Origin of the sequence: Streptomyces sp. NPDC086147, assembly GCF_040702165.1 — a bacterium.
Classification (GTDB): domain Bacteria; phylum Actinomycetota; class Actinomycetes; order Streptomycetales; family Streptomycetaceae; genus Streptomyces.
The window spans coordinates 1-57,120 of sequence record NZ_JBFBJO010000027.1; the positions used below are offsets into that span (position 1 = coordinate 1).

A 57,120-nucleotide genomic window follows, 5' to 3' on the forward strand; every position below is an offset into this window, starting at 1 on the left:
GGGGGGGGGCGGCCGGGCGCGCCCCCCCGCCCCGGCGGGCGCCCCGGCGGGTCGTCCGGTCTCGCTTCGGGCGCCGCCCCCTTCCCCCCCCGCCCCGGCCGCGCCGCCGCCCCCGGCGCCGTCCGGTCCGCCGCGGCCGGACGGCGACGAGCTGGACTACGCCTCCCTCGTCCTGTCCGGACCCGAGGACCAGGGGGCGCGCCGGGGAAGGCTGTTCCCCGGCTCCTCCTTCGACGCCGTGGCGACCGAGTACCGCCACCGTGCCGAAGGGGTGGCGGCGCTGCCGCTGCCCCGGTACGCCGTCCGCCCGCGTGAGTCGGCGGGTTCGTTCGACCACCGCTTCGACGCGGACGCCCGCGCCGACGTCCCGTCGGACGGCACCTGGCACACCGTCACCGTCGGCGAGATCCCGGTCGGTCTGCGCACCGAGCACCTCTGCGTGCCGTCCGTGGAGGAGACCGTGTACGCGACGCTCGTGGTCTCCAACGCGACCGGCCAGGCCCTGCTCGCCGGCCCGGTGGAGGTCACCGTCGACGGCGAGTTCCTGCTGACGGCCGCGCTCCCCACGCTCGCTCCCGGCGGCGTCGGGCGGCTGGGTCTGGGCCCCGCCGAGGCGATCCGCGTGACCCGCCGCACGCACCTGCGGGAGTCGACCGCGGGGCTGCGCAACAACGTCACCGTGCTCGACCACCAGGTGCGCGTGGAGCTGGTGAACCGGCTCGCGGCGCCCGCCGTCGTGGAGGTCCGCGAGCGGGTGCCGGTCACCTCCGAGCCCGACGTGCGGATCGAGGAGCGGCCCGGCTGGGCGGTGCCCGAGGACGGGCCCGAGGAGCACGCGGCGGGCACCCGCGTCCGGCGGGTCGAACTCCCCGCCGGAGGCACCGCCGTCCTCGAAGGCGGCTACGAGATCCGCATCCCGGCCGGCAAGGCCCTGGTCGACGGCAACCGCAGGAGCTGACCCCACCATGACCACGGAAACCCGACCGATCGCCCTTCCCGTCACCGCCATCACCTGTCTGGAGGACCGCGCCCACGTCGAGCGGACCGCCGACCTCGATCTGGCGGCCGGTGTCCAGCGGCTGCGCCTCGGCCCGGTCAGCGCGCTCGCCGTCGACCGCACCCTCCACGCCGAGCTGGTCTCCGACCGCCCGGCGACCGTGCTGGGCGCGCGGATCGTCCGCACCTGGACGCCGCGCGGCCCGGTCCCCTCCGCCGACGACGACTCCGCCCTCCGGCTGCGCGCACACGCCCTCGAAGAGGAGCGGCACACCGCGGAGCGGGAGCAGGACCGGCTGCGCGTCCGGCTCGACCTGCTGGGCCGGCTCGCCGCCGACCTGCTGCGGGAGATCCGCGAGGGCGTCGGCTCCGGGGAGAGCGAGGGGGAGCGCTGGGGCCGGGAACTGGACCGCGTGGACGCCGAGCGGGACACGTACGCCGAACGGCTCCGTGCGGTGGAGGTCCGGCTGACCGACCTCGACGCCGAGTACGGCGCGACCCTGCGGGCCCTGGAGGAGGCCGAGCAGGAGCCGCCCGAGCTCGTCGCCCACGTGGAGCTGACGGTGGAGGCGGCGGAGGCGGGCCCGGCCCGGCTGCGGCTCGGCCACCTCACCCCGTGCGCGCTGTGGCGGCCCGCCTACCGGGCCGTCCTCGACGGCGGCTCGCTGACCCTGGAGACCGAGGCCGTGGTCTGGCAGCGGACCGGCGAGGACTGGTCGGACGTGCGGCTGACGCTGTCGACGGCCCGTTCGGCGCTCGCCACCGAGCCGCCGCGTCTGGTCGAGGACCGGCTGACGCTCAGGGACCGCTCCGCCGCCGAGCGCCGCACGGTCGACGTCGAGGTGCGCGAGCAGCTGATCGGTGACCTCGGGCCGGTGCCGGTGCTCGGGCTGCCGGGGGTCGACGACGGCGGCGAGGCGCGCGTCCTGAACGCCCCGGCGCCGGTCTCCGTGCCGGGCGACGGCCGCGCGCACCGGGTGCCGCTCTCCGTCTTCACCACGAACGCGAGCGGCGAGTACGCCTGCTCCCCCGAGCTGTCCCCGCTGGTCACCCAGGTGGTGCGGTTCGACAACCGGTCCGGTCACGCCCTGCTCGCGGGGCCGGTGGACCTGGTGCGCGGCAGCGGCTTCGCCGGCCGCGGCACGCTGGACTTCACCGCTCCCGGCGCCCCCGCGGAGCTGGCCTACGGCAGCCGCGACGACATCCGGGTCGTCCGGTACGCCGAGGAGTCCCACGACACGGCCGGGCTCGCCCAGCGGGCCGTGACCATCCGCACGGTCCGGCTGCACCTGTCCCGGTTCTCCGCGCCCGGCGAGGACGGCGAGCGGGTGGTGGCCCTGCGGGAGCGGATCCCCGTCTCCGAGGTCTCGGCGGTGGAGGTGCGCCTGCGCAAGGAGTCCTGCTCCCCCGCGCCCGCCTCGGTCGACGCCGAGGGCATCGTCCGCTGGGACGTCTCCCTGCCGCCGGGCGGCCGCCGCACGGTCACCCTGGTGTACGAGGTGTCGGCGGCCGCCAAGGTCGTGGGGATCTGAGGGCGGGGCCTCCGGGACGGGGCGGCCCGCCCGGAGGCCCCGCACCCCCGGCCCGGCGTCGCGGACGGTCACGTCGAAGTGACTCGGCGTGGCCGTGGGCGTACTTGCGCAGGTTGCTTCCGCATGCCTGATGCACTGGGGCCGCTTCCGGTGCAGACTGTGCAACAGATGGCGTCACACCCTGTCTGGAGGCCGAAAGAGTGAACGGCGGGAGCGACAGGCGGCGCCTGACCAGCCGCGCCTCGGCCGGGAGCAATCCGTCGGCCCACCACCCGGCCGGTGCGGGCGCGCGGTTCCGCAGGAGCAGAGGTCTGCTGCCGCCCGACCGGTTCACCACCCGCAGTCAGCTCGCATGGCTGAATTCCGCCACGTCCAGGATCGGTACGACCCTGGATCTGGAGCGCACCGCGCAGGAACTGGCCGAGTTCACCGTGCCCCGGTTCGCCGACGGCGCCGCCGTGGACGTCCTGGAGAGCGTCCTGCGCGGCGAGGAGGGGGCCCGGTGGACCGGGGAGGGCATCCCGCTGCTGCGGGCCACGGCGCTGTGCGCGATCGAGGAGCTCTCCTCCCTGGAGCCGACTCCGGTGGGCGAGACCTACGTCCAGACCGAGGAGCAGCACGAGACGCTGCTGCACCGGTACTGCCTCCGGCAGGGCAAGCCGGTCCTGCTGAGCCGGATGCGGGGCGACGACTTCTCCCGCGTCGCGCCGACGGCGAGCGCGGCGGCGCAGATGCGCGCCGCCGGGGTGCACAGCTATCTGGCCGTGCCGCTGATCGCCCGCGGACTGCTGCTCGGGAGCGCCGACTTCGTGCGCGGGCGCGGGACGCCGCCGTTCTCCTCCACCGACCTGGCCCTGGCGGAACAGCTCGCCTCGAAGGCCGCCGTCTTCATCGACAACGCGCGCCTGTACGGGCGCGAGCGCGAGCACGTGGTCTCGTTGCAGCGCAGCCTGCTGCCGCGCGCGACCCCGGTGACGCCGGGGCTGCGGCTGCACTCGGAGTACGCGCCCTCGACGGCCGGCCACGGGGTGGGCGGGGACTGGTACGACGTGATGGCGCTGCCCGGCGGGCGGACGGCCCTGGTGGTGGGGGACGTGATGGGGCACGGGCTGCCCGCCGCCGCCACGATGGGCCGGCTGCGGGCCGTCGCCCGCACGCTGATGACCCTGGACATGGCCCCGGAGCGGGTCCTGGCGCGGCTCGACCTGGCCACCCGCGACCTGGAGGACGAGCAGGTCGCCACGTGTCTGTGCGCGGTCTACGACCCGGCGGACTCCAGCTACACGCTGGCCAGTGCCGGGCACCTGCCGCCGCTGCTCCTCGACGGGCGGGGCGCGGCGGACTTCGCGGACGTGCCGGCCGGCGCACCGCTGGGCGCGGGGGTGATCCCGTACGACCCGATCCGGCTGAAGGTCCCCGACGGCGGGCATCTGGTGATGTACACGGACGGGCTCATCAAGAACCGGACCGAGGACCTGGACGAGCAGTTGGAGCGGCTGCGGTCGGCCGCGCTGGGCCTGACCCCCGGGGCGCTGGAGGCGGGCGGCCTTGTGGAGCGCGCTCCGGCCGGGGCCGAGCGGTTCGACGAGGCGGTGCTCCTGGTCGCGACGGACTCGCCGTCCCCGCGCGGCGACCTGCGGGTGTGGGAGCTGCCGAAGGACGGGCGGGCGGCCTCGGTCGCACGGAACCTGGTGACCGGTCAGCTCTCCGAGTGGGAGCTCGACGAGCTCGCGGACGTCTGCGAGCTGGTGGTCTCCGAACTCGTGGGCAACGCGCTGCGGTACGGCAACGGGCCGGGCGAGCTGCGGCTCTGGCGCGGCGAGCGGCTGGTCGTGGAGGTCTCGGACACGGGTCCCGACCTGCCGCAAATCCAGCACGCGGACCTCAGCGACGAGGGCGGGCGGGGGCTCCAGCTCATCAACATGCTCTGTCGCCGCTGGGGTTCCTGCCGCACGGTCACCGGCAAGGTGGTCTGGGCGGAGCAGAACATGCCGGCTGCCCAGGAGTCGTAGCGAACCGGACACCGTACCAGCGCAGTGCCGTTCCCGTACGAAGTACGCAAACTCTCCACACACGCGCGAACACATGGGGTAGTCATGGAGGCCGGGAGGGAACACCTTGGTCTTCAGTCTGCGCCGCCGACGGAAGTCGGCCCCCGTCGACGTCTGTCCGTTCACGTCCGACGTCACCCCCGGCCCCCAGGGGCCCCCACGACCGCGCGAGGCGAAGCCGCACGCCACCGACCGGCGGGAGGCGGAGCGCTTCGTCCGGCAGTTCCACCGGGAGGAGCCGCGGGCGGGTGACGCGGAGCTCCGGGTCCGTGAGGTGCTCGCCGAGATCGACCGGACCGGCACGTACGCGCACACCCCGGAGGAGCTGGCGTTCGGCGCCCGCGTCGCGTGGCGCAACGCGGCCCGCTGCATCGGCAGGCTCTACTGGCGCAGCCTCGTGGTGCGCGACCTGCGGCACGTCTCCTCGGCCGACGGGATCGCCGAGGCCTGCTTCGAGCACCTGCGGCTGGCCGGCAACGGCGGGCGGATCCGTCCGGTGATCTCGGTCTTCGCGCCGGACCGGCCCGGCCGTCCCGGTCCCCGGATCGTCAACGACCAGCTGGTGCGCTACGCGGGGCACCGCACTCCGGAGGGGCGCTGGGTCGGCGACCCGCGCGGCGCGGAGCCGACCGCGCTCGCCCGCGAGCTGGGGTGGAAGCGGTCCGACGACCCCTTCCAGACACTGCCGTTGATGGTGCGGGAGCGTCCGGACGCGCGGCCGGAGTGGTACGAGCTGCCGGACGGCTGCGTCCTGGAGGTGCCGCTGCGGCATCCGGACCACCCGTGGTTCGCGGAGCTCGGGCTCCGCTGGTACGCGGTGCCTGCGATCAGCGGCATGCCGCTGGAGATCGGCGGGGTGCGCTATGCGGCGGCGCCGTTCAACGGCTGGTACATGGGGGTGGAGATCGGCGCGCGGAACCTCGGCGACACCGACCGCTACAACCTGCTGCCGGTGGTCGCCGACCGTCTGGGCCTGGACCGCTCGTCGGAGCGGACGCTGTGGCGGGACCGGGCGCTGGTCGAGCTGAACGTGGCGGTGCTGCACTCCTTCGGGGAGGCCGGGGTGACGATGGCGGACCACCACACGGAGTCCGAGCGGTTCCTCCGGCACATCGACCGGGAGACCCGCCACGGCAGGCCGACCCCCGCCGACTGGAGCTGGATCGTCCCGCCCGTCTCCGGCTCGGCCACCCCGGTGTTCCACCGCTACTACGACCCGGTCGACGACTCCGTGCGCCCCGCGTTCGTCGAGCGCGAGCGGTAGGGCGGGCGCCGGTCGTAAACCGGGGGCCGCGACCCGGCGGTTCCGTCTAAGGTGCGGCGACGGCGGGACGAAGGGGACACGTGGAACAGCGGGTGCGGGTGCACAGGGTCGGTCTGGACGGGCGCGAGCTCCGGGTGGTGCGGTCGGTCCCCGGGCCGGACGCGACGGGGCCGGCGCTGCGCGACGACGGGCACTGGCTGTCGATGTACGCCGACCGGGACGGCGCCGACCGGCTCGCCGCCCTGTGGGCGCTGGCCGCCCGGTCCGCCCGGTCGCTGGTGTACCTGCCGCTCCGGGGCGGTCCGGCGCCCCACGACGACGCCGGCGAGGCCGCGCCGGTCGCGCTCGACCTGGTGCTGGTCCACCACAGCCTCCAGTTCCCGGCCTCGGCGTGGAAGGGCGTCAGGGCGCGGCTCGGCACGGGCGTGCCCGGTACCGTGTCCCTGCCGGACGACGACCTTCCGGACCAGGACGCCGTCGACCACGAGCGGCTGCGCCACCGGACCTACCGCGACCACCTCGCCTTCGACATCGCCGCGCACACGCTGTTCGTCGTCGGCAGCTCCACCGCGTTCCGCGAACAGGGCGCCGCGCTGCGCCGGTTCGTCGAGCAGGCTCCCTCCCACGCGCGGCGCCACCCGGAGTCGGGGCACTTCTGCGTGGAGTTCGCTCCGGGCCCGTGGGGCCGGGGGCGGACGCGTCGGCACGTGCCCGGCAGCCTGCACATCGAGTACCTCGACGCCTGACGGCCTGATCTCCCGCCAGGGGCCGGACACGGACCGGCACTTCGGTGAACCCTGAGTAAATTCGATCGCTCTTGTTCACATAAATGGGACAGTTGAACCTTTACCTGGGTACCGATCCGATCAAGCGAGTTCCTAACTGATCAATCTCGCCTCTATAGTGCCGTCGTTGCGACTCCCTTCCCCGCGTGCCCGTTTCTGAGAGTCTGGTTGATGTCGGCGCCGTCCACCCCCTTCCGCCCTGCCCTGCTCGCCTCGTTGCTGACAGCCGCCGCAGGTGGTGCGCTCGCCGCGGCGGCGACCGCCGCGGCGCCGGCCGGGGTCCGTCCCGCGCTCGCCTGGTTCGCCGTCTGCTGCGTCCTGCTCCTCGCCGCCTCGGCCTTCGCCGTCACCTGGTACGGGCGCTCCTCGCGCGCCCTCGGCCGCCGGGTCGAGACGCTCACCGCCGAACTCGCCTCCCGTGACGCGTACGCCACGGCGGCCGCGGCCTCGGCCGAGCGGGAGACCGCGGCCCTGAGGGAGCGGTACGCGGCGGACACCGCGGCCGCCGAGGCCGCCCGCGCCGCCCGGACCGAGGAGCTGGTCCGCGCCCACGCGGCCGAGACGGCGGAGCTGACCCGGGCCCGGGCCGCCGACGTCGCGCGCCTGGAGGAGAGGCTGCGCCGCGCCGAGTCGGGCCGGTCCGCCGCCATGGCCGCCGCCGCCAACGCGGCCGGCCGCATGCAGGCGCTCGCCACGAGCATGCTGGCCGACCTGCGGGAGATGGAGCACCGGCACGCCGACGAGGACGTCCTGACCGACCTCCTCCACCTCGACCACCGCACCGCCCAGGCGGGCCGGCTCGCCGACTCCATCGCCGTGCTGACCGGAGCGCGCTCCGGCCGCCGCTGGGCCCGCCCGATCGTCATGGAGTCGATCCTGCGCGGCGCCATGGGCCGGATCGGCGGCTACCAGCGGGTGCGGCTGCACTCCAGCAGCGACGCGGCCGTGGCGGGCCACGCCGCCGAGGGCGTCATGCACGCCCTGGCCGAACTCATGGACAACGCGGCCAACTTCTCGCCGCCCACCGCCGAGGTCCACGTCTACGTGGAGGAGGTCCCCGCCGGCGTCATCATCGCGGTGGAGGACAGCGGCCTGGTGATGAGCGACGTCCAGCTCCGCCGCGCCGAGGCCGCCGTGGGCGCGGAGACCCAGGACCTGGCCGGTCTGTCCGGCACCCGGCTCGGCCTGGCCGTCGTCGGCCGGCTGGCGCGCAAGCACGGTCTGACCGTGTCGTTCCGCCCCTCGGCCCGCGGCGGCACCGGCGCCCTGCTGATGCTGCCGCAGGACCTGATCAGCCACGTGCCCGCCGAGACGCCGGCCGCGCCCGGCGCCGTGCTGCCCCCCGTGTCCGGCCGCGGCCTGTCCGCGCCCGCTCCCGACCGGGCACCGGCCGGAGCCCCGTCGCCCTCCCCCGCCGGCGCGCGGGTCCGGGAGCCCGAGACCGTGCACGAGCCCGACACGGCCACGGACACCGCCGGTGAGAGCACCGGCGAGCACCCGCAGTTCGGCGAGAGCGGCCTGCCGCGCCGCCGTCGCGGCCGTGCGCTCGCCGCCGCCCACCCCGAGGGGCCCGAGGCCGCGGCGAAGCCCCGCGCGGCCGGCCCGCGCAGCGGCGCGGCGGCCGGGGCGGCGTCCCGCTTCGGCACCTTCCGCCGGGCCGTCCGCGACGCCGCCGACCGGCCCGAGGCCGGCACCGAGACCTCCCCGGCGGCGGACGGCTCCCCGGCCGTCCCGCCCGTCCCGTCCGACCAGGCCGGCCGGACGTCCGCCCCCCGGACGTCGCCGTCCTCGAACTCCCCGCACCCGGAAGGCACCCCGTAAATGACCGGCACCACCACCGACGAGAAGCTCAGCTGGCTCCTGGAGGGCCTGCTGGAACGCACCCCGGGCACCCGACACGCCCTGGTGCTCTCCCGTGACGGCCTCAAGCTCTGCCGTACCCCCGAGCTCTCCGTCGACCAGGCGGACCAGCTCGCCGCGATCGCCGCCGGCATCCAGAGCCTGTCGCACGGTGCCTCCGTGGAGTTCGGCGACGGCACGGGCGGCGTCCGTTCCGCGATGGCCGAGTTCTACGGCGGCATCCTGTTCATCGTGGAGGCCGGCGAGGGCGCCCACCTCGCGCTCGTCGCCGACGAGGACGCCGACGCCGGACTCGTCGGCCACAACATGTCCGAGCTGGTCGAACAGCTCGGCGAGTACCTGGTCGCGAGGCCCCGGGGATGAGCCGACCCAGGCCGGGCAGGGACGAGTCCCCGGACCGGCTCTACACCCTGACCGGCGGCCGCAGCCGTTCCGGGTCGGACGCCTTCGACCTGGTGACCCTCGTGGTCGCCGAGAGCGACCCGGCCCCCGGCATGCAGTCCGAGCACGCCGCGATCCTGCGCATGTGCCGCTTCCCCACGGCGGTGGTGGAGGTGGCGGCCGGGCTCGGCCTGCCGGTGTCGATCACCCGGATCCTGCTGGCCGACCTCCACGACACCGGCCGGATCAGCGCACGGCACCCCCGCGCGTCGTACCGCCTTCCCGATCACGACATCCTGGAGCAGGTGCTCGTTGGACTCCGTAACCTCTGAACAGCGCCAGACCCTGCACAGCACCGCCGACAACGGACTGAAGATCGTCGTCGTCGGCGGTTTCGGCGTCGGCAAGACCACCCTGGTGCGCTCGGTCAGCGAGATCCGTCCGCTGAACACCGAGGAGACCATGACGCAGGCGGGCGAGGGCGTCGACGACACCGTCGGCGTCGCCGCGAAGACGGCCACCACCGTGGCCTTCGACTTCGGCAGGATCTCGCTGGACGCCCACAACATCCTCTATCTGTTCGGGGCGCCCGGCCAGGAGCGGTTCTGGTTCTTCTGGGACCGGCTGTTCTCCGGGACGCTCGGCGCGGTCGTGCTCGTCGACACGCGCCGGCTCGCCGACTCCTGGTACGCGATCGACCGCCTGGAGCACCACGGCACGCCGTTCGTCGTCGCCTGCAACGACTTCGGCGGCCCCGCCCACACCGCCGGGCAGATCCGCGAGGCCCTCGACCTCGCCGACGAGGTGCCGCTGGTCTTCTGCGACGCCCGGTCGCGCGAGTCCAGCAAGCAGGTCCTGATCACGCTCGTCGAGCACCTGCAGTCCGTCGTCGCCCAGGACCCGACGCCGCAGCCCATTCCGGAGCCCGCCCCGTGACCTGCCCCGTGCCCCACTCCGCGCCCCGGCCCGTCCCGCTGGGCGGGCCCCGGTTCCAGACCGACCCCACCGAGCTCTACCGGCAGATGCGCCGCGAGCACGGGGCGGTCGCCCCGGTCGTCCTGGACGGGGACGTGCCCGCCTGGCTGGTCCTCGGCTACCGCGAACTGCACCAGGTCACCAGCGACCCGGTGCTCTTCTCGCGCGACTCCGACCTGTGGAACCAGTGGGACCGCATCCCGGCGGACTGGCCCCTGCTGCCCATGATCGGCCGCAAGCAGCCGTCCATCCTCTACACCGTCGGCGAGCGGCACCGCGAGCGCGCGGACGTTGTCTCGGGCGCCCTGGAGGCGATCGACCCGTTCGTCCTGAGGCAGCGCGCCGAGCGGTTCGCCGACGAGCTGATCGACACGCTGTGCGGCAAGGGCTCCTGCGACATCATCGCCGAGTACGCGATGCTGCTGCCGGTCCGGGTCCTCGCCAGCGTCTACGGCTTCGCCGACGAGCAGGGCCCCGGGCTCGTCAAGGCCATGAACGACATGATCAACGGCCAGGAGGGCGCCCTGGAGGGCCAGCGCCACCTGGGCGAGTCCATGTTCGGGCTGCTCACCGCCAAGGCGGCGGCCCCGGGCGACGACGTCGCCTCGCGGATGCTCGGCAACACGGCCGGGTTCACGGTCGAGGAGGTCGCCCAGGACCTCATGGTGATGCTGGCCGCCGGCCACCAGCCCACCGCCGACTGGATCGGCAACTCGCTGCGCCTGATGCTCACCGACGACCGGTTCGCGGCCTCGCTGTCCGGCGGCCGGCACAGCGTCGGCGAGGCGATGAACGAGGTCCTCTGGGAGGACACGCCCACCCAGAACGTCGCCGGACGGTGGGCCTCGCGCGACACCCACCTCGGCGGGCGCCGCATCGGCGGCGGGGACCTGCTGCTGCTCGGCCTGGCCGCCGCCAACTCCGACCCGCACGTCCGGGCCGACTCCGGCGCGCTCACCGGCGGCAACAACGCCTACCTGTCCTTCGGACACGGCGAGCACCGCTGCCCGTTCCCCGCGCAGGAGGTCGCCGAGACCATCGCCCGGACGGGCATCGAGGTGCTGCTCGACCGGCTGCCGGACGTGGACCTCGCGGTGGCCCCGCAGGACCTCGCCCGCCGCCCCTCCCCCTGGCTGCGCGGGCTGACCGCGCTTCCCGTGACCTACACCCCGACCCCCGCCCTTGGAGCCCTCGGATGAGCTGCCCGTACGACCACACCGCCGCGTCCGGCACCGGCGTCATCGACCTGGACCCGTTCGTCACCGACCTCGACGGCGAGAGCGCCCGGCTGCGCGCCGCCGGCCCGCTCGCCCGGGTCGTCCTGCCGGGCGGGGTGCCCTGCTTCGCCGTCACCCACCACGCGGAGGCCCGGAAGCTGCTCACGGACCCGCGTCTGGTCAAGGACATCGATGTCTGGGGCGCCTGGCAGCGCGGTGAGATACCCCTGGACTGGCCGCTGATCGGCCTGGCCAACCCCGGCAAGTCCATGCTGACCGTGGACGGCGAGGAGCACCGGCGGCTGCGCACCCTGGTCGCGCAGGCGCTGACCGCGCGCCGGGTGGAGCGGCTGCGCGCCGGCATCGAGGCCCTGACCACGGAGATGCTGGACCGGCTCGCCGAGCGCCCGGCGGGCGGGACGGTGGACCTGAAGGCGGAGTTCGCCTACCCGCTGCCGATGAACGTGGTCTGCGAGCTGATGGGCGTCGACAAGGCCGACCAGCCGCGCATGAAGGAGCTGTTCGACAAGTTCTTCTCGACGCAGACCCCGCCCGAGGAGGTGCCGCGGATGATGGCGGACCTGGGCGCCCTGTTCGGGGGGATCGTGGCGGGCAAGAAGGAGGCGCCCGGCGACGACCTCACCAGCGCGCTGATCGAGGCGTCGGAGAACGGCGACCGGCTCACCACGGAGGAGATCACCAACACCCTCCAGCTGATGGTGGCCGCCGGTCACGAGACGACGATCAGCCTGATCGTGAACGCCGTGGTCGCCCTGAGCACCCACCCCGACCAGCGCGACCTGGTGCTCAAGGGCGAGGTGCCGTGGGAGAACGTGATCGAGGAGACCCTGCGCTGGTCGACGCCCACCTCGCACGTCCTGATCCGGTTCGCCGCCGAGGACATCGAGGTCGGCGACCGGGTCCTGCCCAAGGGCGAGGGCCTGATCGTGTCGTTCGGCGCGCTCGGCCGGGACGAGACGCAGTTCGGTCCGACGGCGGGCGACTTCGACGTGACCCGCACGCCGAACCGGCACATCTCCTTCGGTCACGGCCCGCACGTCTGCCCGGGCGCGGCGCTGTCCCGCCTGGAGGCGTCGGTGGCACTGCCCGCGCTGTACGCGCGCTTCCCGGAGCTGCGTCTGGCCGTGCCGCGCGAGGAGCTGCGCAACAAGCCGGTCGTCACCCAGAACGACCTCTTCGAGCTCCCGGTCGTCCTGGCCTGACGGCCGGCGCGTGCGCGCCTCCCCGGACCACGGGCCCGGTCCTCCGGCGGTGTGCGCCGAGGACCGGGCCCGTTTCTGAGTAGCCGTACTCATGCCGGGGGCCGGTTTCGGCGGAACCATGACCGCAGGCGTGCGCGGGTTCCCGCGCACCGGTCCGGAGGGGGACGGCATGAGCAGGGTCGTGGGCTCGTTCGTGGTGGCGGGTCTCGCGGTCGGGGCGCTGGTCCTGGCGTACGCGGTGGGGGCGCCGCCCGGGACGGTGCTCGCCGTCGGGGCGGGCGTCCTCGGGCTGCTCTGGCTCCTGCTGCTCCTGACCGCGCCGTGGAACCTGTACTTCCGGGCGCACGCGGTCCTCGCCGAGATCGCGGTCAGCCGCGAGAAGGGCCTCGAGGTCTCCGGGGAGCGGGACGCCGAGGCGGGGCGGATCGCGCGCGTGATGCTGCGGGTCGCCGTCGCCGGGCACGTGGCGACGGCCGCCGCCGTACTCGCCGTCGCCGTCGCGACCGGCCGGGAGGCGGGCTACTGGTGCGCCGGGTTCTTCCTGCTGAGCACGGCGTTCCGGCCGGCCGGGGCGTACTTCGGGCAGCTGCGCGGCCGGCTGGGCACGCTGCTCCGGGAGGTGACGTACCCCCGGGACGACGTGGTGGCGCTGCGGGAGCGGGTCGCCGCCCTCGAAGCGGGCGCCTCGGTGCTCCAGGACAAGGCGGAGGAGCAGTACCGGGCCCTGGCCGAGCTGCGCGGGACGGTGGACGCGGTCGGCCTCTCCGCGCACGAGCGCGCCGAGCGGACCGACCGGAGCGTCGCGGCCCTGGCCCGCGAGTTCGAGTCGACGGTGAACCGGCTCACCGACAACGAGGAGATCATCACCGGTCTGAAGGCGTTCCTGCGGCTGCTGCGCTCCACCGACCTCACCGCCGGCCCCGCCGGCTCGCCCGCCTGACCACCGGCCGGGCCGCGCCGGCGGACGGCCCGGCCGCCACGGGGCCGCCCGCGGGAAGGCCGGCCCCGCCTCCCGCGCTCCGTCAGCGGCCGTCCTGGCCCGGTTCCCCCTCTCCGGGCCCGATCCGCAGCTCGAAGTCCCCGGAGTACTTCTCGTGTCCGGCGATCACGGCGAGTTCGACGGCCTCCTCCCCCATCTCGCCGCGCACGATGAGCGGGTCCTTGCGCAGGTCCCGCATGAGCGCCACGCACATGCCGATCATGACCAGCACGAACGGCGCCGCGACCAGGATGGTGAGGTTCTGCAGGCCCGCGAGCGCGTCGCCCTCGCCGTCGCCGATGAGGAGCATGATCGCGGCGACCGCGCCGGTCACCACGCCCCAGAAGACCACCACGGGCCGGGTGGGCTCGAAGGAGCCGCGCTGCGAGAGCGTCCCCATGACGATGGAGGCGGCGTCCGCGCCGGACACGAAGAAGATGCCGACGAGGATCATCACGAGCAGGCTCATGGCGCCCGCGATCGGGAACTCCTGGAGGACGGCGAAGAGCTGCCCCTCGGGGGTGCTCTCCCCGGCCAGTTCGCCCCGCTCCCTGAGCTTCATCGCCGTGCCGCCGAAGATGGCGAACCAGATCAGGCTGACGGTGCTGGGGACCAGGATGACCCCGCCGACGAACTGGCGGATGGTCCGGCCCCGGCTGATGCGGGCGATGAACATGCCGACGAAGGGCGTCCAGGAGATCCACCACGCCCAGTAGAAGACGGTCCAGCTGCCCAGCCAGTCGTGGATGTCGTCCCCGCTGGTCGCCTCGGTGCGGCCGGCCAGCTGCGGCAGGTCGCCGATGTAGGCGGCGATCGAGGTGGGCAGCAGGTCGAGCACGATGATGGTGGGGCCCGCCACGAAGACGAAGACGGCGAGGATCGCCGCGAGCACCATGTTGATGTTGGAGAGCCACTGGATGCCCCTCTCCACGCCGGAGACGGCGGAGAGGACGAAGGCCACGGTGAGGACCGCGATGATGGCGACGAGCAGCCCCGTGCCGGTCTTCTCCATCCAGTTCAGCTCCTCGAAGCCGCTGCCGATCTGGAGCGCGCCGAGGCCGAGGGAGGCGGCGGAGCCGAAGAGGGTGGCGAAGATGGCCAGGATGTCGATGAACCGGCCGGGACCGCCGTACGCCCGCTTCTCGCCCATCAGCGGGACGAAGACGGCGCTGATGGTCTGGCGGCGTCCGCGCCGGAAGCTGGAGTAGGCGATGGCGAGGCCGACGACGGCGTAGATCGCCCACGGGTGGAGCGTCCAGTGGAAGAGCGTGGTGGCCATGGCGGTCTGCATCCGCTCGGCCGAGTCGACGGGGTGGGTGCCGGGCGGCGGGGTGCCGTAGTGGGCGAGCGGTTCGCTCACGCCGTAGAACATCAGGCCGATGCCCATGCCGGCGCTGAACATCATGGCGATCCACGACACGGTCCGGAACTCGGGGCCCTCCTCCTCCCGGCCGAGGGTGATCCGGCCGTAGCGGCTGACGGCGAGCCACAGCGCGAAGACGACGAACCCGGAGGCGGCGAGCATGAACGCCCAGCCGCCGTCGCGGATCAGCCCGTCGAGGAGGGAGCTGGAGACGTCCTGGAGGCTCTCGGTGGCCGTGGCTCCCCAGACGACGAAGGCCAGGGTGAGGACGGCGGCGACCCCGAACACGATCCGGTCGGTACGGGCGTGGTGGCGCCGGTCGGAGCGGGTGAGGAGGGTCGGCAGCACCGGCAGCCCCCGGCTCCTCGCCCGTTCGGCGCCCTTCCGGCGGCCTTCCGGCCTCTCTTCTTCCTGCGACACGGGCGGCACCTTTCACGGCATTGCGCGGCATTACGGGGCAAACGTCACATTGCTTCCGTAAGGCAGTACCACAGGCGCGGCCCGTCCCGGTGGACCAACAGGCCCCGGCGCCCCCTCCTTTCCCGGGCCGGCGCCCTCAGGCCGCCGCGTCCTCGAACACCGTGGTCGCGCGGAAGAGTTCCCTCACCCAGTGGGCACTGGCCTCGTCGCAGCCGGTGGTCGGGGTGCCGGGGAAGAGGCGGAACCAGGAGGCGGCCCGGCCGAGGGCGGCGAGGCGGGTGGCGAGCGCCGCGGCGCGGCGCAGCTCCGGGAGGGAGGGGCCGAGATCGGTCCAGGGCTCCAGATAGGCGTCGCGCAGCCGCCCCGCGTGCTCGGGTCCGTACCGTTCGAGGACGGCGCGGGCGGGGACGAGGAGGCTGCCGAAGGGGTGGCCGACGGCCGCGTCGCCCCAGTCGAAGAAGGTGAAGCGGCCGGGGGCGGGGGCGAGCACCTGCCCGTCGTGCAGGTCGCAGTGGTCCAGCGAGTCCGGGACGCCGTACGCGTCGAGCTCCGCGCACCAGTCGAGCAGGCGGGGCCGCCCGGCCACGAGGCCGCGGCGGGCCGCCGGGTCCAGGGTGGGGTTGTCCGCGACGAGGCCGTCGAAGAGGGCGGGGAGCCGGGCGGTGCGGGCGTCGGGCACGCCGAGGGCGGTCATCCGGTCCGCGTACGGGATCAGCGCCCGCTGCATGCGCGCGTACTGGGCGAGGGCCCGCGCCCAGGAGTCCGGTCCCGCGTCGCCCGCGTCCAGGACGTGCCGGAAGAGGGGTCCGCCGTCGGGGAGCAGGGACCAGGCCCGTTCGGCGTCGACCGCCAGCGGGGTCACGACGTGACCGGGTGCCCACCGCGCGAGGGCGTCGCCGAGGGGCGCCTCGAAGGCGTTGTCGGGCGCTCCCGCCTTGAACCAGACGGCGTCGCGCTCCCCGGGCCCGGTGCGGAAGCGCACGAGGACCGACCAGGGGCGGACCCTGACCTCGCGGGTCCCGGTCTCGCGCAGGTCGTGCCGGTCGAGCGCCCGCTCCGCCCACGCGAAGGCGGCCGCGCGCCACTCCTCGTCCTCCCAGGGGGTGACCGCGTCCTCGAACCGTCCCCGGTCGACGGTCATCGGCTTCGTGGACGTCATGGGTGTCTCCTGTCGCATCGACCGATCCCATCACCGGGGCGGGGCGGGCGCACGCGAATATCAGGGCCGCCCCGGGGCCCGGCGTATCCTCGCCCCGGACGCGCCCGACGGGGGGCCGCGGTGAGGGAAGAAGAGGCGGACAGGGTGACGGCGGACAAGGCGGCGGATCCGGGCGGGGCGGGTTCGGGCGGGGCGGGTTCGGGCCCCCTCAGCGCGCGGGCCCGGGAGGCCGTCCTGCGGCGGATCGTCGACCGGCGGTACGAACAGGGCGCCCGCCTGGTGGAGCGGGAGGTCGCCGAGGAGCTCGGCATGTCCCGCGTACCGGTGCGCGAGGCGCTGCGCGCCCTGGTGGCCGAAGGGCTCCTGGAACTGCTCCCCCACAGCGGCGTCCGCGTGCGCCGGCTCGAACGCGCCGACGTGGAGCACCTGTACGAGGTGTGGGAGCCGCTCGCGGTCCAGGCGTCGCGGCTCGCGGCGCGGGCCGTGGCCGCGGGCGGAAGTCCCGCCGCCCTGGAGGCGGCCCTCCGCCGGGCCGAGTCGGCCGCGGCGGCCGACGAGGGGGCCCGCGAGGTGGCGGCGCACACGGCGTTCCACGAGGAGGTCGTGGCGCTGTCGGGCAATCCCCTGCTCGTCCGCACGATGGAGCAGCTGAACCGGCAGCTGCGGCTGCTGTTCGGGCTGCGCGAGGAGCCCGCGCACATGCGGGCCCAGCACGCCGAGATGTACCGGCGCATCGCCGCGGGCGACCCGGAGGCGGCGGCGGCGAGCACGCTGCTGCACGTGCGCGACAGCAGGGCCGTCGCGCTGCGCTCGCTCTTCGGCGCCTGAAGTATTTGTATACCAACACGGCAGATCCTATCCCGGCCTCTTCTTCCAAGGCTTCAGAAACCTGGCTTTTCGTGACCCTTCTCCCGCGAGCCTTGCCGCCGACCTGCACTTGGTATACAAAACGGGGAGCTGACGTCCATCGTCGAAGGAGCCCCCATGCAGCCGTCCCCCTCTTCCCCCGGCGCGCTCTCCCGCCGCACGATGCTGGCCGGGGCCGCCGCCCTGGCCGGGGCCACGGCCACGGCGGCCGCCACGGCCGTCCCGGCCCAGGCCGCCGCAGAGGGCGCGGCCGGGGCGGTCGGAGCACCGGTGGCGCACGCCTCGGCGTCCTCCGCGGCGGGGCACCGCGCCAAGGCCGTGGTCTTCCGCGACGTGCGCCCGTTCGGCGCGAAGAGGGCCACGGACCTGGTGGTCGTCGACGGCCGCATCGCGGCCGGTCCGGCGCCGCGCGGCGCGAAGGTAGTCGACGGCGGCGGCCGCATCGCCCTCCCGTCCCTCGTCGACGCGCACATCCACCCCGACAAGACGACCTGGGGCGGCTCCTGGGTGTCACGGAAGCCGGCGAGCGGCATCGCGGACTACGTCGCCCAGGACGTGGAGCTGTTCCGTTCCCAGCGCCGTTCCGTCGCGGAGCGCGCGTACGGTCTGATGAGCCACGCCGCCGCCCGGGGCACCCGGGCCATGCGCGCCCACGCCGACGTGGCCCCGGCCTACGGCCTGGAGGGCGCGGAGGGCGTCGCGGAGGCCCGCGAGCGGCTGCGCCACGCCCTCGACGTCCAGATCGTGGCCTTCCCGCAGCACGGCGTCGTCCGCACGCCGGGCACGGCGGCGCTCCTGGAGCGCGCGGCCCGCGAGGGCCTGGTGGACATGATCGGCGGCATCGACCCGATCGGTTTCGACCGCGCCCTCGACGAGCAGCTCGACCTGGTCTTCGGCATCGCGGACCGGCACGGCGTGGGCGTGGACATCCACCTGCACGACCGGGGCGAGACGGGTCTGAAGGCCATGCGGGGCATCATCGAACGCACCCGCGCCCTCTCCCTCGCCGGCAAGGTGACCGTCAGCCACGTCTTCTGCCTGCCGGGCCTGTCGGACCGCGAACTCGGCTCCGTGGCGTCCGACCTGGGCGAGCAGGACATCGCCCTCACCACGGTCGCGCCGTCGGACTCCCTGGTGCTGCCGATCGCCCGGCTGCGCGAGCACGGGGTGCGGGTCGGCCTCGGCTCCGACGGCGTGCGCGACTCCTGGAGCCCGTTCGGCGACGCCGACATGCTGCACCGCGCGCACATCCTCGGCTGGGTGACGGATGTGCGGCTCGACGACGAACTGGCGGAGTGCTACCGGGTCGCGACCCACGGCGGCGCGGACGTCATGGGCCTCGCCCACGCCGACCTGGAGCCGGGCGCCCCGGCCGACTTCGTGCTCGTACGGGGCGAGTGCCTGCCGCAGGTGGTCGTCGACATGCCCCGCCGGGACGTCGTCGTCCACGGCGGGGCGGTCGTGGCGCGGGACGGGGAGTTCCTCGACTGAGCCCGGCGGCGCGCGGTTCCTACAGGTAGGGGCGGGTGATCAGTTCCATCGCGTGGCCCGCGGGGTCCTTGAAGTAGACCCCGCGGCCGCCGTGTTCGGTGTTGGTCTCGCCGGGCCGCTTCATCTGCGGGTCGGCCCAGTGCTCGATCCCTTGCTCGCGCAGGCGCCCGTAGGCCCGCTCGAACAGCTCGTCGTCGACGAGGAACGCGTAGTGCTGCATCTGGATCTCCACCGGGGGCTCGGCGAACTGGATCAGTACGCCGTCGGGGAGCTGGACGTTGGCGAACGGGCCCCAGGAGGGCGCTTCGGGGAGTTCGAGCAGCTCCCGGAAGAAACGCGCCGACTCGTGCCGGTCCTTGGCCGCGACGATGGTGTGGTTGAACGTGACTGCCATGTGGATGACCTCGCTCTTGTTCGACAGGGAAGGGGACGCTCAGTGCTCGTGCACTGGGGGGTCCTCGTGTCGAACGGCGGGGGTGCGTCCCGCGCACCCGCCGAGCCGTCAGTCGTCCACCGGGTCGCCCGTCCGTGTGTGGCGTATAGCCGGTCCGGTGTTCACGTCGCAGGACGTTACGTGATCGACACGGGCCGCCGCAAGGACGTTCGAGGGGATCGGTGCGCACACTCAAGGGAGTTGGTACGCGCGCCTCCTCCACCGCCCCGCCCCGGACCGGCGGGCGGGGCGGTCAGCCGTTCGGCAGAATGACCGCGCGTCCGGCGACGCGCCCCTCGTGCAGCCGCTCGTAGGCCTTCGGCGCCTCGTCCAGGGTGTACGTCTCCACGTGCACGTCGACGGAGCCGGCGCGGGCCAGGTCGAGCACCTCGATCAGCTCGGCGCGGGTGCCCCAGTACGGGGAGGCCACGGAGACCTCGTACGCCGGGGAGCCGAAGCCGACGGGCAGGGCGCCGCCGCCGAGGCCGACGATCGTGACGTCGCCCTCGACCGCGGCCATCGCGCCCGCCGAGGTCACCGTGGGAGCGACCCCCACGAAGTCGAGGACGACCTCGGCGCCGCGTCCGCCGGTCAGTTCGCGGACCTCGGCGGCGGCAGACGCGTCGGAGAGCACGGCCTCGTGGGCGCCGACGGCGCGGGCGAGGGCGAGCTTCTCCTCGTTGACGTCCAGGGCGACGACCCGGGCCGCGGTCATGGCGCGCAGCAGCTGGATGGCGACGTGGCCGAGCCCGCCCGTGCCGATGACGACGGCGGTGCTCCCGGGGACGAGCTTGGGGAGGGAGCGCTTGACGGCGTGGTACGGGGTGAGACCCGCGTCCGTGAGCGGCGCGGCCCGCACGGGATCGAGGCCGCCGAGCGGGACGAGGTGGCGGGGGCTGTCGACGACCATGTACTCGGCGATGGCGCCGGGGGCGCCGAGGCCGGGCGGCCTGATGCCCAGCTCCGCGGCCCGCAGGCAGTAGTTCTCCTTGCCCTGCGCGCACATGAAGCAGGTGCCGCAGCCCCAGGGGCCGTAGACGGCGACCGGGTCGCCGACGGCGAACCCCTCGACGCCCGCGCCGAGCGCCTCGACGGTGCCGACGCCCTCGTGCCCGAGGGTCAGGGGCAGCGGGAAGGGGAGCTGGTCGGCGGACCAGCTCATGACGGCGATGTCGGAGTGGCAGACGCCGGCGGCGGTGACCTTGAGGAGGACCTGTCCGGGGCCGGGCTCCGGGTCGGGGACGGTGACGACCTCGGGCGGGGAGCCCACCGCGCGGTACTGGAGTGCCTTCATGACGGTGTGTCCTTCGCTTTCTCGCGCTTTCCGGTGGTTCGGCGGGCGACGGGGCCTCGTGCGCCTCCCGGCCGGATCCGGCGAGGAGGGGGCGGGGGGGTGGCCGGTGCCGACGGCGTTGATACGTACCCCAGGGGAGGCGCTTTCGAGTGCCGCCGTCCCGGTGAGACCGGGAACGGTGACGGTGACGGTGACGGTGACGGCGGCGGGGCGGGGGCCGATGCCGAGAGCCGGTGGCGACGTCCGACGACGGTGTTCGGTGACAGTATTTGGTGACGAGTTGTCGCCAATCGGTGACACTCCGTGGTTACTCCGTGGGGAACCGGGCAGATCGTCCGTGGGCCGACGCGTGCCCGTGCGAGAGGAGTGAGCCGTGCTCTCCGACTTCTTCGACCGATTGCTCCGCCGCGGTTCCGGTTCCGGCACGGGACCCCCCGTGGGGTCCGGGGCCGCGCCGGGAACGGCGCCGGGGGTGCCCGGCCAGGCGCGACCGCTCCGGAACCTCGTCCTCGACGCCGACTTCTCCTCCGCAGAGCAGTGGGTCGCCGGCCGCTCCTGGGCCTATCCCCACGGCGGTCCGACGAACCCCGGCGACAACAAGCTCGACCACCTCACGGACGATCCCGCGTACAGCAGGAGCGGGGTCTTCCGGGCGACCCCCCGGCCCGACGGCCGCTGGACCGCCGGGCTGCTCACCACCGAGGGCAGCGCCGAGGGGTTCCTCGTGCGCACGGGCGACGTCCTGGAGGCCCGGGTGCGGCTGTCCTCGGAGATCGGCGCCTGGCCGGCGATCTGGACCTGGCGCGACGGCGGCCAGGAGATCGACGTCTTCGAGTACCACCCCGACAACCCGGACCTCCTGGAGCTGTCGAACCGGGTCCGGGGCCGCCACCACTACTTCCGGGACCCGGCCGTCCGTCCGGGGGCGTGGATCGACTTCCGGATCGAGTTCGGCGCGCGCTCGGTGGTGTGGTGGGTGAACGGCGCGCGGGCCTTCGACGACCGCCGCGGGGTGGGCCGCTCCTGGCGCGCCTACCTCATCGTGAACCTGTCGGTGTGCGCGGGCCGCTACCACCCGGCGCCCGAGCCCGGCACGGCGGAGATGTCGTACGAGGTGACGGAGCTGCGCGTGTACCGCGGCTGACCCGGGCCGGGGACGCGTACCTCTGCCCGTCTCCTCCGTACGGCGGGAAGCGGAGTGTCGACGCGCGCGACGGCGGGGGAAGCGTCGTGGGGGCAACGGGTGTTGCGTAGGCTCGAACAGAGCGTTCCGCGCACCCGCACCGTGCCGCCCGTACGACGAGGAGGACCCCATGACCACCGCCGAAGAGGGACGGCAGCGGCTCGACGCGGCCAGCGTGCTCAACGCGAAGAGGACGCTGCTCCAGCTCCTCGCCCGGGCCGGCGTCTGGTCCGGGGACGCGGAGGAGCTGATCGGGTTCGTCGAGGCGGGCGCCCTGGCCCTCGCGTACGAGGAGGTCGGCGGGGCCGGGCGGAGCGCCCCGGACGGGAAGGGCGAGGCCTACGCCGCCGGTTGGCTCGACGGTGCCCGGGCCGTGGCCGACGAGCTCGGCGGCGTCGCCGAGCGGGCCCTGCGGCAGGTCCTCGCCGCCGATCCCACGGCCGACTCCCCCGACGACCGCCCTCCCGTCGGGCGCACGGAGATGGAGCGGACCAAGGTGGCGGTCACCCCGATCTACCTCTCGTTCACCGATGTCTCCGACCTCGATCCGGAGGTCACCGAGCAGGTGCTCGGCGCCGTCCTGCGCACGATGAGCGCCCGTCAGCGCTCCCGGTACGCCGGGCGGTTGGCGGAGTTCGCCACGACCCACCGGGGGCACCTGGAGCGCCTGTACGCGGAGTACGGGCCGGGCAGCGCCATCGCGATCCACGGCCGCTACACCCTCGTGCACTCCCCCACCAGCGTCGCCGTCCTGGAGCGGCTCGCGGCGGCGCCCTCCGCCCTGTACGAGGAGTGGGACGCCGCCGAGCTGCCGCCCGCGTGGCTGGACGGCCTGACGAAGGCCTGGGGCGCACCGGCCTGATCCGCTCGCGCCCGCCGCCACCGCCGGAGGGCTCACAGCGGCAGAGTGAACGTTTCTTCTCGGGCCGCCATCGGCCGTCGCCGACCGCCGCTAGTCGCGGAAGGGGTCCGGGTACGGAGCGGGGAAGGGCTCCTCCGCGCGGTCGGACCGCCCTTCCCGTCCCCGGCGGGCGTCGGTCCAGATGGCCTCGATGCCGAGGGGCCGGGTCGTCTCGTCGGGCCGCCAGGAGGACGGGAAGCCGGTCGTCTCCTGCGCGCGTGCGGAGTGCGGGGGCTTCGGCGGGACGTCGCGCTCGATGCCGCCGAGGCGCCGCTCGAAATCGGCCTGCAAACGGTTCATCGTGTCGAGGAAGTCCTCGAGAGGAATGGTTCCTTCATACATACGTTCCTCCTGTGGCACGCGGCGAAGGTCATCACATTCGAATAAAAAGGGCACTGCTGATGACACATCCCCTCAACGACACCTTCCCTCGGAGGGGAACGCGGCATTCGGGTGACCCGCCGGGCGGGAAGAACCGGTCCTTCGCAGATCGGAGGCTTTTTCACCCGCCCCGGACGACCGGTTCCGCACGGAAGGCGATCATGGCGGTGTCGTCGCGGTGGTCGGAGAGGTCCTGGAGGAGACGGAGCAGGTCGGGCAGGGCCTCGTCGCGGTGGAGCGCGGCCGCCCGCAGGAGGCGGCGCTGCCCGGTGTCGAGGGAGGTGCCGGGGGTCTCGATCAGTCCGTCGGTGTACTGCAGGAGCGTGTCACCGGGGGCGAGGGCGTGCGTGTGGGTGGTCCTGGGGAGTTCGGGGGCGACGCAGAGCGGCGGGTCCTCGCCGCCGCCTTCGAGGAAGCGGGGCTCTCCCCGCGCGGGGATCAGCAGGGGCGGCGGGTGTCCGGCGTTGGACCAGGTCATCCGCCAGGTGCCGTCGGGGCACCGGTGCAGATGGGTGTGGACGACGGTGGTGAAGGAGCCGACGTCGAGCCCTTCGGCGGCGTCGTCGAGCATGGCGAGGACGGCCGCCGGCGTGCACTCGGGCCCCTTGTTCCAGGCGAGGCCGCGGAGCATGCTGCGCATCTGGCCCATGACGCCGGCCGCGGTGAGGTCGTGGCCGGCGACGTCCCCGATGTCGAGGACGAGGGTGCCGTCGGGGAGCGTGATGGCGTCGTACCAGTCGCCGCCGATCTCGTTGGCCGGGCTGGCCGGCTGGTAGCGGGCGGCCAGGACCGCCCCGGGCACCTCGGGCGGGCGGGTGAGCTGGGCGCGCTGGAGGCGCAGCGCGGTGCGGCGGGCCTGCTGGAGGTCGAGGACCTTGCGGATGGGCCGCTGCGCGTGGTGCAGGACCTCGCGCAGCAGCTCGACGTCGGCGGGCTCGGGGACGGGGGTGTCCCCGCTGGTGGCGGCGGTGGCGTACCCGAGGACGATGTCGTCGACGACCAGGGGGACGAGGGTCATGCTCGTGGCGCCGGACGCGGCGAGCCACCGCTCGGTGACCTCCGGCACCAGGCCGGGCGGAATCCGGCCGTCCGCCGGCAGCCGGAACGTCCTCGGCTCACGGCTCTCCAGGACCTCCCGCATGACCGGGGTGACCGTGACGCTCTGCCCCATCGGCGCGGGCGCGGGCGGGAGTCCGGGGCGGGTGGCGGAGGCGACCCGCCGGGCCGTGACCGTCGCGTGCTCCGGGAGCGGCCACTCCTCGTGGGAGAGGAGCAGGATCACGCAGGCGTCGGTGAGGTCGGGGACGACCGAGTCCGCCACCGCGGCGAACGCGGCGTCCAGCCCGCCGCCCGACGTCTGCGCCACCCGGGCGAGGAGGTGCTCGCGCAGCTCCGCGCCCCAGGTGTCCTCGATGTCGACGGTGGCGGCGATCCACTCGTCGGCGCGACCGTCCCGCACGATGGGGACGCAGCGCGTGGCCATGTGGCGGTAGGAGCCGTCGGCCGTCCGGAGCCGGAAGGTGTTCTGGTAGATCTCGGGGGGCCGCCGGGCGAGCGCGCTCCGCCAGGCGTCGACGAGCGCCTTCCGGTCCCGGGGGTGGACGTGGGCGTACATGTCCCCGCCCTCCCGGACGGGCAGGGGGGCGCCGGTCAGCTTCTCCCAGCCGGGGACGATCTCCTCGACGTGCCCGTTCGCGCGCACCACCCACACCATCTGGGAGACGGCCGTCACCAGCGCCTCGAAGCGCTGGAGCGCGCGGGTCTCGGCGGTGGTCTCCAGGGTCACGACCAGGACCCCGTCGCCGACCGGGGTGGCGACGGGGGTGCAGGAGGAGACGAAGTGGCGGACCTCCTCCGGGCCGCCGGGTACGGGCAGCAGGGACTCGGTGAGCTGGCGGGGCCGTCCGGTGGTGAGGACGTCGTCCAGGACGGACAGGAACCGCTCGGCGGCCGGTTCGGGATAGGCCTCCCGGGCGGGCCGGCGGAGGGGGCGGGCGCCGAGCATCCTCTTGTACGCCGCGTTGACGTAGATCAGCAGGTGGTCGGGGCCTCCGAAGAGGGCGACCGCCGCCACGGTCGCGTCGAACAGCTTCGGGTCGAGGGCCCTCGCCGGGCTCATCGCCCGTCCGCCCCTGTCCGGGCCGGTGGGAGGTCCGGCCGTCCGCCGGTCCGCCGGCGATCCGGTGCGATCATCCTGTGAGCCTTTCGTCCTCCCGGCACATGAACCCCTGCATCCTCCAGGGGACCCTGCCGCGGGGGCCCGCGCCACGCGGGCGGCTACCCCGTTCGCGTGCGGCCCGAACGCCGCCCGTCGCACCTTCGGACCTTCCACCCCCGGCGTTCCTCCGAAGGTCGACACCCCTGGTGTTCGACCCCGAGAGCGAATAGGTTAGGCTCACCTAACAAGCGTTCGCGACGGCCGCCGCCTCTACGTGATCACCTCCGGAGAGGCGTGGGCGCGACCTCGCACACCTCTGCCCGGAGACAAGGAACCGTCATGCCTTCTGTGTTCACCCCTCTTCGCCGCCGCGCCCTCGTGGCGGGGGCCGCCGCGGTCGCGCTCGGCCTCATGGTGACCGGATGCGGCTCGGACGAGAAAAAGGACGACGCGGCGGGCCCGGCGTCCGAGGCTCCGGCGGGCGCGTTCCCCGTCACCATCAAGAGCGCCCTCGGCGAGGCGGTCATCAAGGAGAAGCCCAAGCGCGTCGTCACCCTCGGCCAGGGTTCCGCCGAGACCGCGATCGCCCTCGGCAACGTCCCGGTCGGCATCGAGGAGTACCCCTGGGGCAGCGACAAGACCGGCTACCTCCCCTGGATCCACGAGGCCGTGACGAAGTCCGGTGCCACGCTCCCCAAGCAGTTCAAGGGCGGCGAGGAGCTCGACATCGAGGCCATCACCGAGCTGGAGCCCGACGTCATCCTCGCCCCGTGGTCCGGCCTCACCCAGAAGCAGTACGACGTCCTCAAGGACATCGCGCCGACCGTCGCCTACCCCGAGAAGGCGTGGAGCACGAACTGGGACCAGCAGATCGAGATCGTCGCCAAGGCGCTCGGTCAGCCGGAGAAGGCCAAGGAGCTGGAGTCGAAGATCGACAAGCAGCTCGCCGACGCGGCCGCCTCCCGCCCCAACTACAAGAACGTCACGTTCTCGTACATCTACAACACCGGCCCCGGCACCCTCGGCGTCTTCAAGCCCGAGGAGCAGCGCGTCGCGATGGTCTCCAAGCTGGGCCTCAAGGTCGACCCGGTGGTGAACACCTTCAAGGAGACCGAGGGCACCGACTCCGCCCTGATCGGCCTGGAGAACGCCAACAAGCTCTCGAAGAGCGACATCGCCTTCACGTTCTACATGGACGAGAAGTCCCGCAAGACGGTCGAGGCCCAGCCGCTGTACGCGGCCATCCCCGCCGTGAAGAAGGGCGCGCTCGTCTACAGCCACGACACCCCGTTCGTCACCGCCTCCTCGATGATCAACCCGCTGACGGTGCCGTACAGCATCGAGCGCTACCTGCCGATGATCGACAAGGCCGTCGCCAAGGCCGGGAAGTAACGACGGATTCCGGCGTGACCACACTCTCCCGGACCGCCCAGGGCCCCGCCGTTGCACGGCGGGGCCCTGCCCGGTACCTAGCAGCAGCCGTCCTGTGCCTGGTCCTGCTCGCCCTTGCCCTGCTCGCCAGCGTGATGTTCGGCAGCAAGCCGACGTCCCTCTCCGACGTCCTGCGGGTCGTCACCGGCGGCGGGGACGAGTACCTCCGCACCGTCGTCGAGAGCCGCTACCCGCGCACCGCGCTCGGGGTGCTCGCGGGCCTCTGCCTCGGGATCGCCGGCACGCTGATGCAGGGCATCACCCGCAACCCGCTCGCCGAGCCGGGGCTCCTCGGCATCAACGCGGGCGCGTCGGCGAGCATCGTCGCCGCCACCGCGTTCCTCGGCGCGTCCGGGCAGCGGGAGACCATCTGGTGGGCCCTCGCCGGCGCCCTGGCGACCGGCGTCCTCGTCCATGTCGTCGGCACGGCCGGCGGGGGCGGCAGTCCGGTGCGGCTCGTACTGGCCGGCGCGGTGCTCTCCGCGATCCTCGCCGCCTTCATCCAGGCCGTCGCGCTGTCCCGGCCGAAGGTCTTCGACACGTACCGCTACTGGGTGGTGGGGTCGCTCGGCGGGCGCGGTTTCGACGTCCTGTGGGACGTGCTGCCGTTCGCCGCGGCCGGTCTCCTCCTCGCCGTCGTCCTCGCCCCCGGGCTCAACGCCATGGCGATGGGCGACGACAAGGCCGCCTCGCTCGGCATCAGCCCCGCCCGCGTCAAGGGCGCCGGGCTGCTCGCCGCGACGCTGCTCAGTGCGGCGGCCACGGCGGCGGTGGGCCCCATCGCCTTCGTCGGACTCGCCGTCCCGCACCTGGTCCGGGCCCTGGTGGGCGCCGACTTCCGGATGCAGATCCTGTTCACCGCGCTCGCGGGCCCCACGCTGCTGCTCCTCGCGGACGTCGTCGGCCGGGTGCTGCTGCGTCCCGAGGAGCTGATGGTCGGCGTCGTCACCGCGTTCGTGGGCGCGCCCGCGCTGCTCTTCGCCGTCCGTCGTATGAGGGGAGCGGCATGAAGACCGCCGACCGGACCGAGATCCGGACCGGGGGCCCGGCCGTGGGGCCGTCGCGTCCCGCGGGGCGCGTCCTCGTGCGGATCGGCCCCCGGGTCGCGATCCCCGTGCGCCGCTCCTCCCTTATCGCCGCCGTGCTGTCGGTGCTGCTCCTGCTGGGGGCGGGCGTGGCGACGCTCTCGATGGGCAGGCTGGGCATCGACCTCGCCGATCTGCCGTCGGCGCTCATGGGCGAGGCGACGGGCAAGAACGCCTTCGTCCTGAACCGGCTGCGCGGCCCCCGGCTCGTGGTGGCCATCGCCACCGGCGCGGCCCTCGGCCTGTCCGGGGCCCTGTTCCAGTCGGTCACCCGCAACCCGCTGGGCAGCCCCGACGTGATCGGGCTCAGCGCCGGTTCCGGCGCGGGGGCCGCGGCCGCCGCGCTCTTCTTCCCCGACACCGTCCCGGTCTCCGTCGGCTCCCTGGTCGGCGCGGTCGCCGCCATGGGACTCGTGTACGTCTCCACCGGGACCGGGTTCCGCAACCCGGGACGCCTGGTCGTGGCGGGCATCGGCGTGGCCGCCATGTCGACGGCCCTGACCCAGTACGTGGTCTACGCCGTCGAGCGCGACAAGGCGAGCGCCCTGACCGCGTACATCAACGGCAGCCTCTCCGCCCGCTCCTGGGACGACGCGACGGTCATCTGGGCGGTGCTGCTCGTCTGTCTGCCGCTCGCGGCGCTGCTCTCGCGGCCGCTGAACATCGGCGAGATGGGCGACGACCTCTCCACCGGTCTGGGCGCCCGCCCGGACCGGACCGCGACGGCGGCGGTCGCCCTGTCGATCGTGCTGTCCGCGGGCGCGGTCAGCGTGGCCGGCCCGATCGCCTTCATCTCCCTGACGGCGCCGCAGATCGCCAAGCGGGTCACCCGCAGCGGCGGGCCGCAGCTCGTGATGTCGACCGTGCTGGGCGCCCTGCTCCTGGTGCTCGCGGACCTCGCGGCCCAGCAGCTGCCGCTCTTCGACGACCTGCCGGTCGGCCTCTACACGATGGCCGTCGGAGGGGCGTACCTGGGCTATCTGCTGCTGAGGGAGTGGAAGCGGACCGTCTGAGGCGCGTACGACGAGAAGGGGAGGGGCCACCGGTGGCCCCTCCCCTTCTCGTTCCGTCACCCGGTGAGCGGTTCGCCGACGCGCAGGTTCCAGCGGCCGCCGCGCCCGCTGAGGTGCACGGCCGTCAGAGGGCGGACGTCCAGGCGCCGGGCGGTTCCGTCCGGCACCCCGAGGGCGTGGACCGCGGCGGCGCGGACCACGTCCGGTTCGACGACGGCCGTGACGCGCCCCGATCCCTCCTGGAGCGCGTCGAGCCAGGCCCCGACCCGGACGCGCAGGTCGCGGAGGGACTCCCCGCCGTGCGGCGCGGCCTCCGGGTCGGACAGCCAGGCGGCGAGCGCGGCCTCCTCGGTGGCGGCGACGTCCTCCAGGGTCCTCCCCCGCCACCGCCCCATGGCGCAGCCGGCCAGGCCGTCCGCCGGCTCGGCCCGCAGGCCGAGGGCCCGGGCGGTGCCGAGGCAGCGTACGGACGGCGAGGCGTACGCGCGCGTGGCGGGGCCGAAGGCGGTCGCGAGGGCCTCGGCGCGGGCGAGTCCGGCCGGGTCGAGGGGGCCGTCGTCGTCGAACCGGACCTCGCGCAGCGCGTCGTTCGTGGCGGGCGGGACGAGCGCCAGCCGGACTGTCATCGGGGTCCTTCGCGGTCGGCGCCGGTACGGGGCGGCGGGGCGGTCCCCCGTACGGTACGGGCCAGGGGAAGCGAGCGCTCCGGCCGGGGCGCACGGAACGTGATCCGGGCCTCACGCCCTTAACAATGTCCACGTCACGCGGTACGGTCAGGCGACATTTGAACAGCGTGACGACGGCGAGACGGAAGTCCGGTGGGAACCCGGCACGGTCGCGCCACTGTGTGCCGAGGCGTCCCTGGCGAGGGGTGCGGCGGCGAGTCAGACCCGTGGACCGTCGTCCTGCACCACCGTTTGGGACGCGCGTTCCCGCAGGAGGTTTCATCATGGCCGAGGCTGCCGTCTCCGCTGCCGTTTCCACCCCGTCCGTGGCCGTACCGGCTCCGCTGCCGGTGCGGGCCGTACTGCCCTGGGCCTTCTTCGTCGGCCTTCTCGCGCTGATCGCGCTGTACTTCGTGGGCGCGGAGCAGGGTGCCACCTCCCTCTTCGCGGGCTCCGAGGTGCACGAGTGGGTGCACGACGGGCGCCACCTGCTCGGCTTCCCGTGCCACTGAGAGGCGACGAACACATGCACGCCTCGACTGTGAGAACCCTGCTGATCCGCGGCATGCTCGCGGGTCTGATCGCCGGTCTGTTCGCCTTCGCCGTGGCCTACGTGGGCGGCGAGCCCTCCGTGGACGGCTCCATCGCCGTGGAGGAGGCCCAGGCCGCCCAGGAGGCGGCCCACGCCGGACACGGCGGCGGCGCCGGCGAGGAGGCCGAAGAGGAGGAGGTGGTCAGCCGCTCCGCGCAGTCCACCTTCGGCCTGGCCACCGGCGTCCTGGTCTACGGGGTGGCGCTGGGCGGCGTCGCCGCGCTCGCCTTCTCGTTCGCGCTCGGCCGCATCGGCCGGTTCAGCCCGCGGGCCACCGCGGCGCTGACCGCGGCGGCGGCCTTCACCACCGTCTACCTCGTGCCGTTCCTGAAGTACCCGGCGACCCCGCCGGCCGTCGGCAACCCCGACACCATCGGGAAGCGCACCACCCTGTTCTTCCTGATGATCCTGCTCAGCGTGCTGCTCGGCGTCGGCGCGGTGATCCTCGGCCGCCGTCTGGCGCCGCGCCTGGGCAACTGGAACGCGAGCCTGGTGGCCGGCTTCGGCTTCGTCGCCGTGACGGCCCTCGCCTTCGCGGTCCTGCCGGCGAACGACGACGCGGTCAAGGCGGGCTTCCCGGCGAAGCTGCTGTGGGAGTTCCGCCTGGCCTCGCTCGGCGTCCAGGTCGTGCTGTGGGTGGTGTTCGCCGTGGTCTTCGGCTTCCTCGCCCAGAAGGCGCTGGCCGCCCGTACGTCCGACGCGGAGACCCCGGCCCGGACCGAGGTCCCGGCCGCGGGCTGACCGGCCGACGCGTACGACGCCGCCCCCGCGTGCCAGGAGCACACGGGGGCGGTGTCGTGTCACGGGGCGGCGCGCCCTCACCCCAGGGCCAGGTACTCCGGTGACGGTTCGGCCAGTTCCGGATGGTCCGTGGCGTACCGGTCGCCGTGGATCGCCCGCATCGCCCAGTGCCAGGAGTGGTCGTGGAAGACGAGCCAACGGTACGGCTCGCTCTCCGGTTCGTACGGGTAGAACTCCAGGGCGTCCCGCTCGGCCTCCTCCGGCGTCATGCCGCCGTGGCGGTGCATGGCCCAGGCGTAGCAACGCCGCTCGGCATGCAGCTGATCGAGGTATTCCGCTTCGTCCGGTGTCACGTCCTCATCCTAAGAAGCCCGGTGGTCATCCCGGTCCCCGCACAGCCAGTGCCCGCCCGTCGTGGTCCATCCGGTCAGCCGCCGGGCGCGTCCGGCGTCCGCCGTGCCGTCGGCGGAGAAGGAGCCCCCGTCGGCGACCATGCGGAGACCGGCCAGGGCCGGTGCCAGCCGGGCGGCCACCGGGGCGGGGTGACGGGCGGTCTCCTCCGGCAGCCGGGCCAGCACCCCGGCCGCCGTCGCCCCGTCGCACAGCGACAGGTGGAACAGCATCTGCCGCCAGGCGTACGCCGCGTCCTTCACCGTGCCGAGCGGGCGCCGCTCGTGCCGGGCCCGGTCCGTCAGACGGCACACCGCGGCGAAGCAGCGGCGGGCGAGTTCCGCCCCGCCGGAGGCGGGCGCGACGCCGACGCGGTGGACCAGGGTGGCGAGGTTGTGGGTGGTGAGGATCTGGGCCTGCTCGATCACCGAGCCGTTCCCCGCCACGCTCCACGAGCCGCCGGAGGGGCGCTGACCGGCCCGCTCGTGGCAGAGGGCGGCGAAGTCCGGCGCGTGCCGGGCGCCGCTCCCCCGGAACGCCGGTCGCCGGGAGCCCCGTTCGGTCAGGACGTAGACGGCCGCGTAGTCGATGCCGTAGTACCTCTCGTACAGCGAGCCTTCGAGCAGTTCCCCCGCCACGGCGGCCGCGGCCGCGAACTTGGGGCTGAAGGTGCCCATGAAGATGTCGGCGGCCAGCTCCTCGACCAGGGGCGCGTCCAGGTCGGTCCGGCGCGCGAGCACGGCGAGTTCGCGGACGAGCGGGTTGGGCAGCAGGGTGCCGGGGAAGCCGTCCACGGCGACCTCGGCGAGGTGCCGCAGCGTCGCGTGGGCGGAGTCGCGGACGCGCGCGTCGGAGCGGTGCCGCGCGGACACCGCGCGGACCCAGGGCAGTTCCTCGGGCCGGACCTGCCGCTCCAGGTCGAGCAGCAGCAGCGAGCGGCGGTCGCGGAACGCCCGGTAGTGCGCGGCCATGAGCGCGCGCAGCGGCGCGTCCCGGTAGGCCCCGGCCGTCTCGGCGGCGACGAGCTGGGGCACCAGCTCGGCCAGCACCTCGGCGGAGGGGATCACGCCGGACTCCACCAGGACGGGCAGGGGCGCGCTCCGCGCCCTTTCGACCACGCGGCGGACCGCGGGCGGCACGGCCGTCCCGGCGGGCAGGCCGGAGCGCCGCTGCTCGGCCCCGGTGACCGGGACGAGGAGCGCGGCCGGGTCGGCGGCGCCGGTGTCCTGCGGGAGCGCGGACATCCGGTCGGCGACGAGGTGGGCGAGGTCGTGGTGGGAGGGCAGCGCGGCCTGGGCCGCCTGGGCGCTCCGTACCGCCGTGTGCCGCTCCGAGCCGGGCAGGCCCCGCTTGCGGACCATCGAGGCGGTGGCGTGCCGCAGGAGCCCGAGGCGCCGCGCGTCGGGCGGACGGCCGGCGACGGTCTCCTCCAGGGCCCCGCGCAGGATCCCGAGATTGCCCTTGGGGTCGCGGTGGCCGCCGCAGCGGGTGTGCTCGCCGGCCAGGAGCCGGTAGCGGTCGAGGAGGGCGGCGCCGCGCGCGTGCCACCCGTCGTCGGGCGTCCGGTCCAGGACCCGGTGGTCGGGGCCCGCCGTCTCCAGCCAGTGCCGGAGCAGGTCGTCGGCGAAGGGCCGCCAGACGCGGAGCGCCTCGCGCTGGGTCTCGACGGCGTCGTTCGGGCCCCGGCGGGCCAGGGCGGCCCCGGCCTGCGCGACGGTGCGGCGGTGTACGGCGTCGGTGACGGGCGCCGGGGTCGCGGACGGGCGCGGGGTGAACCGCAGCGTGGCCGCGAACGGGCTGATCTCCCGGACGAGTCCGAGGGCCGCGTCGGTCTCCCCGGCGCGCACCAGCCAGGCCAACGTGAGCAGCGCGGCCTCCTCGGGGACGGTGACCTCGTAGCGGGTGCCGTCGAGCAGCGCCCACAGCTCCGCGAGGCCCTCCTCGGTGAGGTGGTGGGCGAAGAGGGCCGCCCGGTCCTCCGGCACTCCGGCCTTCCGCGCCGCCTCGGCCTCGTACGGCAGGAGGGGGCCGCCGGCCCGGGCGGCGCCCGTGGCGAAGCCGCCGTGCAGCACTTCCGGGGTCACCCAGGCGGGCAGGCCGCGCACGGGGGTGCGCGAGCCGATCCGCAGCGTGCCGGTGGCCGTTCCGGCGAGCACCTGGCGCCAGCCGCGGACCCGTTCCTCGGCACGCGCACGCGTGGCGGGGTCCGCGTGGGTGAGCGCGGTGACGAAGGCACGGGCCAGGCGGCCCTCGGCGTAGGAGGCGGAAGGGGTCGGCGGCTGCTTGTCAGCGTGGGTGTCCATGAGCCGACGTGGCGGGTTCCGCCCCCGCGCCCTCCGGGTCCCGAGCCCGGCGCTCTGCTGCTGAGCTACACGTCGTGGGCCCTGATCCGCCGGACGGGCCCAGGACCCCGACGGTAGCGGGGGCTCGGGAAAGGGGGCAACGGGGTTTCCGAGAGGCGGTGTCCGCAGAGGGGACGTTCCCCTTGGGAGCGCTCTCAGAAGGTGGGGGTTACAGATATCCTGGACCGGACGAGAGCGCGCATCGTACCCGTGCGCGCCCCGTACGACCCGGTACACCGCCCAGCCGACGCAGTCGAGGAGCGCCCGCCTTGTCCGAGCAGACCACGGGGTCCCGCCCCACGCTGGAAGCCGTCGCCGCGCGGGCCGGCGTGTCCCGCGCCACGGCCTCCCGGGTCGTCAACGGGGGCGCCGGCGTGCGCGCTCCCCTGGTCGAGAAGGTGCGCAGGGCCGTCGAGGAGCTCGGTTACGTCCCCAACCACGCGGCCCGCACCCTGGTGACCCGGCGCAACGGCGCCGTGGCCGTGATCATCGCGGAGCCCGAGTTCAGGATCTTCTCCGACCCGTTCTTCGAACAGCAGGTGCGCGGCATCAGCCGGGAACTGACGGCGCACGACTCCCAGTTGGTGCTGCTGTGGGTGGAGGGCCCCGGGGACCACGAGCGGATCGCCCGCTATCTCGGCGGGGGGCACGTCGACGGCGCGCTGGCGTTCTCGCTGCACAGCGACGACGCCCTGCCGGCCGTGATCGAGGGGGCGCGGATCCCGGTGGTCGTCGGCGGGCGGCCCGCCCCCGGCACCGATCCGGCCGTGCCCTTCGTCGACTGCGACAACCGGGGCGGCGCCCGGGAGGCGGTGCGGCACCTGGTGGGCCTCGGGCGCCGGAACATCGCCCACATCTCCGGCCCCGCCGACCAGACCTCGGCGGTCGACCGGCTGCACGGCTACCGGGACGTCCTCCACGACGCCGATCCGGAGCTGCTGTGCGCGGGCTCCTTCACCGAGGAGAGCGGCGCGCGGGCCATGGCGGAGCTGCTCGACCGGCGGCCGGACGTGGACGGGGTGTTCGTCGCCAACGACCTGATGGCGTCGGGCGCGCTGCGCACCCTGCGGGAGCGCGGGGTGCGGGTGCCGGAGGACGTGGCGGTCGTCGGCTTCGACGACATGGCCTCGGTGGTCGGCCGGACCTCGCCCGCCCTGACCACCGTGCACCAGGACATCGAGGGCATGGGCCGGCTGATGGTGAAGCTGCTGATGCGGCTGCTGGACGGGACCGGGCCCGAGATCCCGGGCTCCGTGATCACCCCGACCTCGCTGGTCCGCCGCGCCTCCGCCTGACCGCGCGCCGGGGGTCTCCCGTACGGGAAAGGGCGGCGGGCCCGGGTGCGTCACCCGGGCCCGCCGCCCCGTTCCCCGCTCCCCTACGGGGTCAGTCGTACGGGATGACCACCACGGAGCGGTCCGTGCCCGTCTGGAGCCGCCCGTCGCCGTTGCCGATCGCGCTCCAGACCTCCAGGCGGACCGTTCCGCCGCGCAGGTTGCCGAGCGTGCCGGTGGCGGACTTCAGGCCGCGGGACTGGGCGTACTCCTCCCAGCCCGTCACCGGGTCGGTCGCGAAGTAGTGGTACGTCTCCGTGCGGTCGAAGGTGCCGTCGCCGGTGAGGTCGTAGCTGATCCGGGCCTGCTGGCCGAGGCCGACCGACGTGCCGGCGTCGACCTGGAGCCGGAAGGCGGTCGAACCGCCCGCCCGGAGCGTACCGTTGACGTTCTTGGCGACGTAGACGAGCGGCTTGTTCGGGGTGCCGTCGTGGTTGCCGCCCTGCGCCGAGGCGAGGGTGTCGCTGCCCGCCGTGGCGCCGGTGGCCGTGGTGAGCGTGCCGCCGGTGCGGAGCTGGAAGGTGTTGCCGGTGCCCGGCTCCGGGTCGGGGTCGGGTCCGGGGCCCGCCGTGCCGTTGCCGGAGGCGGTGGAACGGGCCGGGACGGAGAGGGACTTGCCGTCGGAGAAGGTGACCGTGCGGGCGGTCGAGCCGTGGTTGTGGGCCACGTAGGTGCGCGTGGTGCCCTTGGTGAAGACGGCCGAGGTGGGGATCGATCCGGTGACGGTGGTGTCGGGGGCGCCGAGCGTGTCGAGCGCGGTGAGCCAGTGGTAGGTGTGGGCCTTGGACTCGCCGGCCTCCGGGGTGTATCCGGCGTGCCCGGCGTCCCACTTGGCCTTGGCGGCGCCGGGGTCGGCGAGGGACTGGAACTCCCAGAGGATGTCGCGCCACTCGACGGCGGGGCCGCCGTTCTCGCGCTCCATCTCGGCGATGTTGCGCCGGATCGCGTCCTTGCGGCCGCCGAGCTGGAGCGAGCCGCCACTGGTCACGGGCAGGACGTTGATGCCGTGGATCTCCTCCGGGTTGGCGGTCCACCAGGTGGAGTAGGCGCCGCCGCTGCCCCAGACCATGCCGACGGTGTCGTGCTGGAAGGAGCCGGGGAAGACCTGCTGGTCGGCGTCGAACCAGTACTGGGAGATGGCCTCGCCCTCGGTGGTCAGGAGGTACGTGCCGAGGTCGCGCAGGGAGGTGTCGCCGGTGGCCGCGCCCCACAGGACCAGGGCGGCGCTGAGGTTGGTCGACTCGGAGGACGACTCCTGGTTGTTGCCGGCGGCGAAGCCCTGGTGGCCGCTGGCCCAGCTGTGTCCGGCGTAGACGTCGAAGCCGCGCAGGAAGGGGAAGGCGCTGTCGGTGCGGCTGGGGTTGGCGGTGTCGCGGACCAGGGTCTTGACCATGGTCCCCCAGGCGGAGTCGGCGGCCCAGTTCGGGTCGTACTGGGCGACGATCGCGGCGGCGTACACGTAGTAGCCGTAGTGGAAGTGGTGGTCGTTGAGCTCGGTGTCGCTGCCGTAGGAGGCCGGGTAGCCGGTGAGGGTCTTCCAGGCCTTGTCGTACGAGAACTCGGTGGCGCCGCCGGCCGTGAACCACTCCTGGAGACGGCCCTTGATCAGGCCGAGGAGCTTGTCGCGGACCGCGCCCTCGCCGATCTGGTCGGCGAGCGGCACGAGCTGGGCGAGCTTGCCGAGGGCCTTGCCGGTCCAGTAGGTGTCGACGGCTCCGGAGAACGGGTCGGAGGAGTTCGCGACCTCGTTCAGGTAGCCGCGCAGCCGGGCCGTGTCGACGCCGGCGCCGGGCAGGCCCGGGAGGGTGGCGGCGGCCTTCTGGGCGGTGGTGAAGGAGGCCGCCTCGCGGACCTTCATGGTGCCCCGGGGCGAGACGTAGGTGTACGGGGTCAGCGGATCGGTGGTGTGCAGCCACTGGTGGCGGTAGAGCGCCTGGAGGGTGCCGCGCTCGGTGCCCTCCCTGGCCTCGGTGGTGAGGCTGTAGGTGGCGCGGACGGTGCCGGCGTCGTAGCTCCAGTTCACCGCGGAGCCGGTGACGAAGCTGTAGGCGTACTTGCGGTACGTGGCGAGCGCGTCGGTGGAGGGCAGGACGGCGACGGAGAAGTAGTCCTTGCCGCCGAGGCCCGCGGTGATGGTGGAGCCGGAGACGTTCCAGTCGGTGCCGCTCGGCGAGAAGAGGGCGTAGTGGTGGCCGCCGACGGTGATGCCGAGGACGTTGCCCTGGTCGGAGAAGACGGTCGGCGCGGTGGCGGTGGTGATCCGGGCGTCGCCGCCGGTGCCCCGGGCGTACACGAAGGGCAGGCCGTGGCCGATGGTGGTGCGCAGGGTGCGGGCGCCGTCGGACCAGTAGGGGGTGACGGTCCAGTCGGACCAGGCGTCGGCCTTGGTGTCGGGCGAGTTCAGGCCGGTGAGGCCGAGGGTGAGGTCGCGCTTGTGGGCGAACTCGTACTGGCGCCCGTCGCCGACGATCGCCGGGCTGGTGGGGTAGCCGACCTCCAGGCCGCCGGAGACGGCCTGGTAGGTGAGCGGGTGGCCGTACATGGGGGTGGAGTACGGGTTGTCCCCGTAGCGCTGGAAGGCGAGCGAGGACCACCAGTCGTTGGTGGGGACGGGCTTGCCCTGGGCGGCGGCGGTGACCTTGGGGGTGACGGGGGCGCCGGTGTTGGTGGTGGGGCCGGAGGTGCCGGCGGGGCGGGTGTCGGAGTAGCTTCCGGCGCCCGCCGGGACGGTGGCCGCGGCCGCCGGGGCGGCGGCCGGGCCCAGTCCCACGGCGGCGAGGGCGGAGACCAGGACCAGCGCTGCGGCGGGCCGGGTGCGGGGGGATGGCATGAAGGGGCACCTCATGTCGTCGCGACGGATGGGAGCTCAGGAGGGTGGAGCTCGATGCGGGTGCGGCCCGTACGGACCCGTACGGGGATGCGTGGGGGTGCGGGGGCTGTCTTCGAGAGGCCGGAAGCCGGGGCTCGGAAATGGCTGAGAGCGCTCTCAAGGTGACGGAAACGTAAAACCCCGGAAACGAGCGTGTCAAGAGGTTGAACGCACGCGGGAGTTGACCTCTCCACTCGTCCGTTACGCCTTCGAGCCTTGACGGATGCACCGTGGCACGGGCACGCTCCCCACGCACGCTTGAGAGCGCTCTCAACCGCTCTCGCTCGTTCCGGAGCCAAGGGAGGCTTCCCATGCCCATCGCCCGAGCCGCCAAGAGAGCCGTCGTCCGCCTGGGCGCGGTCACGCTCGCCGGGGCCCTGCTCGCCGCCTGCGGCGGGTCGTCGGACGACTCGTCCTCGGACAGCGCGGGAGGGAAGGTCACGGTCACCGTCGACCTCTTCGGCTCCTTCGGATACAAGGAGGCCGGGCTCTACGCGGAGTACGAGAAGCTCCACCCCGGCGTCACGATCAAGCAGACGGACACCGAGGACGAGGCCGACTACTGGAAATCCCTCCAGACCCGCCTCGCGGGCGGCGCCGGCCTCGCCGACGTGCAGGGCATCGAGGTGGGCCGCATCGCCTCCGTCACCCAGCAGCAGGCCGAGCGGTTCGAGGACCTGAAGAAGTACGGGGCGGACTCCCTGAAGGACCAGTTCGCCCCGGCCAAGTGGGCCGCCGCCACCGGCAAGGGCGGCGAGGTCCTCGGCCTCGGCACGGACGTCGGCCCGGAGGCCATGTGCTACCGCACCGACCTCTTCGAGCAGGCCGGGCTGCCCACCGACCGCGAGGAGCTCGCCAAGAAGTGGTCCACCTGGGACGGCTACCTGGACCTCGGCAAGCAGTACAAGGCGAAGGCCCCCGCCAAGAGCGCCTGGCTCGACAGCGTCGGCAGCCTCTACTCGATCATGATCGGCCAGGAGAAGGAGCGCTACTACGACGCCTCCGGGAAGCTGATCTGGGAGCAGAACCCCGCCCTGCGCTCCGCCTGGGACCACGCCGTCCAGGCCGCGGACGCCGGTCTGAGCGCCAAGCTCGACCAGTGGTCCCCGCAGTGGAACCAGGCCTTCTCCGCCGGCTCCTTCGCCACCATGCCGTGCCCCGCCTGGATGCTCGGCTACATCAAGGGCCAGGCCGGTGAGGCCGGCAAGGGCAAGTGGGACGTCGCCAAGCTGCCCGGCGGCGCCGGCAACTGGGGCGGCTCCTACCTGGCGGTGCCGAAGGCCGCGAAGCACAAGAAGGAGGCGTACGAGCTGATCAAGTGGCTCACCGCCCCCGAGCAGCAGACCAAGCTCTTCCAGAAGCAGGGCAACTTCCCCTCCGCCACCGGCGCCATCGAGAAGGTCGCCGACGCGAAGGACGCCTTCTTCTCGGACGCCCCCATCGGCAAGATCTTCGGTGAGGCGGCGAAGGAGGCCCCGGTCCAGGTCCTCGGCGTCCACGACCAGAACATCGCCCAGCAGATCACCAACGCGCTGAGCGAGGTCGAGCGCAAGGGCGTCTCGCCCGAGAAGGCCTGGTCGAACGCCAAGAAGGGCGTCGAGAACATCATCGGCTGACCCGTGCCGCCGGACGGACGCCCCCGGGGACCGGGGGGTCCGTCCGCCCCGCCTCCCCCGCTCCGACCCCACCGAAGGGCCGCACCGTGACCCTCACCGCACCCGAGACACCGGCCCGGCCGAAGCCGGCCGCGCCGCCCCGGCGCCCCGGACCCGCCCGGCGGACCTGGCAGAAGGTCTCCCCGTACGCCTACATCACCCCGTTCTTCACCCTGTTCGCCGCCTTCGGCCTCTTCCCGCTGATCTACACGGCCTTCGTCTCGCTCTACCGGGTGGAGCTCCAGACGCCCGGCGACATGGAGTGGCGCGGGCTCGGCAACTACACCGCGCTCTTCGGTGACGAGTACTTCTGGACCGCGCTGCGCAACACCTTCACCATCGGCGTGCTCTCCACCGTGCCGCAGCTCGTCATGGCGCTCGGCCTGGCGCACCTGCTGAACTACCGGATGCGCGGCCGGACCTTCCTGCGCACGGCGGTGCTGCTGCCGTACGCCACCTCGGTCGCCGCCGCCACCCTCGTCTTCGCCCAGCTCTTCGGGCGGGACTTCGGCCTGATCAACTACGCGCTCGGGCTCGTCGGCATCGACCCCGTCGACTGGCAGAACGGCACGGTGGCCTCGCAGATCGCCGTGTCGACGGTCGTCGTCTGGCGCTGGACCGGCTACAACGCGCTGATCTACCTGGCCGGCATGCAGTCGATCCCGGACGAGCTGTACGAGGCGGCCGCGATGGACGGGGCCTCGCGGTGGCGCCAGTTCTTCCACGTCACGCTGCCCGGACTGCGGCCCACCATCCTCTTCACCGTCATCGTCTCCACGATCGGCTCGACCCAGCTCTTCGGCGAGCCGCTGCTGCTCGAAGGGTCGATCTCGGGCGGCATCTCGCACCAGTACCAGACGCTCGGGCTCTACATGTACGAGCAGGGCTGGGGCTTCTTCCACCTGGGCCGGGCCGCGGCCATCGCCTGGGTGATGTTCCTGCTCATCGTGGTGCTGGTCGGGCTCAACGCCCTGATCGCGCGCCGCCGTTCCCGCAAGGAGGCCGGCCGATGACCGCGCCGATCGCCCCGGCGGCGCCCGCCGCTCCCCCGGCCGCTCCTCCCGCCCCGGAGCCGGGCCGGACGCCGCGCCGGGGGGCCTCCCGGGCGGGCCGCACCCTGCACGCCGGCCCCCTCGCGTACGGCATCCTGATCGTCGCCGTGCTGTTCTCGGCGTTCCCGTTCTACTGGACGATCGTCGCCGCGAGCCGCTCCAACGCCGATCTGGCGAAGGTCCCGCCGACGTTCCTCCCGGGGCCGAACCTGATCAAGAACTTCGAGGCGGTCCTCGAAGAGGCCGACATCGGCAAGGCGCTGCTCAACTCGTTCGTCGTCTCCGGGTCGGTCACCCTCGGCACCGTGCTGTGCTGCACCCTGGCCGGCTTCGCCTTCGCCAAGCTGCGCTTCAGGGGCCGGGGCGCGCTGCTCGCGGTCACCGTCGGCACCATGATGATCCCGCCGCAGCTCGGCGTGATCCCGCTGTTCATGCTGATCGCCGAGCTCGGCTGGGTGAACCAGCTCCAGTCGGTGATCCTGCCGGGCCTGGTCTCCGCGTTCGGGGTGTTCTTCATGCGCCAGTACCTGGTGCAGTCCCTGCCGGACGAGCTGATCGAGGCGGCCCGGGTCGACGGCGCGTCCACCGCCAGGATCTTCTGGTCGATCGTCGTGCCGATCGCCCGGCCCGGCATGGCCGTGCTCGGCCTGCTGACCTTCATGGCCTCGTGGAACGACTTCTTCTGGCCCGTCGTCGCCCTGTCCTCCTCCGAGCCCACCGTCCAGGTCGCCCTGCGCCAGCTCGGCGGCGGCTACGTCCACGACCAGTCCGTGATCATGGCGGGCACGCTGCTCGGCACCCTGCCGGTGCTGCTCGTCTTCGGCCTGCTCGGCCGGCAGATCGTCGGCGGCATCATGCAGGGCGCGGTCAAGGGCTGACCGCCCCCCGCCCCCTCTCCTCCTCCCCACAGAACGTCTCACCCCAGGGAGTTCCCACCCCATGACCGCGCTCGACGCCCGCACCGACCCGGCGACCACGCTCCGCTTCCCCGAGGGCTTCCGCTGGGGCACCGCCACCGCCGCCTACCAGATCGAGGGGGCGGCGGCCGAGGACGGCCGCACGCCGTCCATCTGGGACACCTTCAGCCGTACGCCGGGCAAGGTCCGCAACGGCGACACCGGCGACATCGCCGCCGACCACTACCACCGGCTCGACGAGGACGTCGCGCTGATGCGCCGGCTCGGCGTGACCGACTACCGCTTCTCGATCGCCTGGCCCCGGGTCCAGCCCACCGGGCGCGGACCGGCCGTGCGCAAGGGCCTGGACTTCTACCGGCGCCTCGCCGACTCCCTCCTGGAGGCCGGGATCCGGCCCGTGGCGACGCTCTACCACTGGGACCTGCCGCAGGAGCTGGAGGACGCGGGCGGCTGGCCGCACCGGGAGACCGCGTACCGCTTCGCCGAGTACGCCGGGATCATGGCGGACGCGCTCGGCGACCGGGTGGCGACCTGGACCACGCTCAACGAACCGTGGTGCGCAGCCTTCCTCGGCTACGGCAACGGCGTGCACGCGCCGGGCCGCACCGACGACCTGGCCGCGCTGCGCGCCGCCCACCACCTCAACCTGGCGCACGGCCTGGGGGCGCGGGCGCTGCGCGGCGCGCTGCCCGCGTCCGCCGAGGTGTCCCTGACCCTCAACCTGCACGCCGTACGGGCCCTCACGCAGTCCCCCGAGGACCTGGACGCGGCCCGCCGGATCGACGCCGTCGGCAACCGGATCTTCCTGGACCCGGTCTTCCACGGACGGCTCCCGGAGGACCTGGTCCGCGACACCGCGTCGGCCACGGACTGGTCGTTCGTGCAGGACGGGGACCTGACGGCGGCGGCCGCGCCGATCGACTCCCTCGGCATCAACTACTACTCTCCGTCCGTCGTCGCGGCGGGCTCCTCGGAGTCGCCGGCGCCGTGGGCGGGCGCGGAGCGGCACGTGCGGTTCGTGCCGGCGCCGGGGCCGCGCACGGCCATGGACTGGCCGGTGGACGCGAACGGACTGCACGAGGTGCTCGTCCGGCTGCGGGACGAACTGCCGGGCGTACCGCTGGTGATCACGGAGAACGGCGCGGCGTACGACGACTACGCCGACCCGTCGGGGAACGTGAAGGACCCGGAGCGGGTGGCCTATCTGCACGCGCACCTGGCGGCGGTGCACCGGGCCCTGGAGGACGGGGCGGACGTGCGGGGCTACTTCCTGTGGTCGCTCCTGGACAACTTCGAGTGGGCGTACGGCTACAGCAAGCGGTTCGGCATCGTCCACGTGGACTTCGCGACGCAGCGGCGCACGCTGAAGGACAGCGCCCGCTGGTACGCGGAGGTGATCACCCGGGGCGGTCTCGCGGAGGAGTGAGGGGCCGGACACGGCAAGGAGGGGGTGCCGCGGCACCCCCTCGGAGCCGCGGCACCCCCGGTCACCGCGGGGACGGACCTCGCGTCACACGCGCTGCCACAGGGCCGGGACGTTGGACGGCTCCCAGCCGGTCTGGGCCTGGTGGCCCTGGAGGCAGCGGTAGGTGGCGCCGCCGTAAGTGACGGTGTCACCGGCCTTGTAGACCTTGCCGGCCGCCCAGGTGCCGCCCGGCTCGGGCTCGCCCGGACCGGGGCCCGGGCCCGGGTCGGTGGTGGTCTTCAGGGTCAGGCCGTAGTTCTGGAGGATCGGGTTCAGCGGCTGGAAGAAGGTCGTGCCGCCGCTGGAGCAGTTGCCGGAGCCGCCCGAGGTCACGCCCTGGGCCTGGCTGCCGGAGATGTACGAGCCGCCGGAGTCGCCGGGCTCGGCGCAGACCGTCGTGCGGGTGACGCCCGAGATGGTGCCCTCGGGGTAGGTGACGCTGGTGTTGTGCTGCTGCACGGTGCCGCAGTGCCAGCCGGTGGTCGAGCCGGAGCGGCACACGGAGGAGCCGACGGGCTGGAGGACCGAGCCGGTCACCTGGACGTTGGCGCCGCCCGCGCCCTTCACGTACGGGGTGGCGGTCCAGTTGGTGTTGGTGGCGACCCAGGCCATGTCGTTGCCGGGGAAGACCGAGGCCTGGAAGCTGCCCTGGGCGACCTGGTTGAAGCCGCTGGTGGAGGTCCCGGCGCGGCCGCAGTGGCCGGCCGTCGCGAAGCCCTGCGTGGTGCCCTTGGTGATCGGGAAGCCGACGGAGCAGCGCCCGCTGCCGTTCATGTAGTACGCGTCGCCGCCCCGGAGGTCGTACAGCGGGCGGGGCGCCTCGGCGGTGCGGACCACCTTCACCAGGCCGCGGGGGACGCCCGTGGCCGCGACGAGCCGCGCGCCGGCCCCGGCCCGTGCCTCCTCGACGACGAGGACGTTGGCGCGGACGTCGACGTACCGGACGGGCGCCTCGGCGGTGGCGGCCCGGTCCAGGGCCTCCTTGGCCCGCTCCAGGGCGGTCAGACCGTGCGTCACGACCTCGGCGCGGGCGCCCGCGGCGCGGATCGCGGCGGCGTCGGCGGCGCGGGTGGTGGCCACGGTCAGGGTGCCGGACTCGGCGCCGTCCACCCAGGCGCCGGCGAAGGCGCCGCCCAGGTCCAGGCGGATTCCGGCGGCCCTGGCTCCGGCCTCGGCCTCGTTGGCGAGCCGGTTCTCGGCCTGGGCGCGGGTGAGGCCCAGGTCGCGCTGCATGGCGCGGAGGAGTTCGGGTTGCGCGGAGGCGGCGCCGAGGGCGTCGGCGGCCGTTCTGACGGTGGGGGCGCGGTCCTCGTCGTACGGCGCCGCGGTGGCGGAACCGGCCTGGAGGCCGGCCAGTGCGAGACCGGCGGCGGCCAGCACGGTACACGCCGTGCGGGCGTGTCGTCGGAGCATGGGGAGTCTCCTCGGTTGGCGGTGGGGGATCTGTTGAAACCGTAGGGATCCCGCCGGGGAGAAGGCAGTTGCCAGTCGGCCCCTGCCACGGCGTTATGGCCGGGGCCGGAGGGCCTTCGCGGACGAGGGCGTCGGGGTATGGGAAGGGGGCGCGCGTCAGCGCGGGGAGCCCTCGCGGGGGGCCGGGGCCGTCGTGCGGCCGGCGCTGCGGGCGAGCGCCTCCTCGTGGGCGGCCCTGGTGTGGTTCAGGACGGCGGCGGCCCGGCCGGCGGCGCGGCCCTCCGGGTGCCAGCCGAGCAGGTGGCGCCAGACCAGGGGCGCGCCCGCGAGGGGTCTGGTCACGAGGCCGGGGGTGACCGGGAAGGTGGCCCGGCACAGGCCGACGGCCCGGCCGACCTGGACCAGGTGCACGCAGGAGGCGGTGTCCGTCTCGTACACGCAGGCCGGGGTGAAGCCGGCCCGTACGCACGCGGCGGCGAAGCAGTCGCCGAAACAGCCGTCGCCGGGCACGTCGGTCCAGGCCTCGGCCGCCAGTTCGGCCAGGTCGATCTCGGTGCGGGGCGCCAGCGGGTGGTCGGCGGCCAGCATCACGTACACCGGGTCGCGGGCCACCTCCGTCCAGGCGAGCCGGCCCGCCTCGGGCGGGCCGCTCTCGCCGCAGACCCCGACGAGCGCGAAGTCGAGCCGGCCCGCGACCACCCCGCCCGCGATCTCGCGCTCCGACCAGGAGGTGTACGTGGTGACGGGCGCCCCGGGATCGGTACGGGCGATCCGGTCGACGAGGCCGCCCAGCAGCGGGCCGTGCGTGCCGCCGAGCCGGTAGCCCTCCGCCCCGTCCCGGGCGAACCGCACCGCCTCCTCCTGGAGTTCGCACACGGCGGGCAGCACCACGCGGGCGCGTTCCAGGACGAGGTCGCCGAGCGCCGTGGTCCGCACGCCCTCCCGGCCCCGCTCGAACAGCTCCCCGCCCAGGGCGCGTTCGATCCGCTTGAGCTGGGCGCTGAGGGCGGGCTGCGCGAGGCCGAGCGCGGTGGCGGCCCTGGTGAGGCTCCCCGCGTCCGCGATGGCCCGGATCGTCTTGAGGTGCCTCAGCTCCAAGTCCATACGGAGAGCTTGGCGCCCCGCGACCGGGAGGTCCAGACCAACGACGGCCCTCCACCGCGGGAACCAGGGGAAACGTTCCGTCGTCCACCCAGGCGAAAGGACGGTCGACCGGAAGAACGGTCGCCGCGAACGCACGACAGCAGGAGGTACCGAGTGACAATCACGCTCGCGGAGGAGATCATGCTGCTGTCCCTCGACGACGAGTCGGGGGCCGCGAAGGAGAAGCAGTCCGCCGCGTGGGCCGTCGCCGGCGGCATCCTGCTCGACCTCGTCCTGGCCGGGCGCGTGGCGGTCGACGGGGGACGCCTCCGGGTGGCGGACAAGATGCCCACCGACGTCCCGCTCCTCGACGAGCGGCTGCGGCAGATCACCGAGTGGGCGGGGCGGAGGAGCCGGGCCCCGAAGGTCACCGAGTGGCTGACGAAGGACCACCCCAAGGCCGTGAAGGCCACGACCGAGAGCCTGCACGGGCGGGGGCTCGTCCGCGCCGAGCAGCGCAGGGTCCTGGGGATCTTCCCCGTCACCCGCTACCCGGAGGCGGACGGCTCCGTGGAACGCGAGCTGCGGGACAGGCTGCGGGCCGTGGTCCTCGACGGCGCCGCGCCCGACACACGCACGGCGGGCCTCGTCGCGCTGGTGCACGGCGCGAAGCTGCACCGCGTCGCCTTCCCCGACGTGCCCCGCAGGGAGATCGCCCCGCGCCTGGAGGAGATCGCGGCCGGCCAGTGGGCGGCCGAGGACGTGCGCCGCGCGATCCACGACATGCAGGCGGCGATGGTCGCGGTCATGGCGGCCACGGTGGTCACGGTCGTGAGCTGAGCGCCCGTCGGGGGCCGGATGTACGGCACGGGCCGGGAGTCGGGCGCGGGTCGGATGTCCGGCGGCCGGGCGTCTGTCGCCGGTCGGGCGTCCGTCGCGGGTCGGATGTCCGGCGGCCGGGTGCCCGCCGGCCGGGCGACCGGCCGTCCACGGCCCGGGGTTCCGTCGCGGCCACGGCCGGACGGGGCCCGGGGCGAGCCCCCACGGCTCGCCCCGGGTCCGGCCCGGTCGGAGTCCCTCCCCCATGCGTCCGGGCGGAGCGCGTCCTCCACACGTCGAGGTGGAGTCCGTCCCCCAGGTGTCCGGGCGGGCCCGGAACGGTCGGTCACACCGTCCCGGCCCGCCGGCGCGCACCACCCTGCCGTCCGCCGCTCACGTCCCGCTGTCGTTCCGCTAACGCCCGTGAGGGGTCATCGTCCCTTCTCCTTCTTCCAGGGGCCGACGCCGAGCTTCCCCGTCGTGCCCAGGTCGAATTCGGGGATCACCATGACCGGGGCGGCGCCGGGCTTCGCCCACACGCGCGCGTAGGGGGCGTTCACGGGGCCGTCGGTCACGCTGTCGACGGTATTGCGCCAGACCAGACCGGCCTGGGCGCGTTCGCCCGGCGCGAGGACCAGCTGCTCGGGCGGGCCGTCGGCCCCGGTGGCGCTCGCGATCGCGTCGCCGCCCTCCAGGACCGACACGCCCTCGGGCCGGGCGTGTGCCTCGTCGAGGGGTTCGACGCGGGGGTAGCCCTTGAGCCGGTACGGCCGGGTGCCGCAGTTCTCCAGGTGGAGGCCGACGACGCGCAGCCCCATCGCGGCGTCGCCGTCGTCGGCGTACACGCGCACGCCCGTGGGCGGGCAGGCGCCCCCTTCGGAGGCTTCCTCGGCCACCGGGACGCTCCTCACCGTGAGGACGTCGGCGCGCACCTGCCCCGCCGCGTCCGGGGAGATGCCCTCAAGGGTGACGGTGCGGCGCACGGTCCGGCCGGGGGCGACGTCCCGGACGGTCTCCTCCGGGTTCGCCAGCCCGGTGCCCGTCCGCACCGACAGGAAGCGGAACGTGACGGTGTAGGTGAAGGGCTCGGTCCCGCGATTGGTGACGGAGTACGTGGCACAGGGGCGGGTCCGGCCGGCGCCGGGGGCCGTGCCCGTACCGATGACGACGACCTCGTCACCGCCCGGCGACGCGTCTCCGGTGGCCGGTCCCGATCCGGTGGCCGCTCCGGCTCCGCAGTCCTGGGCGGCGGAGGAGGCCGGGGACGCGGCGGCCCCCGGTCGTTCGGTTCCGCAGGCCGTGAGCAGCAGGAGACAGCCGGCGGCGGGGAGGGCGAGAGCGGGGAGGGCGGTGCGGCGCATGGGGAGAGTCGATCAGTCCCGGACCGCTCCGACTGTGACGGAAGCCACCCCTCCGGTAACAGGCGTGTCACAGGGCGGCGTCACGAGAGGGCGACGGGGGCGTCGCGAGGCGGTCGGGAGCGCGCGGCGGCCTTCAGCCGCGCGTGTCGGCGGCGAGGTCCGCCGTGTGCTTGATCTCCTCCAGGATGCGCGCCGCCTCCACGAGGACCGTGCCGTGCACGGACCACTCCCCCTTCCGGTCGGGGCGGTCGGACCGGGCCGTGGCCGCCGCCACCTCCTCGTAACGGCGCTCGGCCTCCTCCAGACCGCGCTGGAGCCGGGCGGGGTCGTTCGGCCCCTGGGGCGGGGCGAGGCGTTCGAGTCCTTCGGCGGTGGCGTGCAGCAGTTCGGCGTAGGAGGCGGCGAAGTCGGCCGAGACGGACGCCTCGAAGGAACGCCGGGGTTCGGAGGGGTGCCGGGGCTCGTAGGTCAGGGCGCGGGCGACGGACCGGACGTGCGTGCCGATGCGCTCGACCATGCCGATCGTCTCGTGGCAGCGCCGGAGCGACGCCTGGGCGCTGTTCCAGGGGCGGCGGGGGTTGAGCCTGGTGTTCTCCTGCTCCCTTTCGAGCACCGCGCGCGCGTGCGCCGCCCGGTCGGCCAGTTCCTCGCAGCGGCGCGGCCAGTCCTCCTCCGGTGCCTCCTCGCCGTCGGCCTTGGCGGCGGCGGTCCGGGCCAGGTCGCGCAGGAGGGTCTGCGTGCGGGCGGCCAGCTCCTCGACCCGGCGCCGTGCCGTGTCCGTGTGCGGCGAGGGGGCGAAGGCGAAGTGGGCGGCGAGGCCGCAGCACACCCCGATGGCGGCGGACGCGACCAGGGGGCCGATGTAGTCGATCCGCCCGCCGCCGCCCACGAACGCGAAGAGGGCCACCACGGGGACCTGGGCGCCCTGTCCTCCGAGGAGCTGGAGGCGGGCCACCGCGAGGGCGACGAAGACCAGGACGCAGAGGGTCCAGGCGTGGACGCCGACGGTGCTGCCGAAGCCCGCCGCCACCGCCGTGCCGATCGCCATGGCCGCCAGGTACTGGGCCGAGTCCCACATCGAACGGTAGACCGTGGCCTGGAGGGCGAGGAGCGCCGTGAACGGGGCGAACGCCGTGACGTTCGCGGGCAGCAGCCACGAGGAGAGGCTCCAGGCGACGGTCGCGGCGGCCGCGCCCTTGGCCTGGAGCAGCAGCCCGTCGCGCGCCTCGCCGGGCCCCCGTACGGCGTCCCCGAGGGTCGTGCGGGCGGTGTGCCACCGGCTCCGGCACCAGTCACCCGCCCGGATCTTCGTTGCGGACACGCCTCTCCCGTCCTCCGTCGGTCCTCGTGTCCGCCACGCCTACCCATCGCGCGGGGATGTACCTGTGCGTCTCCGGCGTCCGGAGGGGACCCGGTGGTCGCCGGACGGTCCGAGAAGAAGCGGCCGTTCCGGGCATCGTGCGCGCCGGACGTGGAAGACGCGAAGGTGTCGGAGACCGTTCGCACCGGAGGAGACCCCGTGTCCCGCACCCCGGAAACCCGCACCTCGGCATCCCTTGCCCCGGAGGAGTCCCGTACCCCGGAAGCCGTGTACGCCCGCGTCGGGAAGGAGGTGGCCGCCCGGGCGGACCGCCTCTGGGAGGTGGGCCTCGCGCTGCACCGCGAGCCCGAGACGGCCTACGAGGAGCACGGGGCGTCCCGGCTCCTCGCGGACGAGCTCGAACGGGAGGGCTTCCGGGTGGAGCGCGGCGTGGCGGGGCTGCCGACCGCCTTCACCGCCCGGGCGGGAGCGGAGGGCGGGCGGGGCGCGGCGGACGGGAGGCCGTGCGTCGCCCTGCTGATGGAGTACGACGCGCTGCCGCTGCTCGGTCACGCCTGCGGGCACAACCTGATCGCGGCGGCCGGCCTCGGCGCGGCGCTCGCCGCGCGGGCGGCGCTCGATGGGGACGGGGGCGGGATCGGCGGGACGCTGCTCGCCGTCGGGGCCCCGGCGGAGGAGCGCGGCGGCGGGAAGGTCGCGGAGGTGGAGGCGGGCCTGTTCGAGGGGGTGGACGCGGCGCTGATGTTCCATCCTGGCGTGTACGACTGGAGGTGGGCCCCGCTGACGGCCAGCGCGCAGATCAGGGTGGGGTTCCACGGCCGGGCCGCGCATCCGACGGGCAGCCTCACGGAGGGGATCGACGCGCTGGGGGCCCTGATCCAGCTGTTCAACGCGCTGGGCGTCCTGCACAAGCGCCTGCCCTCCGGGTCGCACGTCCAGGGGATCGTGACGGACGGGGGCCGGGCCACGAACATCGTCCCCGAGTACGCGGAGGGCCTCTTCGGGCTGCGCGGCGGGACCACGACCGCCCTGGAGGAGCTGGTGGAGGAGCTGCGCACCTGCGCCCGGGGCGTGGCGCTGGCCACCGGTACGACGGTGGAGGTGACCGACGTGGGCGGCCGGTACGAGCACTTCCGCGACAACGACGTGCTGTCCGGTCTCTTCGCCGGGCACCTGGAGCGGGCGGGCGTCCGGCTGTCGGAGCCCGAGGCGGGGGTGTACCTGGGCTCGTCGGACATCGGGAACGTCAGCACGCGCGTACCGGCGATCCATCCGTTCCTCGCGATCATGGGCTCGGACGGCTCGGACCACACGCCGGAGTTCGCGGAGGCGGCCGCCGGGCCGCGGGCGCGGCGGGCGATGCTCGTGGCGGCCGAGGCGCTCGCCTGCACGGCGGTGGACGTCCTGCTGCGGGCGGACGTGCCGGAGCGGGCCTGGGACCGCTTCCGGGAGAAGGCCGCGGCGGGGATGTGACCGGGACCTGTCTCTTCCTGCCCCCGGGAGTTCTTGGCCCCGGGGGCAGGAAGGGACAGCGGCCGCCCCGGCTCCGGGAGGACCGGGCCGTCAGTCCTCGACGGTCACGCGTACGGTCCCGACCTGCGTGTCGGCCGCGTCCGGGACGACCATTCCGGCCTCGACGCCGCTGCGCAGGTACCGCAGGACCTCGGCGTTGAGCCTCTCGCCGGGCAGGGCGGCGGGGATGCCGGGCGGGTAGGGCGTGAGCATCTCGGCGGCCACCCGGCCGACGGCCTCGTCCAAGGGCACCTGTTCGACCCGTCCGAAGAAGGCGTCGCGCGGGAGCATCGCTTGTTCCAGGCGCAGGTCGGCCGGGTCGGGCACCTCCACCCGGGGTGCCGGGCGCAGCTCGTCGGCGTGCGCGGCGGCGTCGCGCAGGGCGTCCAGCAGGAGCTGGGCGCTGTGGATGTCGTCCGCGTGGGTGAGCTGGGCGCTGGTGCGGCGGTGGTCGGACAGGTGCAGGTTGACGTGGTGGCGCTCGCGGATCCAGTCGGCGACGCGGTAGCCGGTGGTGTCGAGTCCGGTGATGTCGACGATGACCTGGAGGGGGTCGAGGTCGGCCGCGCGGCCGGGGCCGCAGAAGTCGTCGTGGCCGTGGACGCGCAGGCCGGCGATGCCGTCGATCCGGGTCCGCACCGTCTTGGCCAGGGAGAGCGCGTCGTCGTAGAGGGCGTGGCCGTGCTGGACCATCTGGCGGCGCCAGCCGTCGAGGGCCGCGTACACGAGGACGGAGGGGCTGGTGGTGCCGAGCAGGTCCTCGCGGTTCTTGAGGACCTCGGGGTCGATCAGGTCGCCCTGGAGGTGGAAGACCGAGCCCTGTTCGAGGCCGGAACCCATCTTGTGCACGGAGGTCACGCACACGTCCGCGCCGGCGTCCATGGCCCAGGTCGGCAGGTCCGGGTGGAACGGCAGGTGGGCGCCCCACGCCTCGTCGACGACGAGCGGCACGCCGTGCTCGTGGCAGACGTCGGCGATGGCGGCCAGGTCGGAGCAGGTGCCGTACGGGGTCGGTGTCGTGACCAGCGCGCCCCGGGCGTCGGGGTGCTCGGCGAAGGCGGCGCGGAAGGAGTCGGCGGACGGCGGGTGCGCGAGGTGCAGTTCGGCGTCCCACTCGGGGTCGACCCAGACCGGCACGATCCCGGCGAGCACGAGGCCGGAGACCACGGACTTGTGGGCGTCCCGTCCCACGAGCAGCTTCTCGTGGGGTCCCGCGACGGACAGCATGGCGGCCTTGACCGAGAGCGAGCTGCCGCAGGTCGAGAAGAAGGTGTGCTCCGCGCCGACGGCGTCGGCCATCAGCTCCTGCGCCCTGGCGAGGACGCCCCTGGACGAGGTGCGGTCGTCGAGGCCGCTGGTGGCCAGGACGTCGGACCGGAAGACGGCGTCCCCGAGGACCGCGCGCACGCGGGCGTCCGCGCCGCGGCCCTGTTTGTGGCCGGGCGGGGTGAAGGGGGTCTGGTTCTCCGCGTGGTACGCGACCAGGGCGTCGAGCACGGGTGCTTGTGAGTGGTCCATGCAGCTTCGACTGCCCCGCCTAAAAGGACAAAAACCCCAGGTGGATGGTACGGAGGGTACACGCGACATGACGCTCCGGAAGGCATGATCCCCGGCCGGACGGGCACTCGCCCTACGGAGCGGGTCGCCGCGCGCCCCGTACCGAGGGACGCACGGGCGCCTGCTCCCTGTCTTCGAGGAGTCTGCAGTGAGTGATGCACATGAGGTCGAGGAGGGCTGCGAGGCCCCGGACGCGCTGGGGGCGGCGGTGGCACGACGGACGGACGTGACATGTGCGGTCTGAGCGGTGAGATACGTTTCGACGACCGCAGGCCCGACGTGGCCGCGGTCGAGCGCATGACCGACCGGCTGGCGGCCCGCGGCCCGGACGGCCGGGGCGTCTGGTCGCAGGGCCCGGTGGCCCTGGGGCACCGCCGGCTGAAGATCATCGACCTGTCCGAGCGCGGCGCCCAGCCGATGGCGGACGCCGAGGCCCGGCTCACGGGCGTGTTCAACGGGTGCGTGTACAACTACCAAGAGCTCCGGCGGGAGCTGGAGACCCTGGGGCACCGGTTCTTCTCCACCTCGGACACCGAGGTGGTCCTCAAGGCGTACCACCAGTGGGGCGTCGACTGCGTCGACCGCTTCAAGGGCATGTTCGCGTTCGCCATAGTGGAGAACGACACCGGCAGGCTCGTCCTGGCCCGCGACCGGCTGGGCATCAAGCCGCTGTACCTGTCCCACACCCCCGGCCGGCTACGGTTCGCCTCCACCCTGCCCGCGCTGCTCGCGGGCGGCGACGTCGACACGACCCTGGACCCGGTCGCCCTGCACCAGTACCTGAGCTGGCACGCCACGGTGGCGGCCCCGCGGACCGTCCTCAACGGGGTGCGCAAGCTGCCGCCCGCCACGGTGCGCGTGGTGGAGCCGGACGGCACGTACCGCGACCGGGTCTACTGGCAGCCGTCGTACACCCGCCGCGACGAGCACGCGGGCATGGACGCGGCCGACTGGCGCGACGCCGTCCTGGACGCGCTGCGGACGGCGGTGCGCCGCCGGATGGTCGCCGACGTGCCGGTCGGCGTGCTGCTCTCCGGCGGGCTCGACTCGTCCCTGATCGTGGCGCTGCTCGCCGAGGAGGGCCAGCGGGACCTGGCGACGTTCAGCGTCGGTTTCGAGTCGGAGGGCGGCGAGGAGGGCGACGAGTTCGCGTACTCCGACCTGATCGCCCGGCGCTACGACACCGAGCACCACCAGCTGATGGTCCCCTCGGACCGGGTCTCGACCGCCCTGGAGAGCGCGGTCCTGGCCATGAGCGAGCCCATGATCAGCCATGACGTGGTCGCGTTCCACCTCCTGTCGGAGCTGGTCTCCAAGGAGGTGAGCGTCGTCCAGAGCGGCCAGGGCGCCGACGAGGTGTTCGCCGGATACCGCTGGTACCCGGACCTGGCGTCGGTGGCGCGCGAGCGGGAGCCGGAGAGATACGCGGAGGTGTACTTCGACCGTCCGCACTCCGACTTCGCCCGGATCCTCCAGCCGCACCTGCTGACCGGGCGGGACGAGTCCGGCCGGTTCGTCCACGAGCACATGGCCGCGCCGGGGGCCGAGACCGCGCTCGACGCGGCGCTGCGGCTCGACACCCACGTGATGCTGGTCGACGACCCGGTCAAGCGCGTGGACAACATGACCATGGACTGGGGCCTGGAGGCCCGGGTGCCGTTCCTGGACCACGAGCTGGTCGAGCTGGCGGCGGCCTGCCCGCCGGAGCTGAAGCTGGCCCAGGGCGGCAAGGGCGTCCTGAAGGACGCGGGCCGCAAGCTGCTGCCGCGCGAGGTCGTGGACCGGCCCAAGGGGTACTTCCCGGTGCCGGCCATCCGCCACATGGCGGGACCCGTCCTCGAACGGGTGCGTCAGGCGCTGTCCGCGCCGGAGGCACGCGCGCGGGGCGTCTTCCGGGACGAGTACGTCGCCGAGCTGCTCTCCGCCCCCGACCACCACCGGACGAAGCGAGGAGCGAACGCCCTGTGGCACGTAGCGTTGCTGGAGATATGGCTGCAGACGCACGGGATCGACTGATCGGGACGATGCCGTCGGCGCCCGTGCCGGTGCCGCCGGCCGGAGCGATGTCGGCGGCGCCCGTGCCGGTGCCGCTGGCCGACGCGGCCGGGAGCCGCGACACGCCCCGGCCGCTGGTCTCGCACGGCTGCTGGTACCCGTCCGCGGACCCCGCGGGCGAGTGGGTGGCGTTCATCTGCGACCGGACGGGCGTCCCCCAGCTGTGGACCGGGCTGACGAACGGCTCGGAGATCCACCTCCTCGACGCGGACCCCGATCCGGTCACGGAGGTGTCCTGGTCCCCCGACGGGCGGTGGATCGCCTACACGGTCGCCCCCGGGGGCGGCGAGCACACCCGTGTCCTGTGCGTACGGCCGGACGGCACCGGCCGCCGGATCGTGGCGGGCGCGGACGCGGGCAGCTCCGCCTATCTGGGCTGCTGGACGCGCGACGGCTCGGCCGTGGCGGTCACGGTGGCCGAGCCGCCGCCCCCGGCGGGCCGTGCGGCGGCCCTCCGGGAGCCGGCCGTCCCGGACCACGAGACGGCGTTCGGGGACCTGGCCGCGGGCTGGGCGGAGCGGGACGGCCCGGCCACGCTCCTGGGCGGCGCCGGGCACGGGGAGGTGGGCCGCCGGGACGGCGGCGGGCCGGACCACGGAGCGGGCGGCGTCCCGGGTCACGCGACGGACGGTCCGGACGGCGGGGTGAGCGGGCTCGACGGCAGGGTGCCGGACCGGCTGACCGCGTATCTGGTCGATCCCTCCGGGATCGGATCGCCCGTGCTCCTCGCCGCCGAGTCGGGGGCGGCGACGCTGCGGGTGTGCGACGTCAGCCAGGACGGGCGGTTCGCCCTGGTGCGCCGGGGCCCGCGCGGACGGCGGGAGGCGGTGGTGGTCCGCACGGCCGACCTCGCGACCGGTTCCGTCCTGCGGGTCGGCGACGGGGACCCCTGGATCGGGCGGTTCTCCCCGGACGGCCGCACCCTGTGGCTGCGGAGCGACCACGAGCGGCAGTTCGCGGCGCTCCTCGCGGCGGCGCTCGACGAGGACGGCGGGCGCCTCGGCCTGTCCGTGGTGGCCGAGCGCGGGGACAGCGACCTGGAGCTCCTCGCGTTCGCCGAGGACGGGCGCACGGCCGTGCTCGCGTGGAACGTGCGGGGCGCCACCGAGCTGGAGACCCTGAGCCTGTCCACGGCGGCCAGGCCCCGGGAGGTGCCGCTGCCGCACGAGGTGGTCACCCGGATCACCCGGGCCGGGCCCGCCGGGACGGTCCTCGCCGTGTCGGGTTCGCAGCGCCGTCCGGGCGTGTGGTGGGCCCCTCCGGGGGCGCCGTCGGCGCGCACGCCCTGGTCCTCCCGGGACGAGGACGCCGTGCCTCCGGGCCGGCCGCCCGTACGGCCCGTACCGCTGCGGCCGGTGGCCCGCGACGGGCTGCACCTGGGCGGCTGGTACTACCGGGCCCCCGGGCGCGACGCCGGACGCCCGGCCCCGTGCGTGATCCATCTGCACGGCGGGCCGGAGGAGCAGGAGCGGCCGGTGTTCGACCCGCTGTACCACGAGCTGCTCGGCCGGGGCCTGGACGTCTTCGCGCCCGACGTGCGCGGCTCGTCCGGCTGGGGGCGGTCCTTCGTGGACGCCGACCTCGGTACGGGGCGGTTCGCGGCGATCGACGACGTGGCCGACTGCGCGGCGCACGTGATCCTGGACGGCCTGGCCGATCCGACGCGCCTCGCGGTGATGGGGCGCTCGTACGGCGGCTATCTGACGATGGCGTCCCTCGTGTGGCACCCGGAGCTGTTCCGCACCGGGGTCGCGGTGTGCGGGATGTCGGACCTCGCGACGTTCTTCGCGGGGACGGAGCCGTGGATCGCCGAGTCGGCGGCGCACAAGTACGGGCATCCGGTGCGCGACCGGGAGCTGCTGCGCTCCCTGTCCCCCATGAGCCGGGTCGACGAGCTGCGCGTCCCGCTGCTCGCGGTGCACGGGGAGCACGACACGAACGTCCCGCCGGGCGAGTCCGAGCAGATGGTGCGCGCCGCGCGGGAGCGGGGCCTGCCGGCCGAGGTTCTCACGCTGCGTGACGAGGGGCACGAGTTCCGGCGGGCGGACAACCGGCGGCTGTTCCGCCGGACCGCCGCCGACTGGATGCAGCGGCACCTGGGCCACTGAGCGGGGGCGCTTCCCCTCACCGTCCGCAGCCGGGTGGTGTCCTCCGCGTGACCTGCGGAAAAGCGATGACCGCCGGACCGATTTCACCCCGCCGATCGGGGGTAGTCGGGGGGCATGATCACTATTGGGGTCGAGGAAGAGTACTTGCTGCTCGATCCGGACACATGCCTTCCGGTGCCGCTCGGTGACCAGGTGCGCGCGTCCGCCGGACTGCAGCCGCTCGTCGAGGGTTCCGAGGTCCAGTCGGAGCTGCTCCAGGCGCAGGTGGAGGTCGCCACGCCGGTCTGCACGGACCTGGAGGAGGTCGGCGGCCACCTGCTGCGCCTGCGGCACGCGCTGGGGATGGCGGCGGAGAAGAACGGCTGTCTGCTGGCCGCCTGCGCGACCGCCCCCTACCGGGAGGCGGCGCCCGTGCCGGTCACCCGGAAGGCCCGCTACCTGGCGATGTCCTCCCAGGCCCCGCAGCTCGTGGCCGAACAGCTGGTCAACGGGATGCACGTGCACGCGGCCGTGCCGGACCGCGAGATGGGCGTCGCCGTCCTGAGCCGCATCCGGGTCTGGCTGCCGGTCCTGGTGGCCATGTCGGCGAACTCGCCCCTGTGGGACGGCGGCGACACCGGGTTCGCGAGCTGGCGCACGGTGATCTTCGGCCGGTGGCCGGTCAGCGGTCCCCCGCCGCGCTTCACCTCGCTCGCGGACCACGAGGAGCGCGTGCAGTCGCTGCTCGACACCGGCATCATCGCCGACACCGGCCAGCTGTACTGGCAGGCCCGCCTGTCCGACCGGTACCCCACGGTCGAGGTGCGCTGCGCCGACGTCCAGCTCCGCGCCGACGAGGCGGTCATGTTCGCCGGGATCGTACGAGCCCTTGTCGCCACCGCGATCAACGAGGAGAAGGCCGGGATGCCGCTCCCCGACTGCTCGCCCGAGCTCCTCCAGGCGTCCAACTGGCACGCCGCCCGGCACGGTCTGAGCGGCCTCCTCGTCGATCCGGAGGGACGGTCGCGCCGGGCGGGCGACGTGATGTGCGCGCTGCTCGAACACATCACGCCCGCCCTCGACGAGTCCGGCGACACCCGTGAGGTGACCTCCCTGCTGCACCGGCTGCTCCAGGAGGGCACCTCGGCCGACCGCCAGCGCCGCGCCCTGGCCGAGGGCGGCCTCCCCGGCCTCGTCGAACTGATCACCACGGAGACGGTCGCCCCCTGACCCCGCTCCGCGCACCGCCTGCCCCCCTTTCGCGCGCCGCCGGCCGACCGGCGGCGCGCCGTCACGTCTTCCCCGCGCCCGGGCGGGCCCGCCCGCCGACGACGGGGAAAACCCCTGTCGGCGCGGGCGGCGCCCGCCCTACCGTGAACCCATGCAGCGGCACCGCAGACGTGATCGGCGCCCCGCTCCCCGGGGGCGGGGGGCGGGTGCCCCGCCGG

The 57,120-nt window shown here is 74.1% G+C and carries 47 protein-coding genes, 1 tRNA gene and 1 riboswitch (1 of these 49 only partly in view); of the genes, 32 read left to right on the top strand and 16 right to left on the bottom strand.

The genetic code is table 11. The features are described 5' to 3' along the window. From AB0398_RS31500 to AB0398_RS31555, 12 genes are all read left to right on the top strand, one after another. On the top strand, nucleotides 1-958 hold a 958-nt coding region (locus AB0398_RS31500; protein WP_366379074.1), incomplete at its 5' end, for a DUF4139 domain-containing protein. A 7-nt stretch (nucleotides 959-965) separates the two neighbouring features. Further along, entirely contained in the window at nucleotides 966-2,528 is a 1,563-nt protein-coding gene (locus AB0398_RS31505) for a mucoidy inhibitor MuiA family protein (protein WP_366379075.1), read from the top strand. Nucleotides 2,529-2,728: 200 nt separating this feature from the next. Then, entirely contained in the window at nucleotides 2,729-4,540 is a 1,812-nt protein-coding gene (locus tag AB0398_RS31510; RefSeq protein ID WP_366379076.1) for a SpoIIE family protein phosphatase, read from the top strand. A gap of 106 nt (nucleotides 4,541-4,646) precedes the next feature. Continuing rightward, nucleotides 4,647-5,843, top strand: a complete 1,197-nt coding sequence (locus AB0398_RS31515; RefSeq protein ID WP_366379077.1) for a nitric oxide synthase oxygenase — start codon at nucleotides 4,647-4,649, stop codon at nucleotides 5,841-5,843. Nucleotides 5,844-5,923: 80 nt separating this feature from the next. Next, nucleotides 5,924-6,589: a hypothetical protein gene (locus AB0398_RS31520; RefSeq protein WP_366379078.1), complete on the top strand. Its 666-nt coding sequence runs from the start codon at nucleotides 5,924-5,926 to the stop codon at nucleotides 6,587-6,589. A gap of 210 nt (nucleotides 6,590-6,799) precedes the next feature. Continuing rightward, complete coding sequence (locus tag AB0398_RS31525; RefSeq protein WP_366379079.1) at nucleotides 6,800-8,449, top strand: ATP-binding protein; 1,650 nt, start codon at nucleotides 6,800-6,802, stop codon at nucleotides 8,447-8,449. Continuing rightward, entirely contained in the window at nucleotides 8,450-8,851 is a 402-nt protein-coding gene (locus tag AB0398_RS31530; protein ID WP_030690508.1) for a roadblock/LC7 domain-containing protein, read from the top strand. After that, complete coding sequence (locus tag AB0398_RS31535; RefSeq protein ID WP_366379080.1) at nucleotides 8,848-9,201, top strand: DUF742 domain-containing protein; 354 nt, start codon at nucleotides 8,848-8,850, stop codon at nucleotides 9,199-9,201. The genes AB0398_RS31530 and AB0398_RS31535 overlap by 4 nt, the downstream gene beginning before the upstream one ends. Continuing rightward, nucleotides 9,182-9,805 carry an ATP/GTP-binding protein gene (locus AB0398_RS31540; RefSeq protein ID WP_366379081.1) on the top strand — a complete coding sequence of 208 codons (624 nt, stop codon included), beginning with the start codon at nucleotides 9,182-9,184 and terminating at the stop codon, nucleotides 9,803-9,805. The genes AB0398_RS31535 and AB0398_RS31540 overlap by 20 nt, the downstream gene beginning before the upstream one ends. After that, nucleotides 9,802-11,043, top strand: coding sequence for a cytochrome P450 (locus AB0398_RS31545; protein ID WP_366379082.1), 1,242 nt, complete (start codon nucleotides 9,802-9,804; stop codon nucleotides 11,041-11,043). Before AB0398_RS31540 ends, AB0398_RS31545 begins: the two co-directional genes overlap by 4 nt. Beyond that, nucleotides 11,040-12,284 carry a cytochrome P450 gene (locus tag AB0398_RS31550; protein WP_366379083.1) on the top strand — a complete coding sequence of 415 codons (1,245 nt, stop codon included), beginning with the start codon at nucleotides 11,040-11,042 and terminating at the stop codon, nucleotides 12,282-12,284. The genes AB0398_RS31545 and AB0398_RS31550 overlap by 4 nt, the downstream gene beginning before the upstream one ends. 169 nt (nucleotides 12,285-12,453) lie before the next feature. Next, nucleotides 12,454-13,224: a hypothetical protein gene (locus tag AB0398_RS31555; protein WP_366379084.1), complete on the top strand. Its 771-nt coding sequence runs from the start codon at nucleotides 12,454-12,456 to the stop codon at nucleotides 13,222-13,224. An 82-nt stretch (nucleotides 13,225-13,306) separates the two neighbouring features. On the opposite strand, the gene AB0398_RS31560 is transcribed toward AB0398_RS31555, so the two are convergent. Further along, nucleotides 13,307-14,974: a BCCT family transporter gene (locus tag AB0398_RS31560; protein ID WP_366379123.1), complete on the bottom strand. Its 1,668-nt coding sequence runs from the start codon at nucleotides 14,972-14,974 to the stop codon at nucleotides 13,307-13,309. Between the two features lie 208 nt (nucleotides 14,975-15,182). Beyond that, nucleotides 15,183-16,205 carry an aminoglycoside phosphotransferase family protein gene (locus AB0398_RS31565; RefSeq protein WP_366379085.1) on the bottom strand — a complete coding sequence of 341 codons (1,023 nt, stop codon included), beginning with the start codon at nucleotides 16,203-16,205 and terminating at the stop codon, nucleotides 15,183-15,185. A gap of 144 nt (nucleotides 16,206-16,349) precedes the next feature. Here AB0398_RS31565 and AB0398_RS31570 point away from each other — a divergent pair, with 144 nt between their 5' ends. Next, a complete protein-coding gene (locus AB0398_RS31570; RefSeq protein WP_366379086.1) occupies nucleotides 16,350-17,033 on the top strand; it encodes a GntR family transcriptional regulator in 684 nt (227 codons plus the stop codon). A gap of 156 nt (nucleotides 17,034-17,189) precedes the next feature. Then, nucleotides 17,190-18,563: an amidohydrolase gene (locus AB0398_RS31575; RefSeq protein ID WP_366379087.1), complete on the top strand. Its 1,374-nt coding sequence runs from the start codon at nucleotides 17,190-17,192 to the stop codon at nucleotides 18,561-18,563. Nucleotides 18,564-18,582: 19 nt separating this feature from the next. On the opposite strand, the gene AB0398_RS31580 is transcribed toward AB0398_RS31575, so the two are convergent. After that, nucleotides 18,583-18,957, bottom strand: a complete 375-nt coding sequence (locus AB0398_RS31580; RefSeq protein WP_366379088.1) for a VOC family protein — start codon at nucleotides 18,955-18,957, stop codon at nucleotides 18,583-18,585. Nucleotides 18,958-19,249: 292 nt separating this feature from the next. Continuing rightward, a complete protein-coding gene (locus AB0398_RS31585; RefSeq protein ID WP_366379089.1) occupies nucleotides 19,250-20,290 on the bottom strand; it encodes an NAD(P)-dependent alcohol dehydrogenase in 1,041 nt (346 codons plus the stop codon). Between the two features lie 472 nt (nucleotides 20,291-20,762). On the opposite strand from AB0398_RS31585, the gene AB0398_RS31590 reads away from it, so the two are divergent. Both AB0398_RS31590 and AB0398_RS31595 read left to right on the top strand, forming a co-directional pair. Then, nucleotides 20,763-21,434: a beta-glucanase gene (locus AB0398_RS31590; RefSeq protein ID WP_366379124.1), complete on the top strand. Its 672-nt coding sequence runs from the start codon at nucleotides 20,763-20,765 to the stop codon at nucleotides 21,432-21,434. Between the two features lie 169 nt (nucleotides 21,435-21,603). Continuing rightward, nucleotides 21,604-22,335 carry a hypothetical protein gene (locus AB0398_RS31595; protein WP_366379090.1) on the top strand — a complete coding sequence of 244 codons (732 nt, stop codon included), beginning with the start codon at nucleotides 21,604-21,606 and terminating at the stop codon, nucleotides 22,333-22,335. 90 nt (nucleotides 22,336-22,425) lie between these two features. Here the strand turns inward: AB0398_RS31595 and AB0398_RS31600 are convergent, their stop codons facing one another. Both AB0398_RS31600 and AB0398_RS31605 read right to left on the bottom strand, forming a co-directional pair. Further along, complete coding sequence (locus AB0398_RS31600; protein WP_366379091.1) at nucleotides 22,426-22,674, bottom strand: hypothetical protein; 249 nt, start codon at nucleotides 22,672-22,674, stop codon at nucleotides 22,426-22,428. Between the two features lie 202 nt (nucleotides 22,675-22,876). Next, on the bottom strand, nucleotides 22,877-24,874 hold the full coding sequence (locus AB0398_RS31605) for a SpoIIE family protein phosphatase (RefSeq protein WP_366379092.1): 1,998 nt from the start codon (nucleotides 24,872-24,874) through the stop codon (nucleotides 22,877-22,879). 378 nt (nucleotides 24,875-25,252) lie between these two features. Here AB0398_RS31605 and AB0398_RS31610 point away from each other — a divergent pair, with 378 nt between their 5' ends. The 3 genes from AB0398_RS31610 to AB0398_RS31620 all read left to right on the top strand — a co-directional run bounded on the left by AB0398_RS31610 (nucleotide 25,253) and on the right by AB0398_RS31620 (nucleotide 28,442). Continuing rightward, nucleotides 25,253-26,305, top strand: a complete 1,053-nt coding sequence (locus tag AB0398_RS31610; RefSeq protein ID WP_366379093.1) for an iron-siderophore ABC transporter substrate-binding protein — start codon at nucleotides 25,253-25,255, stop codon at nucleotides 26,303-26,305. Between the two features lie 92 nt (nucleotides 26,306-26,397). Then, nucleotides 26,398-27,354 (top strand): iron ABC transporter permease, encoded by a 957-nt coding sequence (locus AB0398_RS31615; protein WP_366379125.1) that lies wholly within the window; start codon nucleotides 26,398-26,400, stop codon nucleotides 27,352-27,354. Continuing rightward, nucleotides 27,351-28,442, top strand: coding sequence for an iron chelate uptake ABC transporter family permease subunit (locus AB0398_RS31620; protein WP_366379094.1), 1,092 nt, complete (start codon nucleotides 27,351-27,353; stop codon nucleotides 28,440-28,442). Before AB0398_RS31615 ends, AB0398_RS31620 begins: the two co-directional genes overlap by 4 nt. Before the next feature lie 56 nt (nucleotides 28,443-28,498). On the opposite strand, the gene AB0398_RS31625 is transcribed toward AB0398_RS31620, so the two are convergent. After that, nucleotides 28,499-29,068 carry a histidine phosphatase family protein gene (locus AB0398_RS31625; protein WP_366379095.1) on the bottom strand — a complete coding sequence of 190 codons (570 nt, stop codon included), beginning with the start codon at nucleotides 29,066-29,068 and terminating at the stop codon, nucleotides 28,499-28,501. A 183-nt stretch (nucleotides 29,069-29,251) separates the two neighbouring features. Beyond that, nucleotides 29,252-29,332: riboswitch (cobalamin riboswitch) on the top strand. A gap of 59 nt (nucleotides 29,333-29,391) precedes the next feature. Between AB0398_RS31625 and AB0398_RS31630 the strand changes: the two genes are divergently transcribed. Beyond that, the gene (locus tag AB0398_RS31630; RefSeq protein ID WP_366379096.1) at nucleotides 29,392-29,619 is read left to right on the top strand and encodes a CbtB-domain containing protein; all 228 of its coding nucleotides are present in this window, start codon (nucleotides 29,392-29,394) and stop codon (nucleotides 29,617-29,619) included. Nucleotides 29,620-29,633: 14 nt separating this feature from the next. Beyond that, nucleotides 29,634-30,440 carry a CbtA family protein gene (locus AB0398_RS31635; RefSeq protein ID WP_366379097.1) on the top strand — a complete coding sequence of 269 codons (807 nt, stop codon included), beginning with the start codon at nucleotides 29,634-29,636 and terminating at the stop codon, nucleotides 30,438-30,440. A 77-nt stretch (nucleotides 30,441-30,517) separates the two neighbouring features. Here the strand turns inward: AB0398_RS31635 and AB0398_RS31640 are convergent, their stop codons facing one another. From AB0398_RS31640 to AB0398_RS31650, 3 genes are all read right to left on the bottom strand, one after another. Then, a complete protein-coding gene (locus AB0398_RS31640; RefSeq protein WP_366379098.1) occupies nucleotides 30,518-30,793 on the bottom strand; it encodes a hypothetical protein in 276 nt (91 codons plus the stop codon). Nucleotides 30,794-30,802: 9 nt separating this feature from the next. Next, nucleotides 30,803-33,133, bottom strand: coding sequence for a hypothetical protein (locus AB0398_RS31645; RefSeq protein ID WP_366379099.1), 2,331 nt, complete (start codon nucleotides 33,131-33,133; stop codon nucleotides 30,803-30,805). A 3-nt stretch (nucleotides 33,134-33,136) separates the two neighbouring features. Further along, nucleotides 33,137-33,208: transfer RNA gene (locus AB0398_RS31650), tRNA-Pro, on the bottom strand. A gap of 233 nt (nucleotides 33,209-33,441) precedes the next feature. Between AB0398_RS31650 and AB0398_RS31655 the strand changes: the two genes are divergently transcribed. Continuing rightward, entirely contained in the window at nucleotides 33,442-34,467 is a 1,026-nt protein-coding gene (locus tag AB0398_RS31655) for a LacI family DNA-binding transcriptional regulator (protein ID WP_366379100.1), read from the top strand. 91 nt (nucleotides 34,468-34,558) lie between these two features. Here the strand turns inward: AB0398_RS31655 and AB0398_RS31660 are convergent, their stop codons facing one another. Continuing rightward, the gene (locus tag AB0398_RS31660; protein WP_366379101.1) at nucleotides 34,559-37,336 is read right to left on the bottom strand and encodes a glycosyl hydrolase; all 2,778 of its coding nucleotides are present in this window, start codon (nucleotides 37,334-37,336) and stop codon (nucleotides 34,559-34,561) included. 350 nt (nucleotides 37,337-37,686) lie between these two features. Between AB0398_RS31660 and AB0398_RS31665 the strand changes: the two genes are divergently transcribed. The 4 genes from AB0398_RS31665 (at nucleotide 37,687) to AB0398_RS31680 (ending at nucleotide 42,425) form a co-directional block, all read left to right on the top strand. Beyond that, the gene (locus tag AB0398_RS31665; RefSeq protein ID WP_366379102.1) at nucleotides 37,687-38,991 is read left to right on the top strand and encodes an extracellular solute-binding protein; all 1,305 of its coding nucleotides are present in this window, start codon (nucleotides 37,687-37,689) and stop codon (nucleotides 38,989-38,991) included. 86 nt (nucleotides 38,992-39,077) lie between these two features. After that, nucleotides 39,078-40,043, top strand: a complete 966-nt coding sequence (locus tag AB0398_RS31670) for a sugar ABC transporter permease (protein ID WP_366379103.1) — start codon at nucleotides 39,078-39,080, stop codon at nucleotides 40,041-40,043. Continuing rightward, the gene (locus AB0398_RS31675; protein WP_366379104.1) at nucleotides 40,040-40,960 is read left to right on the top strand and encodes a carbohydrate ABC transporter permease; all 921 of its coding nucleotides are present in this window, start codon (nucleotides 40,040-40,042) and stop codon (nucleotides 40,958-40,960) included. The genes AB0398_RS31670 and AB0398_RS31675 overlap by 4 nt, the downstream gene beginning before the upstream one ends. Nucleotides 40,961-41,021: 61 nt before the next feature. After that, complete coding sequence (locus AB0398_RS31680) at nucleotides 41,022-42,425, top strand: GH1 family beta-glucosidase (protein ID WP_366379105.1); 1,404 nt, start codon at nucleotides 41,022-41,024, stop codon at nucleotides 42,423-42,425. 84 nt (nucleotides 42,426-42,509) lie between these two features. Here the strand turns inward: AB0398_RS31680 and AB0398_RS31685 are convergent, their stop codons facing one another. Continuing rightward, a complete protein-coding gene (locus AB0398_RS31685) occupies nucleotides 42,510-43,877 on the bottom strand; it encodes a carbohydrate-binding protein (RefSeq protein ID WP_366379106.1) in 1,368 nt (455 codons plus the stop codon). A gap of 156 nt (nucleotides 43,878-44,033) precedes the next feature. Further along, entirely contained in the window at nucleotides 44,034-44,981 is a 948-nt protein-coding gene (locus AB0398_RS31690; protein ID WP_366379107.1) for a LysR family transcriptional regulator, read from the bottom strand. A gap of 153 nt (nucleotides 44,982-45,134) precedes the next feature. On the opposite strand from AB0398_RS31690, the gene AB0398_RS31695 reads away from it, so the two are divergent. After that, a complete protein-coding gene (locus AB0398_RS31695; protein ID WP_366379108.1) occupies nucleotides 45,135-45,800 on the top strand; it encodes a GPP34 family phosphoprotein in 666 nt (221 codons plus the stop codon). A 410-nt stretch (nucleotides 45,801-46,210) separates the two neighbouring features. Here AB0398_RS31695 and AB0398_RS31700 read toward each other — a convergent pair whose 3' ends face one another. Next, the gene (locus tag AB0398_RS31700) at nucleotides 46,211-47,140 is read right to left on the bottom strand and encodes a DUF4232 domain-containing protein (RefSeq protein WP_366379109.1); all 930 of its coding nucleotides are present in this window, start codon (nucleotides 47,138-47,140) and stop codon (nucleotides 46,211-46,213) included. A gap of 133 nt (nucleotides 47,141-47,273) precedes the next feature. Then, nucleotides 47,274-48,461 carry an aromatic acid exporter family protein gene (locus AB0398_RS31705; protein ID WP_366379110.1) on the bottom strand — a complete coding sequence of 396 codons (1,188 nt, stop codon included), beginning with the start codon at nucleotides 48,459-48,461 and terminating at the stop codon, nucleotides 47,274-47,276. 267 nt (nucleotides 48,462-48,728) lie between these two features. Here AB0398_RS31705 and AB0398_RS31710 point away from each other — a divergent pair, with 267 nt between their 5' ends. After that, on the top strand, nucleotides 48,729-49,934 hold the full coding sequence (locus tag AB0398_RS31710) for an amidohydrolase (RefSeq protein WP_366379126.1): 1,206 nt from the start codon (nucleotides 48,729-48,731) through the stop codon (nucleotides 49,932-49,934). 90 nt (nucleotides 49,935-50,024) lie between these two features. Here AB0398_RS31710 and AB0398_RS31715 read toward each other — a convergent pair whose 3' ends face one another. Further along, complete coding sequence (locus tag AB0398_RS31715; RefSeq protein ID WP_366379111.1) at nucleotides 50,025-51,491, bottom strand: ornithine decarboxylase; 1,467 nt, start codon at nucleotides 51,489-51,491, stop codon at nucleotides 50,025-50,027. A 270-nt stretch (nucleotides 51,492-51,761) separates the two neighbouring features. On the opposite strand from AB0398_RS31715, the gene AB0398_RS31720 reads away from it, so the two are divergent. From AB0398_RS31720 to AB0398_RS31735, 4 genes are all read left to right on the top strand, one after another. After that, complete coding sequence (locus AB0398_RS31720; RefSeq protein ID WP_366379112.1) at nucleotides 51,762-53,546, top strand: N-acetylglutaminylglutamine amidotransferase; 1,785 nt, start codon at nucleotides 51,762-51,764, stop codon at nucleotides 53,544-53,546. Continuing rightward, nucleotides 53,519-55,693 carry a prolyl oligopeptidase family serine peptidase gene (locus AB0398_RS31725; protein WP_366379113.1) on the top strand — a complete coding sequence of 725 codons (2,175 nt, stop codon included), beginning with the start codon at nucleotides 53,519-53,521 and terminating at the stop codon, nucleotides 55,691-55,693. Before AB0398_RS31720 ends, AB0398_RS31725 begins: the two co-directional genes overlap by 28 nt. A gap of 114 nt (nucleotides 55,694-55,807) precedes the next feature. Continuing rightward, nucleotides 55,808-56,902 carry a glutamate--cysteine ligase gene (locus AB0398_RS31730; protein WP_366379114.1) on the top strand — a complete coding sequence of 365 codons (1,095 nt, stop codon included), beginning with the start codon at nucleotides 55,808-55,810 and terminating at the stop codon, nucleotides 56,900-56,902. Between the two features lie 151 nt (nucleotides 56,903-57,053). Further along, on the top strand, nucleotides 57,054-57,120 hold the 5' end (the start) of the coding sequence (locus tag AB0398_RS31735) for a hypothetical protein (protein ID WP_366379115.1). The gene runs 371 nt beyond the window's last position; 67 of the gene's 438 nt are visible here — the first part of the coding sequence; its start codon is at nucleotides 57,054-57,056; the stop codon falls past the right edge of the window.

Coding starts and splice junctions, on each gene's coding strand:
- AB0398_RS31505 (WP_366379075.1), top strand. CDS start 966: ATGACCACGGAAACCCGACCGATCGCCCTTCCCGTCACCGCCATCACC.
- AB0398_RS31525 (WP_366379079.1), top strand. CDS start 6,800: ATGTCGGCGCCGTCCACCCCCTTCCGCCCTGCCCTGCTCGCCTCGTTG.
- AB0398_RS31530 (WP_030690508.1), top strand. CDS start 8,450: ATGACCGGCACCACCACCGACGAGAAGCTCAGCTGGCTCCTGGAGGGC.
- AB0398_RS31535 (WP_366379080.1), top strand. CDS start 8,848: ATGAGCCGACCCAGGCCGGGCAGGGACGAGTCCCCGGACCGGCTCTAC.
- AB0398_RS31550 (WP_366379083.1), top strand. CDS start 11,040: ATGAGCTGCCCGTACGACCACACCGCCGCGTCCGGCACCGGCGTCATC.
- AB0398_RS31555 (WP_366379084.1), top strand. CDS start 12,454: ATGAGCAGGGTCGTGGGCTCGTTCGTGGTGGCGGGTCTCGCGGTCGGG.
- AB0398_RS31565 (WP_366379085.1), bottom strand. CDS start 16,205: ATGACGTCCACGAAGCCGATGACCGTCGACCGGGGACGGTTCGAGGAC.
- AB0398_RS31575 (WP_366379087.1), top strand. CDS start 17,190: ATGCAGCCGTCCCCCTCTTCCCCCGGCGCGCTCTCCCGCCGCACGATG.
- AB0398_RS31580 (WP_366379088.1), bottom strand. CDS start 18,957: ATGGCAGTCACGTTCAACCACACCATCGTCGCGGCCAAGGACCGGCAC.
- AB0398_RS31585 (WP_366379089.1), bottom strand. CDS start 20,290: ATGAAGGCACTCCAGTACCGCGCGGTGGGCTCCCCGCCCGAGGTCGTC.
- AB0398_RS31595 (WP_366379090.1), top strand. CDS start 21,604: ATGACCACCGCCGAAGAGGGACGGCAGCGGCTCGACGCGGCCAGCGTG.
- AB0398_RS31600 (WP_366379091.1), bottom strand. CDS start 22,674: ATGAACCGTTTGCAGGCCGATTTCGAGCGGCGCCTCGGCGGCATCGAG.
- AB0398_RS31605 (WP_366379092.1), bottom strand. CDS start 24,874: ATGAGCCCGGCGAGGGCCCTCGACCCGAAGCTGTTCGACGCGACCGTG.
- AB0398_RS31610 (WP_366379093.1), top strand. CDS start 25,253: ATGCCTTCTGTGTTCACCCCTCTTCGCCGCCGCGCCCTCGTGGCGGGG.
- AB0398_RS31620 (WP_366379094.1), top strand. CDS start 27,351: ATGAAGACCGCCGACCGGACCGAGATCCGGACCGGGGGCCCGGCCGTG.
- AB0398_RS31625 (WP_366379095.1), bottom strand. CDS start 29,068: ATGACAGTCCGGCTGGCGCTCGTCCCGCCCGCCACGAACGACGCGCTG.
- AB0398_RS31630 (WP_366379096.1), top strand. CDS start 29,392: ATGGCCGAGGCTGCCGTCTCCGCTGCCGTTTCCACCCCGTCCGTGGCC.
- AB0398_RS31635 (WP_366379097.1), top strand. CDS start 29,634: ATGCACGCCTCGACTGTGAGAACCCTGCTGATCCGCGGCATGCTCGCG.
- AB0398_RS31645 (WP_366379099.1), bottom strand. CDS start 33,133: ATGGACACCCACGCTGACAAGCAGCCGCCGACCCCTTCCGCCTCCTAC.
- AB0398_RS31660 (WP_366379101.1), bottom strand. CDS start 37,336: ATGCCATCCCCCCGCACCCGGCCCGCCGCAGCGCTGGTCCTGGTCTCC.
- AB0398_RS31665 (WP_366379102.1), top strand. CDS start 37,687: ATGCCCATCGCCCGAGCCGCCAAGAGAGCCGTCGTCCGCCTGGGCGCG.
- AB0398_RS31675 (WP_366379104.1), top strand. CDS start 40,040: ATGACCGCGCCGATCGCCCCGGCGGCGCCCGCCGCTCCCCCGGCCGCT.
- AB0398_RS31680 (WP_366379105.1), top strand. CDS start 41,022: ATGACCGCGCTCGACGCCCGCACCGACCCGGCGACCACGCTCCGCTTC.
- AB0398_RS31685 (WP_366379106.1), bottom strand. CDS start 43,877: ATGCTCCGACGACACGCCCGCACGGCGTGTACCGTGCTGGCCGCCGCC.
- AB0398_RS31690 (WP_366379107.1), bottom strand. CDS start 44,981: ATGGACTTGGAGCTGAGGCACCTCAAGACGATCCGGGCCATCGCGGAC.
- AB0398_RS31700 (WP_366379109.1), bottom strand. CDS start 47,140: ATGCGCCGCACCGCCCTCCCCGCTCTCGCCCTCCCCGCCGCCGGCTGT.
- AB0398_RS31715 (WP_366379111.1), bottom strand. CDS start 51,491: ATGGACCACTCACAAGCACCCGTGCTCGACGCCCTGGTCGCGTACCAC.
- AB0398_RS31720 (WP_366379112.1), top strand. CDS start 51,762: ATGTGCGGTCTGAGCGGTGAGATACGTTTCGACGACCGCAGGCCCGAC.
- AB0398_RS31725 (WP_366379113.1), top strand. CDS start 53,519: ATGGCTGCAGACGCACGGGATCGACTGATCGGGACGATGCCGTCGGCG.
- AB0398_RS31730 (WP_366379114.1), top strand. CDS start 55,808: ATGATCACTATTGGGGTCGAGGAAGAGTACTTGCTGCTCGATCCGGAC.